This window comes from Streptomyces sp. NPDC004266 (genome assembly GCF_042874095.1).
In the GTDB taxonomy this organism is placed as follows: domain Bacteria; phylum Actinomycetota; class Actinomycetes; order Streptomycetales; family Streptomycetaceae; genus Streptomyces.
The window spans coordinates 113098-167783 of record NZ_JBIAMM010000004.1; the positions used below are offsets into that span (position 1 = coordinate 113098).

General features: G+C 71.9%; 54 protein-coding genes, 2 tRNA genes and 1 riboswitch (2 of these 57 only partly in view). Of the genes, 26 read left to right on the plus strand and 30 right to left on the minus strand.

Translation table 11 applies throughout. The annotated features are described in order from the left end of the window. Positions 1-328, minus strand: partial view of a dihydrofolate reductase family protein gene (locus tag ACFYUZ_RS11695; RefSeq protein WP_389307938.1) — the 5' portion only. The gene continues 254 nt to the left of window position 1, outside the view; only the first 328 of its 582 coding nucleotides appear in the window; the start codon lies at positions 326-328; its stop codon lies beyond the left edge, outside the window. A 104-nt stretch (positions 329-432) separates the two neighbouring features. Between ACFYUZ_RS11695 and ACFYUZ_RS11700 the strand changes: the two genes are divergently transcribed. Then, positions 433-1008: a TetR/AcrR family transcriptional regulator gene (locus tag ACFYUZ_RS11700; protein ID WP_389307940.1), complete on the plus strand. Its 576-nt coding sequence runs from the start codon at positions 433-435 to the stop codon at positions 1006-1008. Positions 1009-1030: 22 nt separating this feature from the next. On the opposite strand, the gene ACFYUZ_RS11705 is transcribed toward ACFYUZ_RS11700, so the two are convergent. Together ACFYUZ_RS11705 and ACFYUZ_RS11710 are read right to left on the minus strand one after the other, a co-directional pair. Beyond that, on the minus strand, positions 1031-2080 hold the full coding sequence (locus ACFYUZ_RS11705; RefSeq protein WP_389307941.1) for a family 2 encapsulin nanocompartment cargo protein polyprenyl transferase: 1050 nt from the start codon (positions 2078-2080) through the stop codon (positions 1031-1033). A gap of 112 nt (positions 2081-2192) precedes the next feature. Further along, positions 2193-3608, minus strand: a complete 1416-nt coding sequence (locus ACFYUZ_RS11710) for a family 2B encapsulin nanocompartment shell protein (protein WP_389307943.1) — start codon at positions 3606-3608, stop codon at positions 2193-2195. A 253-nt stretch (positions 3609-3861) separates the two neighbouring features. On the opposite strand from ACFYUZ_RS11710, the gene ACFYUZ_RS11715 reads away from it, so the two are divergent. Together ACFYUZ_RS11715 and ACFYUZ_RS11720 are read left to right on the plus strand one after the other, a co-directional pair. After that, entirely contained in the window at positions 3862-4452 is a 591-nt protein-coding gene (locus ACFYUZ_RS11715) for an N-acetylmuramoyl-L-alanine amidase (protein WP_389307945.1), read from the plus strand. 82 nt (positions 4453-4534) lie between these two features. Continuing rightward, entirely contained in the window at positions 4535-5479 is a 945-nt protein-coding gene (locus ACFYUZ_RS11720; protein ID WP_389307946.1) for a 1-aminocyclopropane-1-carboxylate deaminase/D-cysteine desulfhydrase, read from the plus strand. On the opposite strand, the gene ACFYUZ_RS11725 is transcribed toward ACFYUZ_RS11720, so the two are convergent. Further along, positions 5476-7071, minus strand: coding sequence for a Na+/H+ antiporter (locus ACFYUZ_RS11725; protein WP_389307948.1), 1596 nt, complete (start codon positions 7069-7071; stop codon positions 5476-5478). The two genes, ACFYUZ_RS11720 and ACFYUZ_RS11725, sit on opposite strands and share 4 nt — an antisense overlap. 40 nt (positions 7072-7111) lie before the next feature. Here ACFYUZ_RS11725 and ACFYUZ_RS11730 point away from each other — a divergent pair, with 40 nt between their 5' ends. The 3 genes from ACFYUZ_RS11730 to ACFYUZ_RS11740 all read left to right on the plus strand — a co-directional run bounded on the left by ACFYUZ_RS11730 (position 7112) and on the right by ACFYUZ_RS11740 (position 9046). Next, positions 7112-7372 carry a UBP-type zinc finger domain-containing protein gene (locus tag ACFYUZ_RS11730; protein WP_389307950.1) on the plus strand — a complete coding sequence of 87 codons (261 nt, stop codon included), beginning with the start codon at positions 7112-7114 and terminating at the stop codon, positions 7370-7372. Positions 7373-7631: 259 nt separating this feature from the next. Beyond that, positions 7632-8045 carry an anti-sigma regulatory factor gene (locus ACFYUZ_RS11735; protein ID WP_030688746.1) on the plus strand — a complete coding sequence of 138 codons (414 nt, stop codon included), beginning with the start codon at positions 7632-7634 and terminating at the stop codon, positions 8043-8045. A 77-nt stretch (positions 8046-8122) separates the two neighbouring features. After that, on the plus strand, positions 8123-9046 hold the full coding sequence (locus ACFYUZ_RS11740) for an RNA polymerase sigma factor SigF (RefSeq protein WP_389307952.1): 924 nt from the start codon (positions 8123-8125) through the stop codon (positions 9044-9046). Positions 9047-9050: 4 nt separating this feature from the next. Here the strand turns inward: ACFYUZ_RS11740 and ACFYUZ_RS11745 are convergent, their stop codons facing one another. Further along, the gene (locus ACFYUZ_RS11745) at positions 9051-9473 is read right to left on the minus strand and encodes a hypothetical protein (protein ID WP_389307954.1); all 423 of its coding nucleotides are present in this window, start codon (positions 9471-9473) and stop codon (positions 9051-9053) included. 125 nt (positions 9474-9598) lie between these two features. Between ACFYUZ_RS11745 and ACFYUZ_RS11750 the strand changes: the two genes are divergently transcribed. Beyond that, positions 9599-10567, plus strand: a complete 969-nt coding sequence (locus tag ACFYUZ_RS11750) for a diacylglycerol/lipid kinase family protein (RefSeq protein ID WP_389307955.1) — start codon at positions 9599-9601, stop codon at positions 10565-10567. A 319-nt stretch (positions 10568-10886) separates the two neighbouring features. Next, positions 10887-11144: a WhiB family transcriptional regulator gene (locus ACFYUZ_RS11755; RefSeq protein WP_003953983.1), complete on the plus strand. Its 258-nt coding sequence runs from the start codon at positions 10887-10889 to the stop codon at positions 11142-11144. Positions 11145-11295: 151 nt separating this feature from the next. Here the strand turns inward: ACFYUZ_RS11755 and ACFYUZ_RS11760 are convergent, their stop codons facing one another. Further along, a complete protein-coding gene (locus tag ACFYUZ_RS11760) occupies positions 11296-12762 on the minus strand; it encodes a sensor histidine kinase (protein WP_389307957.1) in 1467 nt (488 codons plus the stop codon). Between the two features lie 384 nt (positions 12763-13146). Beyond that, on the minus strand, positions 13147-13740 hold the full coding sequence (locus ACFYUZ_RS11765) for a TetR/AcrR family transcriptional regulator (protein WP_389307959.1): 594 nt from the start codon (positions 13738-13740) through the stop codon (positions 13147-13149). 83 nt (positions 13741-13823) lie between these two features. Between ACFYUZ_RS11765 and ACFYUZ_RS11770 the strand changes: the two genes are divergently transcribed. Both ACFYUZ_RS11770 and nagB read left to right on the plus strand, forming a co-directional pair. Next, positions 13824-14588: an SDR family oxidoreductase gene (locus tag ACFYUZ_RS11770; protein ID WP_389307961.1), complete on the plus strand. Its 765-nt coding sequence runs from the start codon at positions 13824-13826 to the stop codon at positions 14586-14588. Between the two features lie 252 nt (positions 14589-14840). Next, a complete protein-coding gene (nagB, locus tag ACFYUZ_RS11775; RefSeq protein ID WP_389307962.1) occupies positions 14841-15626 on the plus strand; it encodes a glucosamine-6-phosphate deaminase in 786 nt (261 codons plus the stop codon). Positions 15627-15690: 64 nt separating this feature from the next. Here nagB and ACFYUZ_RS11780 read toward each other — a convergent pair whose 3' ends face one another. From ACFYUZ_RS11780 to ACFYUZ_RS11795, 4 genes are all read right to left on the minus strand, one after another. Further along, a complete protein-coding gene (locus ACFYUZ_RS11780; protein ID WP_389307964.1) occupies positions 15691-17214 on the minus strand; it encodes a glycoside hydrolase family 3 protein in 1524 nt (507 codons plus the stop codon). Between the two features lie 9 nt (positions 17215-17223). Beyond that, positions 17224-18060 carry a carbohydrate ABC transporter permease gene (locus tag ACFYUZ_RS11785; RefSeq protein WP_389308549.1) on the minus strand — a complete coding sequence of 279 codons (837 nt, stop codon included), beginning with the start codon at positions 18058-18060 and terminating at the stop codon, positions 17224-17226. Positions 18061-18089: 29 nt separating this feature from the next. Continuing rightward, positions 18090-19109, minus strand: coding sequence for a carbohydrate ABC transporter permease (locus ACFYUZ_RS11790; RefSeq protein WP_389307966.1), 1020 nt, complete (start codon positions 19107-19109; stop codon positions 18090-18092). Positions 19110-19246: 137 nt separating this feature from the next. Beyond that, positions 19247-20542 (minus strand): extracellular solute-binding protein, encoded by a 1296-nt coding sequence (locus ACFYUZ_RS11795; RefSeq protein WP_389307968.1) that lies wholly within the window; start codon positions 20540-20542, stop codon positions 19247-19249. 285 nt (positions 20543-20827) lie between these two features. Between ACFYUZ_RS11795 and ACFYUZ_RS11800 the strand changes: the two genes are divergently transcribed. The 6 genes from ACFYUZ_RS11800 (at position 20828) to ACFYUZ_RS11825 (ending at position 27949) form a co-directional block, all read left to right on the plus strand. Further along, a complete protein-coding gene (locus ACFYUZ_RS11800; RefSeq protein ID WP_123455342.1) occupies positions 20828-21592 on the plus strand; it encodes a GntR family transcriptional regulator in 765 nt (254 codons plus the stop codon). A 188-nt stretch (positions 21593-21780) separates the two neighbouring features. Continuing rightward, positions 21781-22044: a DUF3311 domain-containing protein gene (locus ACFYUZ_RS11805; protein ID WP_389307970.1), complete on the plus strand. Its 264-nt coding sequence runs from the start codon at positions 21781-21783 to the stop codon at positions 22042-22044. Next, on the plus strand, positions 22041-23663 hold the full coding sequence (gene mctP / locus ACFYUZ_RS11810) for a monocarboxylate uptake permease MctP (protein WP_389307972.1): 1623 nt from the start codon (positions 22041-22043) through the stop codon (positions 23661-23663). The genes ACFYUZ_RS11805 and mctP overlap by 4 nt, the downstream gene beginning before the upstream one ends. 85 nt (positions 23664-23748) lie before the next feature. Beyond that, complete coding sequence (locus tag ACFYUZ_RS11815) at positions 23749-24249, plus strand: GNAT family N-acetyltransferase (protein ID WP_389307973.1); 501 nt, start codon at positions 23749-23751, stop codon at positions 24247-24249. Positions 24250-24328: 79 nt separating this feature from the next. Beyond that, positions 24329-24405, plus strand: a riboswitch (cobalamin riboswitch). A gap of 152 nt (positions 24406-24557) precedes the next feature. After that, on the plus strand, positions 24558-26936 hold the full coding sequence (locus tag ACFYUZ_RS11820) for a ribonucleoside-diphosphate reductase subunit alpha (protein WP_389307975.1): 2379 nt from the start codon (positions 24558-24560) through the stop codon (positions 26934-26936). Then, entirely contained in the window at positions 26936-27949 is a 1014-nt protein-coding gene (locus tag ACFYUZ_RS11825) for a ribonucleotide-diphosphate reductase subunit beta (protein ID WP_389307977.1), read from the plus strand. Before ACFYUZ_RS11820 ends, ACFYUZ_RS11825 begins: the two co-directional genes overlap by 1 nt. A gap of 55 nt (positions 27950-28004) precedes the next feature. Here ACFYUZ_RS11825 and def read toward each other — a convergent pair whose 3' ends face one another. The 8 genes from def to ACFYUZ_RS11865 form a co-directional block, all read right to left on the minus strand. Continuing rightward, complete coding sequence (gene def / locus ACFYUZ_RS11830) at positions 28005-28640, minus strand: peptide deformylase (protein ID WP_389307979.1); 636 nt, start codon at positions 28638-28640, stop codon at positions 28005-28007. Positions 28641-28707: 67 nt separating this feature from the next. Further along, the gene (locus ACFYUZ_RS11835; protein WP_055600922.1) at positions 28708-29688 is read right to left on the minus strand and encodes a hypothetical protein; all 981 of its coding nucleotides are present in this window, start codon (positions 29686-29688) and stop codon (positions 28708-28710) included. A gap of 79 nt (positions 29689-29767) precedes the next feature. Further along, on the minus strand, positions 29768-31069 hold the full coding sequence (locus ACFYUZ_RS11840) for an HD domain-containing protein (protein WP_389307981.1): 1302 nt from the start codon (positions 31067-31069) through the stop codon (positions 29768-29770). Continuing rightward, positions 31066-32448 (minus strand): HD-GYP domain-containing protein, encoded by a 1383-nt coding sequence (locus ACFYUZ_RS11845; protein WP_389308551.1) that lies wholly within the window; start codon positions 32446-32448, stop codon positions 31066-31068. Before ACFYUZ_RS11845 ends, ACFYUZ_RS11840 begins: the two co-directional genes overlap by 4 nt. Before the next feature lie 146 nt (positions 32449-32594). Then, on the minus strand, positions 32595-32912 hold the full coding sequence (rsrA, locus tag ACFYUZ_RS11850; protein WP_389307983.1) for a mycothiol system anti-sigma-R factor: 318 nt from the start codon (positions 32910-32912) through the stop codon (positions 32595-32597). Further along, on the minus strand, positions 32909-33565 hold the full coding sequence (locus tag ACFYUZ_RS11855; RefSeq protein ID WP_030207302.1) for a sigma-70 family RNA polymerase sigma factor: 657 nt from the start codon (positions 33563-33565) through the stop codon (positions 32909-32911). Before ACFYUZ_RS11855 ends, rsrA begins: the two co-directional genes overlap by 4 nt. A 254-nt stretch (positions 33566-33819) precedes the next feature. Further along, positions 33820-34452 carry an alpha/beta family hydrolase gene (locus tag ACFYUZ_RS11860; protein WP_389307985.1) on the minus strand — a complete coding sequence of 211 codons (633 nt, stop codon included), beginning with the start codon at positions 34450-34452 and terminating at the stop codon, positions 33820-33822. Positions 34453-34485: 33 nt separating this feature from the next. After that, positions 34486-35301 carry an SOS response-associated peptidase gene (locus ACFYUZ_RS11865; protein ID WP_389307987.1) on the minus strand — a complete coding sequence of 272 codons (816 nt, stop codon included), beginning with the start codon at positions 35299-35301 and terminating at the stop codon, positions 34486-34488. Between the two features lie 50 nt (positions 35302-35351). Here ACFYUZ_RS11865 and ACFYUZ_RS11870 point away from each other — a divergent pair, with 50 nt between their 5' ends. The 4 genes from ACFYUZ_RS11870 (at position 35352) to ACFYUZ_RS11885 (ending at position 38823) form a co-directional block, all read left to right on the plus strand. Beyond that, positions 35352-36038, plus strand: coding sequence for a M50 family metallopeptidase (locus ACFYUZ_RS11870; RefSeq protein WP_389307989.1), 687 nt, complete (start codon positions 35352-35354; stop codon positions 36036-36038). 20 nt (positions 36039-36058) lie between these two features. Further along, positions 36059-37390, plus strand: a complete 1332-nt coding sequence (aroA, locus tag ACFYUZ_RS11875; protein WP_389307991.1) for a 3-phosphoshikimate 1-carboxyvinyltransferase — start codon at positions 36059-36061, stop codon at positions 37388-37390. A gap of 3 nt (positions 37391-37393) precedes the next feature. Continuing rightward, positions 37394-38407 carry a ribosome small subunit-dependent GTPase A gene (gene rsgA / locus ACFYUZ_RS11880; RefSeq protein ID WP_389307992.1) on the plus strand — a complete coding sequence of 338 codons (1014 nt, stop codon included), beginning with the start codon at positions 37394-37396 and terminating at the stop codon, positions 38405-38407. Positions 38408-38499: 92 nt separating this feature from the next. After that, positions 38500-38823: a DMT family transporter gene (locus ACFYUZ_RS11885; protein WP_389307994.1), complete on the plus strand. Its 324-nt coding sequence runs from the start codon at positions 38500-38502 to the stop codon at positions 38821-38823. Here ACFYUZ_RS11885 and ACFYUZ_RS11890 read toward each other — a convergent pair. Beyond that, positions 38715-39350 (minus strand): TetR/AcrR family transcriptional regulator, encoded by a 636-nt coding sequence (locus ACFYUZ_RS11890; protein ID WP_389307996.1) that lies wholly within the window; start codon positions 39348-39350, stop codon positions 38715-38717. The two genes, ACFYUZ_RS11885 and ACFYUZ_RS11890, sit on opposite strands and share 109 nt — an antisense overlap. Positions 39351-39467: 117 nt before the next feature. Between ACFYUZ_RS11890 and hisN the strand changes: the two genes are divergently transcribed. Continuing rightward, positions 39468-40277 carry a histidinol-phosphatase gene (gene hisN, locus ACFYUZ_RS11895; RefSeq protein ID WP_389307998.1) on the plus strand — a complete coding sequence of 270 codons (810 nt, stop codon included), beginning with the start codon at positions 39468-39470 and terminating at the stop codon, positions 40275-40277. A gap of 129 nt (positions 40278-40406) precedes the next feature. Then, complete coding sequence (locus ACFYUZ_RS11900; protein ID WP_389308000.1) at positions 40407-40799, plus strand: cyclic nucleotide-binding/CBS domain-containing protein; 393 nt, start codon at positions 40407-40409, stop codon at positions 40797-40799. 110 nt (positions 40800-40909) lie between these two features. On the opposite strand, the gene ACFYUZ_RS11905 is transcribed toward ACFYUZ_RS11900, so the two are convergent. Beyond that, positions 40910-42376, minus strand: a complete 1467-nt coding sequence (locus tag ACFYUZ_RS11905) for a catalase (RefSeq protein WP_389308001.1) — start codon at positions 42374-42376, stop codon at positions 40910-40912. Positions 42377-42529: 153 nt separating this feature from the next. Between ACFYUZ_RS11905 and ACFYUZ_RS11910 the strand changes: the two genes are divergently transcribed. Next, complete coding sequence (locus tag ACFYUZ_RS11910) at positions 42530-42949, plus strand: Fur family transcriptional regulator (RefSeq protein WP_093874165.1); 420 nt, start codon at positions 42530-42532, stop codon at positions 42947-42949. A 122-nt stretch (positions 42950-43071) separates the two neighbouring features. On the opposite strand, the gene ACFYUZ_RS11915 is transcribed toward ACFYUZ_RS11910, so the two are convergent. From ACFYUZ_RS11915 to ACFYUZ_RS11930, 4 genes are all read right to left on the minus strand, one after another. Continuing rightward, positions 43072-43145 (minus strand) — tRNA-Met (locus tag ACFYUZ_RS11915). Between the two features lie 54 nt (positions 43146-43199). Next, positions 43200-45155: a tetratricopeptide repeat protein gene (locus ACFYUZ_RS11920; protein WP_389308003.1), complete on the minus strand. Its 1956-nt coding sequence runs from the start codon at positions 45153-45155 to the stop codon at positions 43200-43202. Positions 45156-45359: 204 nt separating this feature from the next. Then, a tRNA-Met gene (locus tag ACFYUZ_RS11925) sits at positions 45360-45433 on the minus strand. Between the two features lie 45 nt (positions 45434-45478). Beyond that, positions 45479-48382, minus strand: a complete 2904-nt coding sequence (locus tag ACFYUZ_RS11930; protein ID WP_389308004.1) for a UPF0182 family protein — start codon at positions 48380-48382, stop codon at positions 45479-45481. Between the two features lie 135 nt (positions 48383-48517). On the opposite strand from ACFYUZ_RS11930, the gene ACFYUZ_RS11935 reads away from it, so the two are divergent. Further along, positions 48518-49069: a PPA1309 family protein gene (locus ACFYUZ_RS11935; protein ID WP_389308006.1), complete on the plus strand. Its 552-nt coding sequence runs from the start codon at positions 48518-48520 to the stop codon at positions 49067-49069. A gap of 114 nt (positions 49070-49183) precedes the next feature. On the opposite strand, the gene ACFYUZ_RS11940 is transcribed toward ACFYUZ_RS11935, so the two are convergent. The 4 genes from ACFYUZ_RS11940 to ACFYUZ_RS11955 form a co-directional block, all read right to left on the minus strand. Further along, the gene (locus ACFYUZ_RS11940) at positions 49184-50272 is read right to left on the minus strand and encodes a PDZ domain-containing protein (RefSeq protein ID WP_389308008.1); all 1089 of its coding nucleotides are present in this window, start codon (positions 50270-50272) and stop codon (positions 49184-49186) included. Between the two features lie 66 nt (positions 50273-50338). After that, positions 50339-50569 (minus strand): hypothetical protein, encoded by a 231-nt coding sequence (locus tag ACFYUZ_RS11945; RefSeq protein ID WP_389308572.1) that lies wholly within the window; start codon positions 50567-50569, stop codon positions 50339-50341. A gap of 129 nt (positions 50570-50698) precedes the next feature. Then, complete coding sequence (locus tag ACFYUZ_RS11950; RefSeq protein WP_389308009.1) at positions 50699-51160, minus strand: molybdenum cofactor biosynthesis protein MoaE; 462 nt, start codon at positions 51158-51160, stop codon at positions 50699-50701. A 92-nt stretch (positions 51161-51252) separates the two neighbouring features. Then, entirely contained in the window at positions 51253-52362 is a 1110-nt protein-coding gene (locus ACFYUZ_RS11955; RefSeq protein WP_389308011.1) for an SDR family oxidoreductase, read from the minus strand. Between the two features lie 214 nt (positions 52363-52576). On the opposite strand from ACFYUZ_RS11955, the gene ACFYUZ_RS11960 reads away from it, so the two are divergent. Further along, positions 52577-53998, plus strand: a complete 1422-nt coding sequence (locus ACFYUZ_RS11960) for a zinc-dependent metalloprotease (RefSeq protein ID WP_389308013.1) — start codon at positions 52577-52579, stop codon at positions 53996-53998. After that, positions 53995-54519, plus strand: a complete 525-nt coding sequence (locus ACFYUZ_RS11965) for an NUDIX hydrolase (protein WP_389308015.1) — start codon at positions 53995-53997, stop codon at positions 54517-54519. Before ACFYUZ_RS11960 ends, ACFYUZ_RS11965 begins: the two co-directional genes overlap by 4 nt. Before the next feature lie 51 nt (positions 54520-54570). Here ACFYUZ_RS11965 and ACFYUZ_RS11970 read toward each other — a convergent pair whose 3' ends face one another. After that, positions 54571-54686, minus strand: the 3' end of a protein-coding gene (locus ACFYUZ_RS11970; protein WP_389308017.1) for an AIM24 family protein. It continues 640 nt past the right edge of the window; 116 of the gene's 756 nt are visible here — the last part of the coding sequence; its start codon lies beyond the right edge, outside the window; the stop codon is at positions 54571-54573.

Consider the following 54686-nt stretch of genomic DNA (forward strand, 5'->3'; position numbering starts at 1 on the left):
CGGCGATCAGCTCGACGTTGGGGTGGGGCGACTCGGTGAGCGAGCGGGTGACGACGAACTCGCGCAGGTGGTTGTACGGGCTGGTGACGCCGATGTCGAGGGCGAGCTGGTACGACCGCCTGCCCTGGATGAGGGTGTCGTAGTGCTTGTTCTCGGCGTCGACCCCGAACATCTCCCGCGCGTGCGTCGGGACGGTCTCGGGGTACTCCGCGTTCATGGCCGCCAGGTACTCCCCGGTCGTGAACTTGAACATGGAACTGGCGTCGCCCTCGGGGTCGCCGATGAAGCCGTCGATGGTGCAGGCGATGTAGTACGTGAGCTTGCGCAAGCCGGTCCTCTTCGTCTCAGGAGTGCGGCTGCGTTCGCAACCACGACAGCTATAGTGCTTCACCTGTAGTGGTTACGCAAGACGTTTCTTCGAGGGAGTCCGACATGGTGAGAAACCCGGAGCGCCGCACGAGCCTGCTCGACGCCGCGATCGAGGTCCTGGCAGACGAAGGCGCCCGCGGGCTGACCTTCCGGGCGGTCGACGCCCGGGCGGGGGTCCCCACGGGCACCTCGTCCAACTACTTCAGCGACCGCGACCAGCTGCTCTCCCAGGTGGGCGACCGGATCTTCGTCCGGCTGACCCCGGACCCGGACGACGCCGCGGCCGCCATGGCCCCCGAGCCCAGCCGGGAGCTGGTGCTCGACCTGATGCGCTGGATCGCCCGGCGGCTGGCCGCCGAGCGCACCTGCTACCTCGGGCTCTTCGAGCTCCGCCTCGAAGCCGTCCGCAGGCCCGAGCTGAGGAACCAGCTCACCAAGGTGCTCCGCTCCGACCTGGACGCGAACATCCAGGGGCACCTCGCCGCCGGGATGCCCGGGGACGCGGACACGGTCCGGCTGCTGTACTTCGCCCTCACCGGACTGCTCCTCGACCACTTCACCGTCCCCGGGATCCTCGGCGACCGGGACCTGAACGACATGATCGAGACCGTGGTCACCCGGATCGTCCCGGAGGCGTGACCGGATCGCCCCGGAGGCGTGATCAGCGCGTGCGCCGCGTGACGTACTCCGCGAGGGCGAGCAGGTCCTCCGCCGCCGCCAGATCCGGCACCGCCTGCGCCAGGTGCTCGACGGCACGGCCCATGCGCTCGGCCGCCTGGGCCTGCGCCCAGTCACGGCCGCCGGCCCGCTCGACGGCGTCCGCCGCCGCCCGTACCGCCGCCGCGTCGAGGGTCGGCCGGGAGTACAGCTCGGCCAGTTCCTCCCCCGCGGGGGTGCCGGAGGTGAGCGCCGCCACCACGGGGAGCGACTTCTTGTGGGCGACGAGGTCGGCGCCGGCCGGCTTGCCCGTGCGCTCCGGGTCGCCCCAGATGCCGATGAGGTCGTCGATCAGCTGGAAGGCGAGACCGGCCTCCCGGCCGAAGGCGTCCATCGCCGCGACCTCCTCCTCCCCCGCGCCCGCGTAGAGCGCGCCGAGGGCGCAGGAACAGCCGAGCAGGGCGCCGGTCTTGGCGGTGGCCATGGTCAGGCACTCGTCGAGGGAGACCTCGCGCGGGTCGCGCTGCTCGAAGGCGCAGTCGGCCTGCTGTCCGGCGCAGAGCTCGATGATGCAGGCGGCGAGGCGCGCGGAGGCCGCCGCGGAGGCCGGGTGCGGGTCCTCGGCGAGCAGCCGCAGGGCCAGCGCGCTCATCGCGTCGCCGGCCATGAGGGCGTCGGGGATGCCGAAGACGGTCCAGGCGGTGGGCCGGTGCCGGCGGGTCGGGTCCTCGTCGACGATGTCGTCGTGGAGCAGGGTGAAGTTGTGCGCGAGCTCCACCGCCGCCGCGGCCTTCACGGCCCGGGTCTCGTCGGCGCCGAGGGCGCGGGCCGCCGCGAGGACCAGGGCGGGCCGGATCGCCTTCCCCGGCTGTCCCGCGTCCGGGGTGCCGTCGGCGCGCTCCCAGCCGAAGTGGTACATCGCCACCCGCCGTATGGAGCCGGGCAGGGACTCGACGGTCGAGCGCAGTTGGGGATTGACGGCGGTGCGCGTCCGGTCGAGGAGCGTCACGGCCCCCTGCCCGTCGGCGACGGCGTCCGTGCTGGTCGTGGTCACGGTCTTTTCCTTCGCATCCTTCACGGCGGTCCCGCACGGCGGTTCTTCGCCGCGCCGGGCCGGGTGCTCCCGGGGGCGGGCGGGTTCGGCCCCCGCCCCCGGCGCCGCCGGCTCAGCGCCAGCGGCTGACCTCGACGTTCTCCAGGACGCCGAGGGCGTCCGGGACGAGGACCGCCGCCGAGTAGTAGGCCGTGACCAGGTAGGAGATGATCGCCTGCTCGTCGATGCCCATGAAGCGGACGGAGAGGCTGGGCTCGATCTCGTCGGGGAGGCCGGTCTGGTGCAGACCGATGACGCCCTGGTCGGCCTCGCCGGTGCGCATGCAGATGATCGAGGTGGTCCGGGCGTCCGAGACCGGGATCTTGTTGCAGGGGTAGATCGGCACGCCGCGCCAGGTCGGGATGCGGTTGCCCGCGATCTCGATCGTCTCGGGGACGAGTCCGCGCTTGTTGAGCTCGCGGCCGAAGGCGGCGATGGCGCGGGGGTGGGCGAGGAACATCTTGGAGCCCCGGCGGCGGGAGAGCAGCTCGTCCATGTCGTCCGGGCTGGGGACGCCGTCGTGCGGCTGGAGCCGCTGCCCGTAGTCGCAGTTGGCGAGGAGGCCGAACTCCCTGTTGTTGACGAGCTCGTGCTCCTGGCGCTCGCGGAGCGCCTCGACCGTGAGCCGCAACTGCTGCTCGGTCTGGTTCATCGGCTGGTTGTAGAGGTCGGCGACGCGGCTGTGGACCTTCAGCACGGTCTGGGCGACGCTCAGCTCGTACTCGCGGGGCGAGGCGTCGTAGTCGACGTAGGTGTGCGGGACGACCGCCTCGCCGACGTGGCCGGCGGAGAGGTCGATGGCCGCCTCGCCGTACGTGTTGGTGCGCTGCTCGGGCGTCGAGGACACGCTCGCGAGGTGGGCGGCGAGCGAGCCGGCGCGCTCCGCGAGGTTCCGTACGTCGTCCCGGGTGAGCTCCAGGACCGTGCAGGCGGTGGCGGCCCGGGCGGTCCAGTCCCAGGTGGCGTCCCGCTGGAGCAGGGCGTCCTCGCCGAGGTAGGCGCCGTCGGCGAGGACGCCGAGCACGGCCTCGTCGCCGTAGGGTCCCTCGCCGATCTGCTCGATGCGGCCGTGCGCGAGGAGGTACACCCGGTCGGTGGGGGCGCCCGCCACGGCGATGGTCTCGCCCGCCGCGTACTCCCGCTGGGTGCAGCGGGCCGCGAGCTCGGTCAGCGCGGCCTCGTCCTCGTAGCCGCGCAGTGCGGGGAGTTCGCCGAGTTCGGCCGGGATCACCGCGACGCGCTCTCCGGTCTGGACGAAGGTGACGCGACCGTCGCCCACGGAGTAGCTGAGCCTCCGGTTCACCCGGTACGTACCACCCTGCACCTGGACCCACGGCAGCGTCCGCAGCAGCCACCGGGAGGTGATCTCCTGCATCTGCGGGGCCGACTTGGTGGTCGTGGCGAGGTTCCGCGCGGCGGCGGTGCCGAGACTCTGCTGCGGGGCCTGCTGCTCCGCGCGGACCTCGCCGTCAACCGAACCAACGGACATGGAACTCCCTCTCGTATGACTGAGTTGCGAGAGAAGCCTTTCAGCACGGAACGTGTCGGCGCCATTACACATTCGGGTGGGACTGTTCGACGATCTTCGGGGCATGTCACGTGATTTCCATCCGAACAGCGCAGCCCCACCCGTCTCCTGACGTTCTGTCCGGAACGGCTCGCACACGGTCCGAACGGATGGCGGCGGAGCGGCGGAGTCCGGTACTCCGGAAGCTCACCCCGCCCTCCGGAAGGAGTCGGTCATGGCCTCACCCATGTCCGCGAACAGGTTCCTCGGCGCGCTGCGCGGCGAGGGCCTCGCGGTCGTCCAGGTCGGCGACTGGTCCACCCACAACCGCAACCACAAGGGCCCCTGGGGCCCGGTGCACGGCGTGATGATCCACCACACCGTGACCCGCGGCACCGCCCGGACCGTCCGGATCTGCCGGGACGGTTACGAGTCCCTCCCGGGACCCCTCTGTCACGGCGTGATCGCCAAGGACGGCACGGTCCACCTCGTCGGCTACGGGCGCGCCAACCACGCGGGGCTCGGCGACGACGAGGTCCTCCGGGCGGTCATCGCCGAGCGGCGGCTGCCGCCGGACGACGAGGCCACCACGGACGGCAACCGGCACTTCTACGGCTTCGAGTGCGAGAACCTCGGCGACGGCGAGGACCCGTGGCCGAAGGTCCAGCTGGAGGCCATCGCGAAGGCGGCGGCCGCCGTCTGCCGGGTGCACGGCTGGACGCACCGCTCGGTCATCGGGCACCGGGAGTGGCAGCCGGGCAAGGTGGACCCGCGCGGGTTCACGATGGCGTCGATGCGGGAGCGGATCGCCGACCTGCTGCGCTGATCCCGGGGCGTCCCGCCGGCCGGACCGGGCCCGTGGGGTCCGATCGGCGGGACACCCGTCGAGGGGCGGCGAGAATGGCCGGGTGAACGTGCTCGACCCGTCCCGTCTGCGGCCCCGCCTCCCCTCGCCCCTGGAGCCGGTGGAGGACGAGCGCTTCGCCCGGCGCGGTCTCACGCTGCTGCTGAAGCGCGAGGACCTCATCCACCCCGACCTGCCGGGCAACAAGTGGCGCAAGCTCGCGCTCAACCTGCGCGAGGCGGCCGGCCGGCCCGTGCTCACCTTCGGCGGCGCGTACTCCAACCACCTGCGGGCGACGGCCGCCGCCGGCCGGCTGCTCGGCTTCCCGACGGTCGGGGTGGTGCGCGGCGACGAGCTGGCCGGGCGGCCGCTCAACCCCTCGCTCGCGCGGTGCGCGGCGGACGGGATGCGGCTGGAGTTCGTGGACCGGGCCACGTACCGCGCGAAGAACGACCCGGCCACGCTCGCGGCGCTCCTGGAGCGGGCCCCCGCGGGCGCGTACGTGGTCCCGGAGGGCGGCAGCAACGCGCTCGCCGTCCACGGGTGCGTGGAGCTGGGCCGCGAGCTCGCCGGGGCGGCGGACACGGTCGCGGTCGCCTGCGGCACGGGCGGCACCCTGGCGGGGCTCGCGGCCGGGCTCTCCCCGGGACAGCGGGCGCTGGGCGTCCCCGTCCTCAAGGGCGGCTTCCTCGGCGGGGAGGTCCGCGCCCTCCAGGAGGCGGCCTTCGGCGGGCCGCGCGGGGAGTGGAGCCTGGACGAGCGTTTCCACTGCGGGGGCTACGCGCGCGTGTCCCCCGCCCTGGAGGCGTTCGCACGGGATTTCGAGGAGCGGCATGGACTCGCCATCGAGCGGCTGTATGTCGCCAAAATGCTGTACGGCCTGACGACCCTCGCGGAGGAGGGCGCCTTCCCGGCGGGCACCCGGCTCGCGGCGGTGATCACGGGGGCGCCGGAGGACGGGGCACGGGAGACCGGGGCGCCGGAGGCCGTGCCGCGGGGCGGCTCCTAGTCGTCCGCCTCCCGGTAGGCCGCCGCCTCCTCCAGGTCCAGGCGGCGGAGCAGGGTGCGCATCATCTCGTCGTCGATCCGGCGGGCGTCGCGCAGCCGGACGAAGACCTCGCGTTCGGCGTCGATCACCTCGCGCGAGAGGCGCCGGTAGGTGTCGTCCGCGGTCTCCCCCGTGATCTCGTTGACCGCGCCGAGCCGTTCCCACACGGCGTTGCGGCGCCGCTCCAGGACCGTGCGCAGCCGGTCGGCGAGGGGCTTCGGCAGGGCGTTGCGCTCGTCGGCGAGGAGCGCGTCGAGGCGTTCCTCGGCGGCCCGCGAGGCCTCGCTCTGGGCCTGCGCCTCGGCCAGGGTCTCGGCGTACCGGTCGCGTCCGGGGAGCTTCAGGAGCCGGATCAGGGGCGGCAGGGTGAGGCCCTGCACCACGAGGGTGCCGATCACGGTGGTGAAGGTGAGGAAGAGGACGAGGTTCCGGGCCGGGAACTCCTCGCCGTCGGTGGCGACGGGGATGGAGAAGGCGATGGCCAGGGAGACCACTCCGCGCATGCCGGCCCAGCCGACGACGAGCGGCGCCCGCCAGTCCACCTCGGGCTCCCGGTCCCGGATGCGCGGGGACGTCCAGCGGGGCAGGAAGGTCGCCGGGTAGACCCAGACGAACCGGACGACGACCACGGCGACGAAGACCCCGAGCGCGTACCAGGCCGCCTCCCCCATGCCGTACCGGCCGAGCCCCTCGACGACGTACGGTAGCTGGAGGCCGATCAGGGCGAAGACGGAGGACTCCAGGACGAAGGCGACCATCTTCCAGACGGCCTCCTCCTGCAGCCGGGTCGCGAAGTCGACCTTCCAGGCCTTGTGGCCGAGGAAGAGGCCGACCACGACGACCGCGAGCACGCCGGAGGCGCCGACCTCCTCGGCGGCTGCGTACGCGATGAAGGGGATGAGCAGGGAGAGGGTGTTCTGGAGGAGGGCCTCGGTCAGGTGCGTGCGGAGCCAGTGGATCGGGACCATCAGCACCAGGCCGACGCCGATGCCGCCGAGCGCGGCGAGCGCGAACTCCCCGAAGCCGCCGGCCCAGCTGACGCCCTCGCCGACGGCGGCCGCGAGGGCGACCTTGTACGCGGTGATCGCGGTGGCGTCGTTCACGAGGGACTCGCCCTGGAGGATCGTGGTGATCCGGTTCGGCAGGCCGAGCCTGCGGGCGATGGCGGTGGCGGCGACCGCGTCCGGCGGGGCGATCACGGCGCCGAGCACCAGGGCGGCGGTGAGCGGCAGGTCGGGCACGAGGACGTAGGCGAGCCAGCCCACGGCCACGGTGGCGAAGAGGACGTATCCGACGGAGAGCAGCGCGACGGGCCGGATGTTGGCCCGCAGGTCGAGGTACGAGGAGTCGACGGCGGCCGTGTAGAGGAGCGGGGGCAGGATCAGCGGGAGCACGATGTGCGGGTCGAGGGTGTAGTCGGGGACCCCCGGGACGTACGAGGCGGCCAGGCCGACCGCGACGAGCAGCAGCGGGGCGGGCACCGGGGACCTGCGGGCGAAGCCGGCCACGGCGGCGCTCGCCGCCACCAGTGCCACCAGCTGTAGTGCGTCCATGTCCGACCCCGTTCCCCTGCCGCAACGTAACCTGGCCATCATGAGCGAGTGCCTCCACCTGGCCGAAATGCCGCGCCCCGAACCGGCGCCGCTGGCCGACACCTGTCCCGAGTGCCTGACGGACGGCACGCACCCGGTCCAGCTGCGGCTCTGTCTGAGCTGCGGGCACGTGGGCTGCTGCGACTCCTCGGCGGGGCGGCACGCGACGGGGCACTTCTCCTCGACCGGGCATCCGGTGATGCGGACCTTCGAGCCGGGCGAGTCCTGGCGGTGGTGCTTCGTCGACGGTTCGATCGTCTGACGGCCGGTGCGCCGCTCCGCGGCCGGTGCGGTCACGGACGGTTCGATCGCCCGGACGCTGGGTACGTCACCCCTCCGCGGGTTCTCCGCGGCTGCCGGTGCGGGGGCGAGGAAACCGTTGGTCTCCAGGGCTCACGGCGACACGGCAGGATGGATCGCGATAGCGTCACGGCGGACCGCGCAGGCTCCCTGCGTACCGCCCGGTCCGGGGGCCTCTTCCTCCGGACCCCGAATGAGCTTGTGCCACCTTGGAGGTGAGGGTGTCCCAGATCGCAGGCGAGCCCGGGACCCAGGACTTCGTGGAAGTCCGGCTGCCCGCTGCGGGTGCCTATCTGTCCGTGCTGCGTACGGCCACGGCCGGCCTCGCGGCGCGCTTGGACTTCACCCTCGACGAGATCGAGGACTTGCGGATCGCGGTCGACGAGGCCTGCGCCATCCTGCTCCAGCAGGCCGTGCCGGGGTCCGTCCTCAGCTGTGTCTTCCGGCTGATCGACGACTCGCTCGACGTGACGGTCTCCGCCCCGACGACGGACGGCAGGGCGCCCGAGCGGGACACCTTCGCGTGGACCGTGCTGTCGGCGCTGGCCGGGAAGGTGGAGTCGTCGGTGGCCGATGACCGTACGGTCTCGATCAGCCTGTACAAACAGCGCGGCGCGGGGCCAGGCCCGGCGTGAGGAGCGGGGACGCGACGGCCGGCATCCCTGAGCAGCAGGCGCGGCCGAACAGGGTCGCTACGGAGCAGGCGGACCAGATGAGCGAGCACGAGCAGCACCCCGAGGTTCCCGAGGCACCGGGAGTCTCCGAGGCCCCCGCGCGTCCCGAGGCGCCGACCCCCGACGAGGCCGGGGCGGTCGAGGCGGCTTCGGCGGCGGAGAAGGCCGAGGACGACGAGGGGCCGGGCGCCCACGCCGTCCCGGACCCGCACGACCGGAGCGGCGCCCGCGCCCTCTTCGTCCGGCTGCGCGAGCTGCCCGAGGGCTCCCCGGAGAAGGCGGAGCTGCGCAACCGGCTGGTGCGCATGCACCTGCCGCTGGTGGAGCACCTGGCCCGGCGCTTCCGCAACCGCGGCGAGCCGCTGGACGACCTGACGCAGGTGGCGACGATCGGCCTGATCAAGTCGGTCGACCGGTTCGACCCGGAGCGCGGGGTGGAGTTCTCCACGTACGCGACGCCGACGGTCGTCGGCGAGATCAAGCGCCACTTCCGTGACAAGGGGTGGGCGGTCCGGGTGCCGCGCCGGCTCCAGGAGCTGCGGCTCTCGCTGACCACGGCGACGGCGGAGCTCTCGCAGCAGCACGGCCGCTCGCCGACGGTGCACGAGCTGGCGGAGCGGCTCGGGATCTCCGAGGAGGAGGTGCTGGAGGGGCTGGAGTCGGCCAACGCCTACTCGACGCTCTCCCTGGACGTCCCGGACACGGACGACGAGTCGCCCGCGGTGGCGGACACGCTGGGCGCGGAGGACGAGGCCCTGGAGGGGGTCGAGTACCGGGAGTCGCTCAAGCCGCTCCTGGAGGACCTGCCGCCCCGGGAGAAGCGGATCCTGCTGCTTCGTTTCTTCGGGAACATGACCCAGTCGCAGATCGCGCAGGAGGTGGGCATCTCGCAGATGCACGTTTCCCGACTGCTGGCCCGGACCCTGGCCTCGCTCCGGGAGAAGCTTCTGGTGGAGGAGTAGCCCGTCAGGCCTCCTGGCCGGGGCGCCGGATGCCGAGCGCCTCGGTCGTGGCCGGGCTGAGGAGGAGGACGAGGCCGGTCACGGCGAGGACGGCCACGGCGATCCCGTAGGGGATCACGCCGTCGGTCTGGAGCATCTGCCAGGCGACCGGCAGGGCGAGGATCTGGGTGATCACGGCCGGGCCGCGGCTCCAGGAACGCATCCGCCACAGGCCGCGGGCGGCGGCGAGCGGGATCAGGCCGAGTGCGATCACCGTCACACCGCCGGTCACACCGCTGGTGAGGTCCCCGCCGCCGGAGCCCCCGTCGAGGAGGGCCCGCACCAGCATGTAGACGCCTCCGGCGAGGAGCCCGAGGGCCTCGACGAGGGCCACGCCCGCGGCGGCGGCCAGGCGGGCGGGACGGGGGGTCTGCTCCGTACTGCTCATGAAGGGCAGCGTAACGGGGGCGGCCGGAGGACCGGGGCCGGGACCCCGGCCGGGGGTTCCGGCGGAGGTGTCCGGGTATCGGGCTGGACTGGGCCCGATACCGCCGGGTAGGTACGCTGGCGCTCATGCGCGCACTTCTCGTGGTCAACCCGGCAGCCACCACCACCAGTGCCCGCACCCGTGACGTGCTCATCCACGCGCTGGCCAGCGAGATGAAGCTGGAGGCGGTCACCACCGAGTACCGCGGGCACGCGCGCGACCTGGGCCGGCGGGCCGCCGAGGCCGGGAACATCGACCTGGTCGTGGCCCTCGGCGGGGACGGCACGGTGAACGAGGTCGTCAACGGACTGCTGCACGAAGGGCCCGACCCGGACCGGCTGCCGGGCCTCGCGGTCGTCCCCGGCGGTTCGACCAACGTCTTCGCCCGCGCCCTGGGACTGCCGAACGACGCCGTCGAGGCGACCGGCGCTCTGCTCGACGCGCTGCGTGAGCGGCGGACACGGACGGTGAGCCTGGGGCTCGCGTCCGGGACGCCGGGCACCGAGGACGAGGCGGTGCCGGAGCGCTGGTTCACGTTCTGCGCCGGGCTCGGTTTCGACGCGAGCGTCATCGGCCGGGTCGAACAGCAGCGCGAGCGCGGGAAGAGGTCGACGCACGCCCTCTATCTGCGCCAGGTGGTGCGCCAGTTCCTGGGGGAGCCGAACCGCCGGCACGGCACGATCACCCTGGAACGGCCCGGCGCGGACCCGGTCGAGGACCTGGTCCTCTCCATAATCTGCAACACCTCCCCCTGGACCTACCTGGGCAATCGCCCGGTGTACGCGTCCCCGGAGGCTTCCTTCGAGACCGCGCTGGACGTGCTCGGACTGCGCCGGCTCTCCACCCCGGCGGTGGCCCGTTACGGCGCCCAGCTGCTCACCTCGACCCCGGAACGGGGTCCGCGCGGCAAGCATGCCGTGTCTCTGCACGACCTGACCGACTTCACCTTGCATTCGAAGGTTCCCCTCCCCCTGCAGATGGACGGAGACCACCTCGGACTGCGTACGAGCGTGACGTTCACAGGCGTACGCCGTGCACTGCGTGTGATTGTGTGAGTGGAAGGGCCCAAAGTCCTTTCACTCGAACGTTTAGGCGCGCATCCACCCCTTAGAAGTACGGCTGTGACCTAGCCGACACCGAGGAATCAAAAAAAACTTTCCGGAAGGGGTTGTATCCGCCCCTGGGGTTTGGGAGTCTCTTCTTGGCGATCGGGACGGCCCGCAACACCGGCCTCCACTGAGAGCCAGAACCCCTCCTCAGCAACAAGGACCACACCAGTTCACCTGGCAGTCGGCCCTTCCCTTGCGGAGGGATTCGTGAAAGCGTTCACATTCACAAGCAACTCGCACGTAACACCTGAGAGAGGTAGCAGCCATGGACTGGCGTCACAACGCCGTTTGTCGTGAGGAAGACCCCGAGCTGTTCTTCCCCATCGGCAACACCGGTCCTGCGCTGCTGCAGATCGAGGAAGCCAAGGCCGTCTGCCGCCGCTGCCCCGTCATGGAGCAGTGCCTGCAGTGGGCGCTCGAGTCCGGCCAGGACTCCGGCGTCTGGGGTGGCCTCAGCGAGGACGAGCGCCGCGCGATGAAGCGCCGTGCCGCTCGCAACCGGGCGCGTAACGCCAGCGCCTGAGCCACCTGCACAGCCTGAGGCACGCGGCGCGTACACCGCGTACGCAATCACCGCCCCCCGAGCCGCAGCGCGCAGCAGTAACCCACAGCATTCGAGCCCCGGACCGATTCCCTTCGGTCCGGGGCTCGCTGCTGTGCGCTCGCCCGTACGGCTACTTCTGCGACTGCACGGGGATGTCGAGGACCACCTTCGTGCCGCGCTCGGCCCCCGGCAGCATGTCGAAGGAACCGCCCAACTCCCCTTCCACCAGGGTCCGTACGATCTGCAGGCCGAGGTTGCCGGCCCGCTGCGGGTCGAAGCCCTCGGGCAGGCCGCAGCCGTCGTCCTGGACCGTGATCAGGAGCCGGGCGTCCGTCCGGGCCTCGCCCCGGACGGCGCTGACCTCGACCGTGCCCTGCTCCCCCTGCGCGAAGGCGTGTTCGAGCGCGTTCTGCAGGATCTCGGTGAGGACCATGGAGAGCGGGGTGGCGACCTCGGCGTCGAGGATGCCGAAGCGGCCGTTGCGCCGGCAGGTGACCTTGCCCGGGGAGATCTCCGCGACCATCGCGATGACCCGGTCGGCGATCTCGTCGAACTGCACCCGCTCGTCCAGGTTCTGGGACAGCGTCTCATGCACGATGGCGATCGAACCGACGCGCCGCACGGCCTCGTTGAGGGCCTCGCGGCCCCGGACGGAGTCCATCCGGCGCGCCTGGAGGCGGAGCAGGGCGGCCACCGTCTGGAGGTTGTTCTTCACCCGGTGGTGGATCTCCCGGATGGTGGCGTCCTTGGTGATCAACTCGCGCTCGCGGCGGCGCAGTTCGGTGACGTCCCGGAGCAGGACGAGCGAACCGATCCGGGTGCCCTTGGGCTTGAGCGGAATCGCCCGCAGCTGGATCACGCCGCCGTTGCCCTCGACCTCGAACTCGCGGGGCGCGTAGCCGGAGGCCAGCTTGACCAGGGCTTCGTCCACCGGCCCCCGGGAGGGGGCGAGTTCGGCGGTGATCTGACCGAGGTCCTGGCCGACCAGGTCGGCGGCGAGGCCGAGACGGTGGTACGCGGAGAGGGCGTTCGGCGAGGCGTACTGGACGACGCCCTCGGCGTCGAGCCGGACGAGACCGTCGCCGGCGCGCGGCGAGGAGTCCATGTCGACCTGCTCGCCGGCGAAGGGGAACGTTCCGGCGGCGATCATCTGGGCGAGGTCGGAGGCCGACTGGAGGTAGGTGAGCTCCAGCCGGGAGGGGGTGCGGACGGTCAGCAGGTTGGTGTTGCGGGCGATGACGCCGAGGACCCGGCCCTCGCGGCGCACGGGGATGGACTCGACCCGCACCGGGACCTCCTCCCGCCACTCCGGGTCGCCCTCGCGGACGATCCGGCCCTCGTCGAGGGCGGCGTCGAGCAGCGGGCGGCGGCCGCGCGGGACCAGGTGGCCGACCATGTCGTCCTGGTAGGAGGTGGGGCCGGTGTTGGGCCGCATCTGGGCGACGGAGACGTACCGCGTGCCGTCGAGGGTAGGGACCCAGAGCACGAGGTCGGCGAAGGAGAGGTCGGAGAGCAGCTGCCACTCCGACACCAGCAGGTGGAGCCACTCGAGGTCGGAGTCGCTCAGGGCGGTGTGCTGGCGGACGAGGTCGTTCATGGAGGGCACGATGCGAGCGTACCTGCGGAATTACACGGGCCGTGAACCTGGATCTCCGGGGCTCGGTGTTGGAGGATGGGCCGGGAAAGAGCGTGTTCCTGTGGATGGACAGACAAGAATGGTCTAGTCCACAATGAAAAATACAGAGCCTCCATCCTCCCCGCACAGGAGGATGGAACGAGGTACCCGGCGCTCTCTGCCCTGACTGCGCCGAGACCTCCCACACGGCCGAGGGACCGCACACCCCCGGCCGGGCAACTCCGGGCTGCGGTGCCGGGCGGGCTGAGGGTCCCGCCGGGCGCCGCGGCCCGCGGGTTTTCCGGGGCCTCCGGGCCCGGCTTCCGCGGCGCGCCCCGCCCCCGGCCGTCCGGGCCCGCGCGCCCCTCAGGCCGGCCAGGCCCGCATCGCCGCTTCCGCCACCGCCGTCAGCTCCTCCGCCGTCGCCCCGTCGCGGGCCTGCAGGGACATGCCCTGGAGGACGGCGCCGACGAGCCGGGCCAGGGCGCGCGGATCGGTGTCCGGCGGGAGCTCGCCCGCCTCCACGCCCTGGCGGATGCGGTTCTCGAACGCCGCCAGGTTGTCGTTCCGCCGGGCCCGCAGGGCCTCCTCGACCTCCGGGGTCGAGCAGTTCACGGCCGCGGAGATCATCAGGCAGCCGTGCGGATGGCCGGGCTCCGTGAAGAGCACGGCGGCCTCGCGCAGCATGCGCCCCAGGGCGGCGCGGGCGGTCGGCTCCTCGGCGAAGGCGCGGCCGCCGTAGGCCCCGTAGCTGAGCGCGTACGCCTCGACGACCTCCTCGAACAGCGTCTTCTTGTCGCCGAAGGCCGCATAGAGGCTGGGCGCGCTGATGCCCATGGCGCGGGTGAGGTCGGCGACGGAGGTCGTCTCGTAGCCGTGCTCCCAGAAGGCCATCGTCGCCTGCTCCAGGGCCGTGAGCCGGTCGAAGGAGCGGGGGCGGCCGCGCTGTCTCGTCACCATGGAGTGAATTCTATAGCGGTCGCTACGAATCATGGGGTACGGTCTTTTCTTAACGACCGCTACAGAAAGAGGGGGACGTCGCCATGGGCGTGCTCGACGGAAGGCTGGCCGGGAAGACGGCACTGGTCACGGGCGGGAGCCGGGGCATCGGACGGGGGATCGCCGAGCGGCTCGGCCGCGAGGGCGCGCGGGTCGCGGTGCACTACGGGACGAACGAGGCGGCGGCGAAGGAGACGGTCGCCGCGATCGAGGCGGCCGGCGGCTCCGCCTTCGCGGTGGGGCAGGAGCTGGGGGTGCCGGGTGACGCGGCGGCGCTGTGGGAGGCCTTCGACGCCCACGCGGACGGTCTGGACATCCTGGTGAACAACGCCGGGATCGGGGCGTCGCGGCCGTTCGCGACGATCGGCGACGAGGAGTACGACCGGATCTTCGCGGTCAACACGAAGGCGCCCTTCTTCCTGGCGCAGCTGGGGGCGGAGCGGCTGCGGGACGGCGGCCGGATCGTCAACGTCTCGACGGGCCTGAGCCGGGCGGCGGCCATGCCGGACCTGATCGCGTACGCGATGTCGAAGGGCGCGCTCGACGTCTTCACCCGCTACCTGTCGAAGGTCCTCGGCCCGCGCGGGATCACGGTCAACGCGGTGGCACCGGGAATCGTGGACACGGACATCAACGCCGGGTGGCTGCGGGGGAACGAGGAGGCCTGGGCGGGGGCGGCGGCGATGGCGACGCTGGGAGCGGTCGGGACGCCACCGGAGATAGCGGACGTGGTGGCCTTCCTGGTCTCCGACGACGCGCGCTGGGTGACGGGCGACTGGATCGACGTGACGGGAGGCTCCCTGGCCTGAGACAGGGGGCGGGGACGGAGGCTCGCCGGGCCGGCGCAGGGGGCGGGGACGGAGGTTCGCCGGGCCGGCGCGCGAAGGGGGCGGGCGGGGTTCGAGTGGCTGGTGGGGCGGGTGCGGCCGACGATGGAAGCGGCGCCGTCCGCGGGGTGGAACGGCATGAGGGGAGGGCCTCCCCTCTGCTAGATTTGGACCCAGATTGGTCTATACCACACGGTCCTTTCAGCAGCCCCTCACCAGATCGGCAGGCACAGCGTGGAAGTTGTCATCGTCAAGGACGCCAAGGCCGGCGGCGAGCTCATCGCGGACGGCATCGCCGACCTCCTGCGCCGCAAGCCCGACGCGCTGCTCGGCGTGGCCACGGGTTCGACCCCGATCCCGATCTACGACGCCCTGGTCGCCCGGGTCTCCGCCGGCGCCGTGGACGCCTCCCGGGCGCGGATCGCCCAGCTGGACGAGTACGTCGGCCTGCCCGCGGGGCACCCGGAGTCGTACCGCTCCACCGTGCTCCGCCAGGTCGTCGAGCCGCTCGGGCTCTCCCCGGAGGCCTTCATGGGCCCCGACGGCTCCGCCGAGGACGTCCTGGCGGCCTGCGAGGCCTACGACAAGGCGCTGGCCGAGGCCGGCGGCGTGGATCTGCAGATCCTCGGCATCGGCACCGACGGGCACATCGGCTTCAACGAGCCGTGCTCCTCGCTCGCCTCCCGCACCCGGATCAAGACGCTCACCGAGCAGACCCGCGTGGACAACGCCCGCTTCTTCGACGACGACATCGAGCAGGTGCCGCACCACGTCATCACCCAGGGCATCGGCACCATCCTGGAGGCCCGGCACCTGGTGCTGCTCGCCACCGGCGAGGGCAAGGCCGAGGCCGTGGCGCAGACCGTCGAGGGCCCCGTGGCCGCGCTCGTGCCGGCCTCCGCGCTGCAGCTGCACCCGCACGCCACGGTCGTCGTGGACGAGGCGGCCGCCTCCAAGCTGAAGCTCGCGGACTACTTCCGCCACACCTTCGCGAACAAGCCCGCCTGGCAGGGCATCTAGGACCCGTACGGAGAGGGGCCCGGTACCTGGACAGGTACCGGGCCCCTCTCCGTACGCCCGGCCGTCAGGCGCCGGTTCCGACGACCGCCTCGGCGGCGGCGCGGCCGCAGACCCGGGCCGCGCCGTGGGTGGCGATGTGCAGGGCCCCACGGGGCTCCGCCTCGTCGAGGCCCATCTCGACCACGACGGTGTCGGGGCGGGCCGCGAGCAGGCCGTCCAGGGCCCGGGTCATCCACGGGTGCCGGTGGGCGTCCCGTACGACCGCCACGATCCGCCGCTCCCCCGCGGCGGCCAGGACGGCGTCCACGGACGACTCGCCGTACGAGCCGCTCTCCGTGCCGGGCAGCAGGCGCTCCAGCTCGGCCGCGACGCCCCAGGGCGTCTCGTCACCGACGGCGAAGTTGGCGACCGGGGTGAAGGAGGCCACGTAGGGAGCGCTGGTCACCGGCGTGTACGGCCGCTCCCCCCGGGTCACCTTCAGGGCCCGGCGGGCCGCGACGAGTCCGATGTCGGCGCCGGGCGCGGTCCCCTCCTGCACTGCCGCGCCCGGCACCGATCCAGCCCCCCTGGCCCGGTGCGCCTGGGTCCAGGCCGCCAGGGCGCGCACGCGCGCCGCGGCGTCGGCCAGCCGCTCCTCGGGCAGTTCACCGGTCCGTACCGCGTCGACGAGGGCGTCCCGCAGCCGCAGCACGGTGCCCTCGTCGCACAGCCCGCCGCCGACGCAGATGGCGTCGGCGCCCGCGGCGATGGCGAGGACGGATCCGCGCTCGATGCCGTACGTCGCCGCGACGGCCCGCATCTCCATGCCGTCGGTGACGATCAGCCCCTCGAAGCCCAGCTCCTGGCGCAGCAGACCGGTGAGGATCTGCGGGCTCAGGGTGGCCGGACGGTGGGGGTCGAGCGCGGAGAGCAGGATATGCGCGCTCATGACCGCTTTGGTACCCGCGGCGACGGCCGCGCGGAAAGGTACCAGCTCACGGGCGTGCAGTGTGGCGAGGTCCACATCGATCCGGGGCAGCGCGTCGTGCGAATCGACGTTGGTGTCGCCGTGTCCGGGGAAGTGCTTCGTGCAGGCCGCGACCCCGACGCCCTGGAGGCCGTCGACGTACGCCACGGTGTGCCGGGCGACCAGGTCCGGGTCCGGTCCGAAGGAGCGGACGCCGATGACCGGATTCTCGGCGTTGGAGTTGACGTCCGCCGAGGGCGCCCAGTTCAGGTCGACGCCGCACTCCACGAGCCGGCGGCCCAGCTCGCGGGCGACGGCCCGGGTGAGCTCGACGTCGTCGACGCTGCCCAGCGCGTAGTTGCCGGGGAAGGACGAGCCCTGCTTGACCTCCAGGCGGGTGACGTCCCCGCCCTCCTCGTCGATGGCGACGAGGACGTCGTCCCGCTCGGCGCGCAGCCGGGCGGTGAGGGCGGCGAGCTGCTCGGGGTCGGCGATGTTCCGGCCGAAGAGGCCGACCGAGGAGAGGCCCTCGCCGATGCGGCGGAGCAGCCAGTCGGGGGCGGTGGTGCCGGCGAAACCGGGCTGGAGGACCGTGAGCGCGTCACGGGTCAGGGTGTCCGAGCCGTGTACCAGTGTGGTCATGGAGAGCCGTTATCCCTTCACCGCGCCGGCGGTCATTCCGCCGACGGCCTTGCGCTGGAGGAAGAGGAAGACGATGAGCACGGGGAGGGCGAAGAGCGTGGAGGCGGCCATGGTGGCGCCCCAGTCGCTGCCGAAGGCGGTCTGGAACTGGGTCAGCCAGAGCGTCAGGGTCTGCGACTCCTTCTCCTTGTTCAGCATGAGGATCATGGCGAACTCGTTCCAGGCGGTGATGAAGCCGAAGAGCGAGGTCGACATCAGACCGGGCGCGAGCAGCGGGAAGATCACCTTGCGGAAGGCCTGGCCGCGGGTGCAGCCGTCGATCTGCGCGGCCTCCTCCAGTTCGACCGGGACGGCGGCGATGAAGCCGCGCAGGGTCCAGATCGTGAAGGGGAGGACCATGACGAAGTAGATGAGCGTCAGCATCGGGATGCTGTTGAGCAGGTCGTTCTCGCGGGAGATCATGTACATCGCGATGACCATGACCTCCCAGGGGGCCATCTGAGCCATCATCACGACGAGGACGATGCCCTTGCGCCCCCTGAACTTGAGACGGGCGATCGCGAAGCTCGCGGCCAGGGCGACGACCAGCGCGAGCAGGACGGCGCCGAGGGTGACCGTGAGGCTGTTGGTGACGTACGTCCAGAACAGGTCGACGCCGGTCGCGGTGCCGTAGTTCTCGAACGTCGGCGTGAAGACGAAGACCGGGTCCTTGGTCATGATCTCGTGCTGCGGCTTCAGCGAGGACGAGAACATCCAGTAGACCGGGAAGACGAACACGGCCGCGAGCACGAGGGCGCCGAGGTTCTTGGCGACCGCGGCGACGGTGAGCGGCTTCCTGGTGCGCAGCTTCTGCGGAGTCGGGGTGGCGGCGGCGCTCACAGCTCCTCCTCCTTCAGGATCAGGCGGAAGTAGAAGGACAGGACCGCGATGAGCATCACGATCGTCAGGACGGAGATGGCGGCGGCGACGCCGTAGTGGAACTGGCCGACGCCCTCGATGTAGGCGAAGACCGGGAGCGTCTCCGAACCGCGGTCGGGGCCGCCCAGGTTCATGGCGTAGACCTGCGCGAACGCCTTGAAGATCCAGATGATCTCCAGGAACGTGGTGATCATGAAGAAGGACTTCAGGTTCGGGAAGACCACGGCCCAGAAGGTCCGCCAGCCGCTCGCGCCGTCCATCTTCGCGGCCTCGTACAGCTCGGAGCCGATGGTGGTCAGGCCGGCGTACATGTTGAGGGCGACGAAGGGGACGGAGCCCCAGACGAGCAGGATCAGGACGATGACCAGGGTGGAGAAGCCGGTCTCGAACCAGTTGTGCTGGTCGTAGCCGGCGAAGCCCAGCGTGCGCATCAGCCAGTTCACGACGCCGAACTGCTCGTCGAAGAGCCAGCGGAAGACCGTGACGGAGGCGACGATCGGCATGGCCCAGGCGAACATCAGGGCCAGCGAGAGGACCAGTCGCATCTTCTTGCCGAGGCGGTTGAGCAGCAGGCCGATGCCCGTGCCGATCGCCATGATGAGGGCGACGTTGACGGCGGTGAAGACGACGCTGCGGACGACGACGGTCCAGAAGTCCGGGTCACCGAGGAGCTCGGTGTAGTTGTCGAAGCCGGTCCAGACCGTCTCGCGGGTGATGAACTCCTTCCGGTTGAGCTGCTGGAAGGAGAGGATCACGTTGCGGATCAGCGGGTAGAGCAGCAGCACCGCCATGGACAACAGGGCCGGCGCGACGAGCAGGTAGGGCAGCACCCCGCTGGGCAGGGAGCGTCTGCCGCGTGGAGGCTGAAGGACTTCCTTCGGGCCCGGAGAGGGTGGCGGAGTCTGAGACTTCCCTGCCGCCCTCCCGGGCGCGTCCTGGGGACCGGCGGTCGCCGTCCCCTGGGAGTCCACGGTCATGGTCTTATTCCTCGCGGTTCTGGGGCTCCCGCGCCCACCGGGGCACGGCCCGGGGGAGCGGGCCGCTGATCACTGCATCGCTGCGACGCGCCGGTGGTGCGGCCGGTGCGTACCGGCCGCACCACCGGGGCTACGGATTACTGCTGGTTGATGCGCTCGTCGATGACCTTGTCGGCCGCCTCGCCGGCCTTCTTGGCGTCCTCGCCCTTCAGGACCTTGGTCATGTAGTCCTTGATCGGGTTCGGGGCGGTCTCGACGTTCGCCCAGCCCGGGGTGACCGGGGTGACCTTGCCGGAGGCGGACGAGGCCGCCATGGCCTCGGCGAAGGAGCCCGGGGCGGGCTTGAACTGCGCGGAGTCGGTGTTGGGAAGCAGCGCGCCCTCGGTGGCGGCGGCGTACTTCGTCATGAACTCCTTGCCGGCGGCGAGGGCCAGCCACTCCTTCGCGAGGTCCTTGTTCTTGGAGCGCTCGGCGATGGCGAGGTTCGAGCCGCCGAGGAAGACGGAGCCCGGCTTGTCGGCGGTCTTGCCCGGGATCGGGAAGTAGCCGAAGTCGGCGGTCTTGCCGGCCTTCTTCATGGCGTCGATCGCGCCGCCGGCCTCCCAGCCGAGGCCGATCCAGGACGCCACGCCGCCCTTGGGGATGATGTCGGTGGACTGCTGCGGGGTCGCCTCGTCCTTGTCCTTCGGAGCGGTCGAGTAGGACGCCAGCTCCTTGTAGAAGTTCATGGCGCTGACGGCCTCGGGGGAGGACAGGTTGCCCTTCCACTTGTCGCCGTCCTTGACCGCCAGGTCGCTGCCCTCGTCCCAGATGAGGCCGGCGAGGACGTACCAGGACTGACCCGGCAGGTAGATGGCCTGCGACTTGGGGTCGGACGCCTTGAGCTTCTTCAGGCCCTCGATCCACTCGGCGCGGGTCTTCGGCGGGGTGACGCCGGCCTTCTTGAAGGCGGCCTTGTCGTAGACGACGACGCGGTTGGCGGCGTACCACGGGGCGGAGTAGAGCTTTCCGTCCAGCTCGTTGGAGGCGACCATGCCCTTGTTCCAGGCGTCGTAGCCGAGCGTGGCCTTGTCGCCGGAGAGGTCGGCGAGGCCGCCGGTGACCGCGTAGCCGGCGGTCTGCGTGTTGCCGAGCTCCAGGACGTCCGGCGGGGTGTCCTCGGAGAGGGCGGTGGTGACCTTCTCCTGGATGCCGTTCCAGATCTGCTTCTCGACCTTGACCTTGACGCCCGGGTGCTTGGCCTCGAAGGCCTTGTTCACCTCGGCCATCCAGGCGTCCGGCGCGGACCCGTCCATGACCCAGACGGTCAGGGTCTTGTCGCCGCCGGCCGTGGCCTTGCCGCCGTCCTTGCCGCTGTCGCTGTCCGAACCACACGCAGCGATGGAGACCATCATGCCCGCGACGCCGATCGCCGCGATGAGCTTGCGCTTCACGCCACCCTCCTCAGGGATGCCTGCAACCCCTGCCCACCGCGCGAAGACATACGTCAGGTAGTGCTCGTGGGGCTGGGACCTGGTCTTTAATGGTTTAGACCAGTACCGGGAGCTTGGCCTAGACCTTTAGGGGTGTCAAGGGTGTATAAGAAGGGCAGTCGCGTCCGTTATCGGACCGACACCTGAGGGAGGGCGACGACCCGTGACCGGTCCGTGCCACCATGTGAGCCGCGACAGACGGAGGAGCCGGTGACGGCAGCAGCACAGGACTCGGGAAGGCAGGCCATGGCCACGGACGCGGGCAGTACGGAGACAGAGAGCGGGACACCGACCCGCACCGCGCGCGTGCCCAAGTACTACCGACTGAAGCGGCACCTGCTCGACATGACGGAGACCCTGCCGCCCGGCACGCCGGTCCCGCCGGAGCGGACGCTCGCCGCCGAGTTCGACACCTCGCGCACCACCGTGCGCCAGGCGCTCCAGGAGCTGGTCGTCGAGGGCCGTCTGGAGCGCATCCAGGGCAAGGGCACCTTCGTGGCCAAGCCCAAGGTCTCGCAGGCCCTGCAACTCACCTCCTACACGGAGGACATGCGCGCCCAGGGCCTGGAGCCCACCTCGCAGCTCCTCGACATCGGGTACGTCACGGCCGACGACACCCTCGCCGGGCTGCTGGACATCTCGGCCGGCGGCCGGGTGCTCCGCATCGAGCGGCTGCGCCTCGCGAGCGGCGAGCCGATGGCGATCGAGACCACCCACCTGTCGGCGAAGCGCTTCCCCGCCCTGCGCCGCTCGCTGGTGAAGTACACCTCCCTCTACACGGCGCTCGCCGAGGTCTACGACGTGCACCTCGCCGAGGCCGAGGAGACCATCGAGACCTCCCTCGCCACCCCGCGCGAGGCCGGTCTGCTCGGCACGGACGTGGGCCTGCCGATGCTGATGCTCTCCCGTCACTCGCTGGACGCCCAGGGCGAGCCGGTGGAGTGGGTGCGGTCCGTCTACCGCGGCGACCGGTACAAGTTCGTGGCGCGCCTCCAGCGCCCCAACGGCTGAGCCCCCGACGGCCGGACCCCCGCGGGGACGGACCCCTCGTACGGCGCGAACGGCCGCACCCCGGCGGGGGGTGCGGCCGTTCGGCGTCGAATCGCTTCCGTTATGCGGACAGGGGTTCCCAGCACGGGAGCAGTCCCCTAGATTTCCCCAGCACTATCGAGGTGATCAGCGAGGGGACGGGAATCGCCATGTCAGAAGCGTCAGATGTGACACAAGGGAAGCAACCGACCATCACACCCCTGCGGGTGGTGATCGCGCTCTGCCTGTTCGCCCCGTTCGTGGCGATGCTCTGGGTGAGCTCCTACGCGAAGGTCGAACCGCTCTTCGCCGGCATCCCGTTCTTCTACTGGTACCAGATGCTCTGGGTGCTGATCTCCACGGCGCTCACCATGATCGCGTACAAGCTGTGGCAGCTGGACCAGCGTGCCCGCAAGGGAGGTGACGCGCGATGAAGGACGGCGTGAACGGCGTGGCGCTCGGCGTCTTCGTCTTCTTCTTCCTGGCCGTCACGGTCATGGGCTTCCTGGCCGCGCGCTGGCGCAAGGCCGAGAACGAGCACAGCCTCGACGAATGGGGCCTGGGCGGACGGTCGTTCGGCACCTGGGTCACCTGGTTCCTGCTCGGCGGCGACCTCTACACGGCGTACACCTTCGTCGCCGTCCCCGCGGCCATCTACGCGGCGGGCGCGGCCGGCTTCTTCGCCGTCCCGTACACGATCCTGGTGTACCCGCTGATCTTCACCTTCCTGCCGCGCCTCTGGTCGGTCTCGCACAAGCACGGATACGTCACCACCTCCGACTTCGTGCGCGGCCGCTTCGGCTCCAAGGGCCTGTCCCTCGCGGTGGCGGTCACCGGCATCCTCGCCACCATGCCGTACATCGCCCTCCAGCTCGTCGGCATCCAGGCCGTCCTGGACGTGATGGGCGTCGGCGGCGGCGAGGACACCCACTGGTTCGTCAAGGACCTGCCGCTGCTGATCGCCTTCGGCGTGCTGGCCGCGTACACGTACTCCTCCGGCCTGCGCGCCCCCGCGCTCATCGCCTTCGTCAAGGACACGCTGATCTACATCGTCATCGCGGTGGCGATCATCTACATCCCGATCAAGCTCGGCGGCTTCGACGAGATCTTCACCAGGGCGGGCGAGGCCTTCGCGCAGACCAACCCGGCGACCGGCAAGCCGCGCGGCGCGCTCGCCCCCGGCGAGGCGGGCCAGTGGACGTACGCGACGCTCGCGCTCGGCTCGGCCCTCGCGCTCTTCATGTACCCGCACTCCATCACGGCGACGCTGTCGTCCCGGAGCCGTGAGGTCATCCGCCGCAACACCACGATCCTGCCGCTGTACTCGCTGATGCTGGGTCTGCTCGCGCTGCTCGGCTTCATGGCGATCGCCGCCGGCATCAAGGTCAAGAACGGCCAGCTCGCCATCCCGCAGCTCTTCGAGACCATGTTCCCGGACTGGTTCGCGGGCGTCGCGTTCGCCGCGATCGGCATCGGCGCGCTCGTCCCGGCCGCGATCATGTCGATCGCCGCGGCCAACCTCTTCACCCGCAACATCTACAAGGACTTCATCAAGAAGGACGCCACCCCGGCCCAGGAGACCAAGGTCTCCAAGCTGGTCTCCCTCCTGGTGAAGGTGGGCGCGCTCGTCTTCGTCCTCACCATGGACAAGACGGTCGCGATCAACTTCCAGCTGCTCGGCGGCATCTGGATCCTGCAGACCTTCCCGGCGCTCGTCGGCGGTCTGTTCACCCGCTGGTTCCACCGCTGGGCGCTGCTCGCCGGCTGGGCCGTCGGCATGGTCTACGGCACGGCCGCCGCGTACGGCGTCGCCAGCCCGACCCAGAAGCACTTCGGCGGCTCGGCCGCCGAGATCCCCGGCATCGGCGAGATCGGCTACATCGGCCTCACCGCCTTCGTGCTCAACGTCGTCGTCACGGTCGTCCTGACCTTCGTCCTCAAGGCCGTCAAGGCCCCCGAGGGCGTCGACGAGACCTCCCCGGAGGACTACACGGCGGACGCGGGCGACCCCGGTGTCCACGAGATCCCGAAGGTCGGCGCCGCGACGCACTGACCGCGCGACACCCCGCAGGGGCCCGGGACCTCACCATGAGGTCCCGGGCCCCTGCGCGTGCGACCGGCGCGGCAGACTGGGGCGCATGGACTTCACGATCAGGGCGGTACGGCCCGAGGAGTACGAGGAGCTCGGCGACCTGACCGGGCTGACCTATCTGAACGACGGTCTGCTGCTGCACGGCGAGGACGACTTCTACCTGGCGGTGCTCCGCGACACGGCCCGGCGGGCGCGCGAGAGCGAGGTGCTCGTCGCCCTCGACGCGGACGACACCGTCATCGGCGGGGTGACCTTCGCGGAGGGCGGCACCGCCTGGGCGGACATCGCCGCCCCCGGCGAGGCCGAGTTCCGCATGCTCGTGGTCGCGCCGGCGGCCCGCGGCAGGGGCGTCGGAGAGGCCCTCGTACGCGCCTGCGCGGACCGCGCGCGGGCCCTGACCGGATGCGCGCGGCTCGTGCTCTCCACGGGCGCCAAGATGGTCGCGGCGCACCGGATCTACGAGCGGATGGGCTTCGTCCGCACCCCCGAACGGGACTGGGAGCCGGTCCCCGGCCACTTGCTGCGGACGTACGCCCTGGAGCTGTAGCCCCGGGACCGACACAACATGTGGGGGGTGCCACGAGCGGCGCCCCCCACATGTATGCTCGTCCTCGCTGTCGACGCAGGGGAATCCGGCGCGAATCCGGAACTGTCCCGCAACGGTGTGCTTCGTGCGGTTTCGTACGCGGTGAGTCCGAAGACCTTCCGGCAGCGCGCCCGGTCCGTCCGTTCCGGGTGCCACAGACGTCCGGGCCTCGCGGAGTGGGCCGGTGGACGCGGCGCGCCCGCGCGTACGGGTGCCCGCCCGCCCACCTCCCCGCCCGCGCGCCCCGCCGAGCGAGGGAGAGCCCCCACGTGACCATCGCGCCCGCCGATCCGGCTTCGGCCGAGGCTTCCGCGGTCGAGAGCGACGGCCCCGGGACCGTACTGCTGCGGACCCTGACCGACCTCACCGCCGATCTCCCCGACACCGACCCCGGCAAGGTCGCCGCCGCCGCGCTCCGCGGCCGCAGCGCCACGTCGGACGAGGCGGAGCTGCGCGAGCTGGCCACCGAGGCGGCCGCCGGCCTGATCGCCGAGGACCCGGCGTACTCCCGGCTCGCCGCCCGGCTCCTCACCCTCACCATCACCGACGAGGCGGCCGGCCAGGGCGCCGTCTCCTTCGCGGCCTCCGTCGCCGTCGGTCACCGCGAGGGCCTCATCGCCGACCGCACCGCCGAGTTCGTCGCCCTGCACGCCGCGCGGCTCGACGCGACGATCGACGCGGCCGGCGACGACCGCTTCGGCTACTTCGGTCTGCGCACCCTCTACTCGCGCTACCTGCTGCGCCACCCGATCACCCGCAAGGTGATCGAGACCCCCCAGCACTTCATGCTGCGCGTCGCCTGCGGTCTCGCCGAGGACGACAGCGTCCGCGCCCTCGACGAGGTCGCCGCGCTGTACGGCCTGATGAGCCGTCTGGACTACCTGCCGTCCTCCCCCACGCTCTTCAACTCCGGCACCCGCCACCCGCAGATGTCCTCCTGCTACCTCCTGGACTCCCCGCAGGACGAGCTGGACTCCATCTACGACCGCTACCACCAGGTCGCGCGCCTCTCGAAGCACGCGGGCGGCATCGGCCTGTCGTACTCCCGCATCCGTGCCCGCGGTTCGCTGATCCGCGGCACCAACGGGCACTCCAACGGCATCGTGCCGTTCCTGAAGACGCTCGACGCCTCCGTCGCCGCCGTGAACCAGGGCGGCCGCCGCAAGGGCGCCGCCGCGGTCTACCTGGAGACCTGGCACGCGGACATCGAGGAGTTCCTGGAGCTCCGCGACAACACGGGCGAGGACCAGCGCCGCACGCACAACCTGAACCTGGCGCACTGGATCCCGGACGAGTTCATGCGCCGGGTCAACGCCGACGCCGAGTGGTCGCTGTTCTCCCCGGCGGACGTGCCCGAGCTCGTCGACCTGTACGGCGAGGAGTTCGACGCCGCCTACCGCAAGGCCGAGGCGGCGGGCCTGGCCCGCAAGACGATGCCGGCCCGCGACCTGTACGGCCGGATGATGCGGACCCTGGCCCAGACCGGCAACGGCTGGATGACCTTCAAGGACGCCTCGAACCGTACGGCCAACCAGACGGCCGAGCCCGGCACCGTCGTCCACTCCTCGAACCTCTGCACCGAGATCATCGAGGTCACGAACGACGGCGAGACGGCCGTCTGCAACCTCGGCTCGGTCAACCTCGGCGCCTTCGTGTCGGGTTCGGACATCGACTGGGAGCGGCTGGACGAGACCGTCCGCACGGCCGTCACCTTCCTCGACCGGGTCGTCGACATCAACTTCTACCCGACCGAGCAGGCGGGCCGCTCCAACGCCAAGTGGCGCCCGGTGGGCCTCGGCGCGATGGGTCTCCAGGACGTCTTCTTCCAGCTGCGGCTGCCGTTCGACTCGGCCGAGGCACGCGCCCTGTCGACCCGTATCGCCGAGCGGATCATGCTCGCCGCGTACGAGGCCTCCGCCGACCTCGCCGAGCGCAGCGGCCCGCTCCCCGCCTGGGACAAGACCCGCACCGCGCAGGGCGTCCTGCACCCCGACCACTACGACGTGGAGCTCAACTGGCCGGAGCGCTGGGCCGCGCTGCGCGAGCGGATCGCCGCCGTCGGCATGCGCAACAGCCTGCTCCTCGCCATCGCGCCGACGGCGACCATCGCCTCGATCGCGGGCGTCTACGAGTGCATCGAGCCGCAGGTCTCCAACCTGTTCAAGCGCGAGACGCTGTCCGGCGAGTTCCTCCAGGTCAACTCGTACCTCGTCGACGAGCTGAAGAAGCTCGGCGTGTGGGACGCGCAGACCCGCGAGGCGCTGCGCGACTCCAACGGCTCGGTGGCCGGCTTCACCTGGGTCCCCGCCGAGGTCCGCGAGCTGTACCGCACGGCCTGGGAGATCCCGCAGCGCGGCCTCATCGACATGGCCGCCGCCCGCACCCCGTTCCTGGACCAGTCGCAGTCGCTGAACCTGTTCATGGAGACGCCGACGATCGGCAAGCTGTCGTCGATGTACGCGTACGCCTGGAAGCAGGGCCTGAAGACGACGTACTACCTGCGCTCCCGCCCGGCCACCCGGATCGCCCGCGCGGCCCAGGCCGCGACGACCGCCGCCGCCCCGATCCCCGTCCAGCAGGCGGCCCCCGACGCGGACGCCATCGCCTGCTCCCTTGAGAACCCCGAGTCCTGCGAGGCCTGCCAGTAATGAGCTCCACCGAGAAGAACCTGCTCGACCCGGGCTTCGAACTGACCCTGCGTCCGATGCGCTACCCGGACTTCTACGAGCGCTACCGGGACGCCATCAAGAACACCTGGACCGTGGAGGAGGTCGACCTCCACTCGGACGTCGCCGACCTCGCCAAGCTCACCCCCGGTGAGCAGCACATGATCGGCCGGCTGGTCGCGTTCTTCGCGACGGGCGACTCGATCGTGGCGAACAACCTGGTCCTGACGCTGTACAAGCACATCAACTCCCCGGAGGCGCGCCTGTACCTGTCGCGCCAGCTCTTCGAGGAGGCCGTGCACGTCCAGTTCTATCTGACGCTGCTCGACACCTACCTGCCCGACCCGGACGACCGCGCGGCGGCCTTCGACGCGGTGGAGAACATCCCGTCGATCCGCGAGAAGGCGCAGTTCTGCTTCAAGTGGATGGACTCGGTCGAGAAGATCGAGAAGCTGGAGACGGCCGCCGACCGCCGCCGCTTCCTGCTGAACCTGATCTGCTTCGCGGCGTGCATCGAGGGCCTGTTCTTCTACGGCGCCTTCGCGTACGTCTACTGGTTCCGCTCCCGCGGTCTGCTGCACGGTCTGGCGACGGGCACCAACTGGGTGTTCCGCGACGAGACGATGCACATGAACTTCGCCTTCGAGGTCGTGGACACCGTCCGCAAGGAGGAGCCGGAGCTCTTCGACGACGCGCTCCAGCAGCAGGTCACGGACATGCTGAGGGAGGCCGTCGAGGCGGAGCTGCAGTTCGGCCGCGACCTGTGCGGCGACGGCCTGCCGGGCATGAACACCGAGTCGATGCGCGAGTACCTCCAGTGCGTCGCCGACCAGCGCCTCCAGCGCCTCGGCTTCCCGCCGGTGTACGGCTCGGAGAACCCGTTCGCGTTCATGGAGCTCCAGGGCGTCCAGGAGCTGACCAACTTCTTCGAGCGCCGCCCGTCCGCCTACCAGGTGGCGGTCGAGGGCTCGGTGGACCTCGACGAGGACTTCTAGCCGGTACGGCGAAGGGCCCCGCACTCCGAGGAGTGCGGGGCCCTTCGTCATGGGGTCAGTCGTTCGCGACGACCGGGTAGCGCGGGGTGCCCTCCGCCATCTGGCGCAGGGCGTCCTTGCGGTCCCGCTTCGACAGCTTGTCGATGTACAGGAAGCCGTACAGGTGGTCGGTCTCGTGCTGGAGGCAGCGGGCGAAGTAGCCGGTGCCCCGGACCTTGATCGGGTTGCCCTGGGAGTCCTGGCCGTGCACCACCGCGTAGTCCGGGCGGGCCAGCTCGGCGTACGCCGTCGGCACGGAGAGGCAGCCCTCGTTGGACTCGTCGAGGTGACGCTGCTCGGCCGGCAGCTCCTGCAGGACCGGGTTGACGACGTGGCCGACGTGCCGGACGCCCTCGTCGTCCATGCAGTCGTAGACGAAGACCTTCAGGTCCACGCCGATCTGGTTCGCGGCCAGGCCCACGCCCTCGGCGGTGCGCTGGCTGGCGAACATGTCGTCGATCAGCTGCGCGAGCTCGTCGTCGAACTCGGTGACGTCCTTGCACTCCCGGTGGAGCACGGGGTTGCCGACGACCGTGATGGGCCGGGACGTGCCGCGCTCGCGGTGGGCACGCTCGCGCTCCTCGCAGTCCTCCGTGTCCACGACGAACCCGTCGTCGATCTGCGTCTGCTCGTCCGTGTCCTGCTGCGCCATGTCCGGCCGCGCCCTTCTGAAAACCCGATTCCGTCGAAGGACAGCCTACGGGGCCACGAGCGGACGCTCAGCAGACCTCTTCGAGATCACGCCACTCGCGGCTGTCCGGGCTGTCCGCGACCCAGCCGTCGAGGAGGCCCCGCACCAGACCCGCCGGGGCCGCGATGCCGCACTCGCGCTCGGGCACCCACAGCTCGCCGGGCGAGCGGTGGCCCAGCGGACCCGGGTGGCCCGGCTCGCTGTGGTCGTGCGGGTCGGAGTGCTCACCCTCGCCCTCGGCGCTCGGCATGGTCGACTCCGAGCAGGCACGGCAGAGCAGCCGCACGGAGGACGACCAGTCCTCGGCGGCGAAACCTGCCTCGGCGGCGAGCTGTTCCAGGGCGTCCCGGTCGGCCTCGGTGGCCGCCTCCAGGAGCACCACCCAGGTGGGGACGGGCGAGGGCGCCCACAGCTCGATCTCGTCGAAGACGGGGTAGGAGGGGCCGGCGGTGGTGGTCCGCTCGCCGTTGGGCACGCCGTCGTGGAGGACGACCTCGCCCCAGCGGCGGCCGGAGGAGGGCAGCGGGATGGAGAGGACCTCGATCCGGGCCGGGTCGAGCCGGCGGCCCCACACGACCTCCGCCTCGCCCTCGGGCGAGAGCCGGACGGCGGCGCTGCCCAGCTCCATGCCGGCGGGCTCGCCGGTGCCGGCCGCGGCGCCGGGCACCTTCAGTCCGTAGGCCTGCCAGGCCCGGCGGGCCAGCGGCCAGTCCTGGAGCGCGGTGGCGGCGATGCCGACGTTCCACCAGTCGGGGGCGCCGCTCTCCTTGTCGAGCAGCGCGACCGCGCGCAGCCCGGCGGCCCGGGCCTGCTCCCAGTCGTGCCGGAACTTGTGCAGCAGCGCCAGATTGAACCAGGACTCCGAGAGCCAGGGCTCCAGATCCGCCGCGCGCGTGAGCAGTGCGCCCGCGTCCTCGTACCGGCCGTCGCCGATCAGCGTGAACGCGCGGTCGGTGGCCTGCCGCCACGAGGCGGAGGGCCGATGCCGTACCTTCCCGAAGATCTTCACGATTCCCGCCTGCCGGTCGCTTCACCCTCTTGTTCGCATCCAACCATGCCCGGTCGGACGCGCGCTCATTACCCATGGGTTACCCAGGGACGGCGGAGGTCACCCCAGCGGCTCCGCCCCGTGCCAGGACCCTGGCCAGGCATTCGACGACATCCGGGTGATAGTCGCGGGCGGTGCCGAGCCTGAGCCGCTCCAGGGCCCCGAGCGCGGCCGCCGCCCCCTCGCCCGTCCCGGCGCCCGCGAGGTCGTCGTAGGCGTTCACGGCACGGACGATCCGGGCGGGGAGCGGCTGCTCGCGGTACGGCTCGGCCTGCCGCTCCACGACGACGGCGACGGCCTCGGGGACCCCGGTCCTGCGGACGACCTCGCCGCCCAGGAGGGCGATCCGGCGCTGCTCCTCGGCCGGGAGGAGGGCGGTGGCGCCGCCCGCGACCGGGTCGACGAGGGAGAGCTGGCCGATGTCGTGCATGAGCGCCGCGTGCTCCAGGACGGCCAGCTCGGCCCCGGACAGGCTGAGCTCGCGTCCGACGGCCGCGCTGAGGGCGGCGACCCGGCGGGCGTGCCCGGGCGGGGTGCAGCCGGCGATCTCGGTGGCGCGGGCGAGGGAGGCGATGGTCTGCCGGTTGACGGTCCGCACGGCCGCGTACCGCCGGAAGGAGACCTGGGTGAGCAGGAGCGGGACGGCGAGCACGGGCAGCGCCCAGAGTCCGGCGGCGGCGACGCCGAGCGCCATGACGGTGCCGGTGGCGCAGACGGCGGAGCCGATGCCGAGGACGGCGCGGAGTTCGTCGCGCAGGAGGGGGCCGTACGGGAATCCGGTGCGGGCGCGCAGCAGGAGGGCGGCGAGCACGGCGTCGCACAGGACGGTCAGGACGAGCAGGAGGACCAGGAAGAGGGCGTACGCGGGGCCCTGGCCGAGGTGCTCGGTGACGGCGCCCGTGTTGTAGAGGGGCTGGAAGCAGAGCGCGGCGAAGCCGGCGGTGAGGACGCGGCGGGCGAGGTGGTCGAGCCCGGGGCCCCGGCCGCGGGCGATGTGCGGGACGATCCCGGCGAGGCCCGCGGCGACGACGACGGCGACGGTCTGCGGGGCGCCGTGGGTGGTGGCGGTGCCGGCGCTGGTCCCGAGCAGGGCGTACGCGAGGGCTCCGGCGGCGGCGAGGGGCGCGGACTCGCTCCCCCGTGGCTCTTCGGCCGCGGGAGGCGTCCCCGTGCCCGGCGCGGCGCCCCAGCGGGCGAGCTCGCCGAGGGCGATGAGGGTGCCGAAGGCGAGGGCGTGGCCGGGTTCGTCGAGGCCGTGCCAGAGGGTGCTGCCGAAGCCGGCGAGGCCGAGGAGGAGGGCGGCGCCGTGCACGGCGCCGACGGTGAGCGCCCCGGGTCTCACGCGTGCTCCTCGGCGGGTGCGGGGAGGGGGCCGCGCGCCGGGGGGAGCGGTCCCGTCCGTGAGGGGCTCGCGGCGGTCTCGTCGGCGGTGACGGCGGGCTGCCAGCCGTACCGGTCCAGGGCCTGGACGAGGGCGGCGACCATGCGGGGGTCGAACTGGGTGCCGGCGCAGCGCTCCAGTTCGGCGAGGGCGGTGGGCACCGGGCGGGCCCGGCTGTAGCAGCGGGTGGAGGTCATGGCGTCGAAGGCGTCGGCGACGGCCACGACCCGGGCGAACTCGGGGATCTGCTCCCCGTGGAGCCCGTACGGATAGCCGCTGCCGTCCATGCGTTCGTGGTGGTGGAGGATCGCGGCCCGCGCCTCGCCGAGGAAGCCGATGCCGCGGACCATCTCGTGGCCGTACTCGGGGTGCAGTTCGATGACCCGGCGTTCCTCGGGGGTGAGGGGTCCGTCCTTGGTGAGCACCCGGGTGGGCACGCCGAGTTTGCCCACGTCGTGCAGGATGCCGGCGAAGCGGACGACGTCGAGGCGGTCCTCGGCCATGCCGAGCTCACGGGCGATCAGGACGGAGGCCTGGCCGACGCGTTCGCTGTGTCCCCGGGTGTACCGGTCCTTGATGTCGACGGCCTGGACGAGGGCGCGGATGGTGGCCTGGTGGGCGGCGCGCTCACGGTGGTACTGGGCGAAGACCCAGCAGGAGATGTACATGGGGAGGAGCACGAAGAGTGCCGCGACGGGGCCGTACGTGCTGCGCCAGAGGACGGCCATCATCAGTCCGGCGAGGCCGTGGACGGTGTGCGGGGTGAGGGACCGGCCGAGGAGGCCGCGCCAGGCGGCCCGGGGCGGGAGTCCGCCGGCGGTGGCCCGGATGCCGCCGTCGAGGGCGGTGAGGACCAGGCAGAAGACGAGGGCGGCGGCCCAGGCGGGCAGCAGCGCGTACGGCAGGTCGGGGGCGTCCGGGCCCCGGCCGAGGGCGGCGGGGCCGCCGAGGGCGCCGGCGGTCAGGGCGGCGGCCCAGGCGGCGAGGGCCGCGGCGGCGGCCCGCCAGGCGCGGCGGGGTGCGGCGGGGGGTTCCTCGACGCGGGCGAGGAGGCTGCCGGGGATCGCGGTGAGCGCGGCGGCGGCGGGCGGCAGGAGCAGGGCGGCGGCGAGGAGGACGGGGAAGAAGGAGCCGGGGCCCACGGGGAGGGAGCGGCCGAGCGCGCGGCCGATGAGCCGGCAGCGGGCGGGCAGCTCGCAGAGCGCGTACAGGGCGGCGAGGAGCGCGACCGTGCCCCAGGGGACGGCCGCGCCGGGGCGCAGGGCGGGCAGGACGCACGCTCCCGCGCCGAGCAGGGCGCAGCCGATGTACGCGCGGGCCGCTCGTGGAATGACCTTCACGCCCATCACGCCTGTCACGCTAGCGAGTCGGGCGGGCGGTGACGGCGCGGTCGGAGCGATTCGCACCATCGGGTGATACAAACTGACATATGCGCGAGGCCGCCGCGAGCGGTGCGCGACGGCCTCGGTTCCCGGTACGGGGGGTGCTACTCCTGCGGGGCCGGCGTCGTCGGGGCGCTCGTCGTGATGTCCTGCTCGGGCACCAGGTGTCCGGCGCGGATCAGGTCGATCCGGCCCATGACCTTGGCGCGCAGGTCGGTGGGGACGTCGTCACTGCCGCAGCAGCGCTTGACGAGCTTCTTCACCGCCTGCTCCAGGCCGTACTTCTCCAGGCACGGGGAGCACTCCTCGAAGTGCACCTCGAACTTGGTGCAGTCGCTGTCGGGCATCTCATGGTCGAGGAACTCGTAGAGATGATCCAGGACCTCTGAGCAATCCGTCTCGTGCGGCTCTCCGCAGCTCATGAGCCCGAGCCTTTCAGATCGTTCGACGACTCTCCGGCGCCCGCGGGAACCAGCCCGCGGTCGCGGGCGTAGTCCTCGAGCATGCCGCGCAGCTGGCGGCGGCCCCGGTGCAGTCGGGACATCACCGTACCGATGGGTGTCCCCATGATGTCCGCGATCTCCTTGTACGCAAAGCCCTCGACATCGGCGAGATAGACGGCGATGCGGAACTCCTCGGGAATCGCCTGGAGCGCTTCCTTCACGTCGGAGTCCGGGAGGTGGTCGAGCGCCTGCGACTCGGCGGAACGCAGACCGGTCGACATGTGCGACTCGGCGCGGGCGAGCTGCCAGTCCTCGATCTCCTCGGCGGCGCTGCGCTGGGGCTCGCGCTGCTTCTTGCGGTACGAGTTGATGAAGGTGTTGGTGAGGATGCGGTACAGCCACGCCTTGAGGTTCGTGCCCTCACGGAACTGGTGGAACGATCCGTACGCCTTGGCGTAGGTCTCCTGCACCAGGTCCTCCGCGTCCGCGGGGTTGCGCGTCATGCGCAGCGCGGCCGAGTACATCTGGTCGAGGTAGCCGAGGGCGTCCCGCTCGAAGCGCGCGTTGCGCTCCTCGGTCGTCTCCTCGGGGCCGTCGTCGGTCCCTGTGTCGGTCCCAGTGACCGGACCCACCTCCTCCAGCGCGGCGGCGAGCCCGAGGGCGGACCCGCTCGTTTCGGAGGATAGACGAGGAACCGCTCCGCCCGCCGCCCGAATCGGGGCGGTCCTGGGAGCGGGCAGCACTGTCCAGGCGAGGTCAGCGGCCTGCGCACGCTCTGGGCAGATGGTCGAACCCATGCGACGGACTCCCTCTTCCTTGCTCTCACACCGACGCTCTCCACAACAGCGACCCCCCGCTCCGCATTCCCGGTGCGCGGGGGTGGATGTCAACGCAGGGCGGCGAGCCACGCGGTGACGCCGTCGACGAGACCGGCGAGGGCCTCGTCCTGGCTCAGCGGCGCGCGCCCGGGGACGGCGAAGCCGTGGTCCCCGTACGGGACCTCCACGAGTTCGTACGGCCCTTCCGGATACTCCTCGGGCCGCCCGAAGGGGTCGTTGCCGCCCTGGACGACGAGGGTGGGCAGTCCGGTGGAGAGGAGCTCCTCGGCACGGGACCTCTCGGGCTTCCCCGGTGGGTGGAGCGGGAAGCCCAGGGCGAGGACGGCGAGCGCGCCGAGCTCCCGCCCGGTCCGGCAGGCGACCCGGGCGCCGGCGCTGCGGCCGCCCGCCACGACGGGGAGGCCGGGGGCGGCGAGGGACGGCCAGAGGCCGCGCCAGCCGGTGTCGAGGGTCTTGGGCGCGGGCGCGACCTTCTTCCCGGCGACCCGCCAGGGCTGCTCGACGAGGGCGACGGTCACGCCGTGCGCGGGCAGCGCCCCGGCCAGGGCCTGGAGGTCGCGGGCCTCGACGCCGCCGCCGGCGCCGTGCCCGAGGGCGAGGACGGCCCAGGGCTTCGTCCCGGCGTACCACGTGATGCGTGCCTCACCGGCGTCGGTGGGGACGGTCTCGTACTGTGTCACGTCCCCATCCTGCCGTGCGGCCCGGTCCGCACGTCAGAACAGCGTGCCGACCTCCGGTCCGGCCAACTCCTCCAGGAGTTCGGGGCCGTTGTTGCGGACGTTGCTGACGGCGGTCGCGACCGGGTAGGCCCGCATCAGGCCCTCGGGCGGCGGGGCGAGGAGTCCGCGCAGCTCCTCGGGGGCGGTGCGCGCCGGGTCGAGCCAGGCGTCCCAGCGGTCCTCCGTCAGCATCAGCGGCATCCGGGGGTGGATGTCGTGGAGCGAGCGCGGGCCCTCGGCGGGGGCGACGCCCAGCGGTCCGGTCTCGGCCTCGGTGGTGATCACCGAGCAGGTCACCCACCACGCGGAGGGGTGCCCGTCGGGCAGGGTGCGGTCCCGCCAGAACTCGTAGAGCCCGGCCATCGCGAAGACGGAGCCGTCCGCCGGGGTCACGAAGTACGGCTGCTTCCGGGGCCGCTTCTTCTTCCCCTCGACCTCCAGCTCGCGCTCGGCGGTCCCGGTCACCCACTCGTAGTAGCCGTCGGCGGGCAGGATGCACCGCCGGGCCTGGAAGGCGCGCTTGAAGGAGGGCTTCTCGTCCACGGTCTCCGCGCGCGCGTTGATCATCCGGGCGGCGCCCTCCGGCGACTTCGCCCAGGACGGCACGAGCCCCCATTTCAGCGCGCGCAGCTGGCGAACCGGGCGCGGGGACTCCGCGTCCTTCACAGGACGCTCCAGAACGGCCCAGACCTCTTTGGTGGGGGCCACGTTCCAGTCGGGGGCCAGGGTCTCCTCCGGCTCCCACTTCTCGACCCCGAAGAGATCGACGAGGTCCTCGGGCCGCCGACTCGATGCATACCGTCCGCACATACGTGCCAGACTGCCACGATCCCGACCACGAGCGAGGAGCAGTCCGCCAAATGACCGAGGTCCTCGGCACCCAGCCCGCTCCCGACACGTGGATCGTCTACGTCACCGCCGCCTGCGCGCTGGGCCTGGTCGCCCTCCGCCGCCTCTGGCTCCCGGCCCGCAACGCGATCACCATCGCCCACGAGGGCGGCCACGGCCTGGTGGCCCTCGCCACCGGCCGCCGCCTGCAGGCGATCCGGCTGCACTCGGACACCAGCGGACTGACCGTGTCCCGGGGCCGCCCGACCGGCCTCGGCGTCGTCCTCACCCTCGCCGCCGGCTATCCGGCGGCCCCGCTGCTCGGGCTCGGGGGCGCCGCCCTGCTCGGCACCCGCCACGTCACCCTGCTGCTCTGGGCCGCGACCGCCCTGCTGCTCGCGATGCTGGTGATGGTCCGCAACGCGTACGGGATCCTCACCGTCGTCCTGACGGGCGCCGCCTTCCTCCTCGTCTCCTGGCTGACCGGGCCGGACGTCCAGGCGGCCTTCGCGTACGCGGCGGTCTGGTTCCTGCTGCTCGGCGGCGTCCGCCCGGCCTTCGAGCTCCAGGCGAAGCGGCGCCGCGGCGGCGCCCCCGACTCGGACGCGGACCAGTTGTCGCGGCTCACCCAGGTGCCCGCGGGCGTGTGGCTGTTCTTCTTCCACACGGTCTCGATATCCGCCCTGATCGGCGGCGGGCGCTGGCTCCTGGGCATCTGACTCCCCCGTACAGTGAGTCCATGACCGCAGCAGCCTCCGCGCACACCGACCCGCCCACCGACCTCTGGCCCGCCCCGTACGCCCGCGGCGCCGTCGACGCGACCGTCACCGTGCCCGGATCGAAGTCGGTCACCAACCGCGCCCTGGTCCTCGCCTCGCTCGCCGCCGAGCCGGGCTGGCTGCGCCGCCCGCTGCGCTCCCGCGACACGCTCCTGATGGCCGAGGCGCTCCGTACCCTCGGCGTGAAGATCGAGGAAGGGGTGGGCCCCGACGGTTCCGGCGAGGCCTGGCGGATCATCCCCTCCCCGCTGCGCGGCCCCGCGACCGTCGACGTCGGCAACGCGGGCACGGTCATGCGCTTCCTGCCCCCGGTCGCGGCCCTCGCCGACGGGCCGGTGCGCTTCGACGGCGACCCCCGCTCCCACGAGCGCCCGCTGCACGGCGTGATCGACGCGCTGCGCGCGCTGGGCGCCCGGATCGACGACGACGGCCGGGGCGCGCTCCCGATGACCGTGCACGGCGCCGGCGGCCTGGACGGCGGCACCGTCGAGATCGACGCCTCCTCGTCCTCCCAGTTCGTCAGCGCCCTGCTGCTCTCCGCGCCCCGCTTCAACCAGGGCGTCGAGGTGCGGCACGTGGGCGGCCGGCTCCCCTCGCTCCCCCACATCCGGATGACGGTCGACATGCTGCGCGCGGTCGGCGCCCAGGTCGACGAGCCGGAGCACGGCGGCGCCCCGAACGTGTGGCGGGTGACGCCCACCGGGCTGCGCGGCCGGGACCTCGTCGTCGAGCCCGACCTGTCGAACGCGCAGCCGTTCCTGGCGGCGGCCCTGGTGACCGGCGGCCGGGTGACGATCCCCGACTGGCCGGAGCGGACCACCCAGCCGGGCGACGAGCTGCGTCGGATCTTCACCGAGATGGGTGGTTCCTGCGAGCTCACCGAGGCGGGCCTGACGTTCACCGGCACGGGCCGGATCCACGGGATCGACGTGGACCTCGGCGAGGTCGGCGAGCTGACCCCCGGCATCGCGGCGGTCGCGGCCCTCGCCGACTCCCCGTCGACCCTGCGCGGAGTGGCCCATCTGCGGCTGCACGAGACGGACCGGCTCGCGGCGCTCACCAAGGAGATCAACGAGCTGGGCGGCGACGTGACGGAGACCGAGGACGGCCTCCACATCCGCCCGCGCCCGCTGCACGGCGGCGTCTTCCACACGTACCACGACCACCGCATGGCGACGGCGGGCGCGATCATCGGCCTCGCGGTCGAGGGCGTGGAGATCGAGGACGTGGCGACGACGGCGAAGACCTTGCCGGACTTCCCGACGATGTGGACCGAAATGCTCGGGGTCTGAACCATGCGGCGCTACGGCAAGCACACCGACGAGGACGACATCCGCCAGCGGCCCAACCGCAAGGGCACCCGTCCCCGCACCAGCATCCGCCCGAAGCACGAGGACGCCGTCGAGGGCATGGTCCTCACCGTCGACCGGGGCCGGCTCACCTGTCTGGTGGAGGACCGGACCGTGACGGCGATGAAGGCGCGCGAGCTGGGCCGCAAGGCCGCCGTCGTCGGCGACCGCGTCTCCCTGGTCGGCGACCTCTCCGGCGAGAAGGACACGCTGGCCCGGATCGTGCGGATCGGCGAGCGCAGCTCGGTGCTCCGCCGCACGGCCGACGACGACGACCCGTACGAGCGGGTGGTCGTCGCCAACGCCGACCAGCTGGCGATCGTCACCGCGCTCGCCGACCCGGAGCCGCGCCCCCGGCTGATCGACCGCTGCCTGGTGGCGGCCTACGACGGCGGGCTCTCCCCGCTGCTCGTCCTGACCAAGTCGGACCTGGCCCCGCCGGACGCGCTCCTGGAGATGTACGGCGCGCTGGGCGTGCCCCATGTGGTGACGACCCGCGAGGAGTTCGTCGACGGGGTCGCGGCCGAGCGGGTCCACGAGCACCTGAAGGGCCGCACCACCGCGTTCGTCGGCCACTCCGGCGTCGGCAAGACGACCCTGGTGAACGCCCTGGTCCCGCCGGACCGGCGGCGCACCACGGGTGTGGTCAACGCGGTCACGGGCCGCGGCCGGCACACCACCACCTCGGCGCTCGCGCTGCCGCTGAACGACAAGGAGGGCGGCTGGGTCATCGACACCCCGGGCGTGCGCTCCTTCGGGCTGAACCACGTCGACCCGTCCCGGGTGATCCTCGCCTTCCCCGATCTCGTGCCGGGCACGGAGAACTGTCCGCGCGCGTGCAGCCACGACGAGCCGGACTGCGGGCTCGACGCGTACGTGGCGGAGGGGCACGCCGATCCGGCGCGGCTGGTCTCGCTGCGGCGGCTGCTCGCGACCCGGGAGCGACGCGAGGGCGACTGAGCCGCCCGTGTTTGCGCCCCGTCGCTTTCGGTAAGTGCATAATCACACCAAGTGCGACGAAGCAGTCACCGACGGCGTGGGAGGCACTGACGATGGCGTGGCTGCTGGTGGTGATCGCGGGGCTCCTGGAGACGGGTTTCGCGGTCTGTCTGAAGCTCTCGCACGGCTTCACCCGGCTGTGGCCGACGATCGCCTTCGCCTCCTTCGCCCTGGGCAGCTTCGGTCTCCTCACGCTGGCGCTGCGGAAGCTCGACGTGGGTCCGGCGTACGCGGTGTGGACGGGGATCGGCGCGGCCGGGACGGCGATCTACGGGATGGTCTTCCTCGGCGACGTGGTCTCCACGCTCAAGATCGTCTCGATCACCCTGGTCATCGTGGGGGTCATCGGACTCCAGCTCTCCGGTTCCGCGCACTGAGGGGTCACCGGCAGGACCGGTGCCACGATGTGGCTGAGGGCGATCCGTACGGCGAGTTCGCAGCCGGCCGCCCACCGCTCCCCCGCGCAGGCCACGGTCTCCGCCACGAGTTCGCCGGGCGCGGGCGGTCCGGCGTCGGCGCGCCGCTGGGCGGGGACGGGGGCGGGCCGGGCTCCGGGCCGTGCGGGCCGGGGCTGGGGCAGCCGCTCGTTCCAGGCGCCGGTGAGCAGGGCCCGCAGCATCGGGCGGACGGCGGCGCGGGTGACGATCCACTCGGCGACGGCGACGAGGTTCCGCTCGGGCGGGGCGGGGGCCGCCAGCAGGCTCCGGACGCCCTGGAGGTAGGTGTCGGCCTCTCTGCGCGCGAGGGCGCGTGCGAGCCCCTCCTTGCTGCCGAACTCGTTGTAGAGGGTCTGCCGGGAGACCCGGGCGGCGGCGGCGAGGTCGGCCATGCGCACGGCCGACCAGGGGCGGTGCGCGAGCGCGGCGAGCGCGGCGTCGAGCAGGGCCTCGCGGGCGTTCGCCATCCTCACCTCCGGAGGGAACGGTTCTCCGCTCAGCGTCGGCAGGCGCCCACTCTCTGTCAAGGGGGCCGCCGTGGACGGTTCGCCGCGTGTCCGCGCGTCGGGGATAGAGTGCCGACCATGGCCGACTACCACGATGATCTGCGTCTCGCCCACGTCCTCGCGGATGCCGCCGACGCGGCCACCATGGACCGTTTCCAGGCGCTCGACCTCCGGGTCGAGACGAAGCCGGACATGACCCCGGTGAGCGAGGCCGACAAGGCGGCGGAGGAGCTGATCCGCGGACAGCTCCAGCGCGCCAGGCCGCGCGACGCGATCCTCGGCGAGGAGTACGGCGTGGAGGGCTCGGGGCCGCGCCGCTGGGTGATCGACCCGATCGACGGCACCAAGAACTACGTGCGCGGGGTGCCGGTCTGGGCGACCCTGATCGCGCTGATGGAGGCCGGGGAGACCGGCTTCCAGCCGGTGGTGGGCGTGGTGTCCGCCCCGGCGCTCGGCCGGCGCTGGTGGGCGGCGAAGGGGCTCGGCGCGTACACGGGCCGCAGCCTGTCCTCGGCGACCCGGCTGGGCGTCTCGAAGGTCGCGTCCCTGTCGGACGCCTCCTTCGCGTACTCCTCGCTGAGCGGCTGGGAGGAGCAGGGCCGCCTCGACGGCTTCCTCGACCTCACGCGCGCGTGCTGGCGGACCCGGGCGTACGGCGACTTCTGGCCGTACATGATGGTCGCGGAGGGCTCCGTGGACATCTGCGCGGAGCCGGAGCTGTCGCTGTGGGACATGGCCGCGGTCGCGATCGTGGTCCAGGAGGCCGGCGGCACGTACACGGGTCTGGACGGCCGGCACGGTCCGCACAGCGGGAACGCCGCGGCGTCGAACGGTCTGCTCCACGGCGAGCTGCTGAGCTATCTGAACCAGGAGGGCGAGCGCTCCTGACGCTCCGCGGGGGCGCGTCGCGCGCCCCCTTTACGACCCACCTCCCCGGTGCAACTCTGAGAGTCCCCCCGCTTGTGAACTTGTGAATTCTTTCTCGTGGGGGTCCACACCAAGGAGGTGGCTCCGTCCATGCTCGTCCGTGACGCCATGAGCACCGTGGTCCTCACCATCGGTCCCGCCCACACCCTCCGACAGGCCGCCCGGCTGATGTCGGCGCGCCACGTCGGCGCGGCGATCGTCCTCGACACCGACGCCGGCGGCCTCGGCATCCTCACCGAGCGCGACATCCTCAACTCCCTGGCCCGGGACCAGGACCCCGACCGGGAGACCGCCGGCTCCCACACCACCCGTGACGTGGTCTTCGCCGCGCCCGCCTGGACGCTGGCGGAGGCGGCCGAGGCCATGACGCGCGGCGGCTTCCGCCACCTCGTCGTCCTCGACGACCGGGGCCCCGTCGGCATCGTCTCCGTACGCGACATCATCCGCTGCTGGATCCCCGTGCACAGCGTCGCCTCCGGGTGACCGGCCCCCCGGGACGGAACGTCTCCGGCTGAGCGGTCCCCCGGAACGCGCGAGGGCGGGCCGGACTCCCCACGGAAGTCCGGCCCGCCCCCTTTCAACGGCAAGCGCCCTCAGCCGCGCAGGGCCTGGACCGCGGCCTCCAGCCGCTTGCCGAAGTCACCGTCCGCCTTGCGGAAGTTGTCGATCGCCCGCTCGGCGATGTCGTCGCGGGAGACCTTGGCGATGAAGCCGGCCAGGTTCTCCACGAGACGGCCCTTCTCGTCCTCCGCCATCAGGCGGTAGAGGTCGCCCGCCTGCACGAAGTCGTCGTCCTCGGCGTGCGAGGGGGCGGCGTGGTCGCCGGTCACGCCGGTGACCGGGGAGCCGACCCAGAGCGGCCGGTCCGTCTGGTGCGGGCCGCCGAAGCTGTTCGGCTCGTAGTTCTTCGCGCCCTTGTGGCGGCCGTCGCAGAGGAGGCCGTCACGCGAGTGGGTGCGCGCCTCGGTGGCGTGCGGGCGGTTCACCGGCAGGTGGTCGGCGTTGATGCCGACGCGGTAGCGGTGGGCGTCGCCGTAGGCGAAGAGGCGGCCCTGGAGCATCTTGTCCGGGGAGGGACCGATGCCCGGCACGAAGTGCGCGGGGCTGAAGACCGACTGCTCGACCTCGGCGAAGATGTTCTCCGGGTTGCGGTTGAGCTCCAGCCTGCCGATCTCGATCGGCGGGTAGTCCCCGTGCGGCCACACCTTGGTGAGGTCGAAGGGGTTGAAGCGGTAGTGCGCCGCGTCGGCCGCGGGCATGATCTGGACCTGCACGGTCCAGCTCGGGAAGTCGCCGCGCTCGATGGCCTCGCGCAGGTCGCGCTGGTGCGAGTCGGGGTCCACGCCGGCGAGGCGGTCGGCCTCGTCCTGGGTGAGGTTCTCGATGCCCTGGTCGGTCTTGAAGTGGTACTTGACCCAGAAGACCTCGCCGGCCTCGTTGTTCCACTGGAACGTGTGCGAGCCGTAGCCGTTCATGTGGCGGTACGAGGCGGGGATGCCGCGGTCGCCGAAGAGCCAGGTGACCTGGTGGGTCGACTCCGGGGAGAGGCCCCAGAAGTCCCAGACGTTGTCCGCCTCCTGCGAGCCGGTGTACGGGTCGCGCTTCTGGGTGTGGATGAAGTCGGGGAACTTGATGGCGTCCCTGATGAAGAACACCGGCGTGTTGTTGCCGACGAGGTCGTAGTTGCCCTCCTCGGTGTAGAACTTCAGCGCCCAGCCCCGGGGGTCGCGCACCGCGTCCGCCGCCCCGAGGCTGCCCGCGACCGTGGAGAAGCGCAGAAAGGTCTCGGTCTCCTTGCCGACCTCGGAGAGGAACGTGGCGCGCGTCCACCGCGTGACGTCGCGGGTCACCGTGAAGGTGCCGTAGGCGCCCGCACCGCGCGCGTGGACCACGCGCTCCGGGATGCGCTCGCGGTTGAAGTGGGCGAGCTTCTCCAGGAGGAGCTGGTCCTGGAGGAGGACCGGGCCGCCGACGCCCGCGGTCTCGCTGTTCTGGTTGTCGGCCACCGGAGCCCCGGCCTCCGTGGTGAGCGGTCCCTGCGTCACGTGCGCCTCCTGCATCGTCCCTGCGCGTCCCGTCCCTCGGCCCGGATCCCTTGAACGAGTCCTCGACCAAACCCGGTCCTGATCCTACAATGGACAATGTCCAAGTCAAGTGAGCATCCAAAGTCACACCCGTTCGGGATCTTGCTCCCGGCTGTTAGGCTGGCCCCCATGAGTGACCTGTTGGAACGACTGCGCGGACGCGGCTGGCGGATGACCGCGCAGCGCCGCGTCGTGGCCGAAGTCCTCGACGGGGATCACGTGCACCTGACCGCCGACGAGGTCCACGCCCGCGCGGTGACGAAGCTGCCCGAGATCTCGCGCGCGACCGTGTACAACACGCTGGGCGAGATGGTCACCCTCGGTGAGGTCATCGAGGTCGCGACCGACGGCCGCGCCAAGCGGTACGACCCCAACGCCCACCGGCCCCACCAGCACCTGGTCTGCGGCCGCTGCGGCGCGATCCGCGACGTCCACCCGGCCGGCGACCCGCTGGCGGACCTCCCGGACACCGAGCGCTTCGGCTTCACCATCTCGAACGTCGAGGTCACCTACCGGGGCATCTGCCCCAGCTGCGCCACGACGGCCTGACGACCACCGCGAAAGCCCCCGCTCCGGCGGGGGCTTCCGCATGCCCTTCCCCCGACCCGGGCACACGGATACGACGAAGGCCCGGATCCACTCAATGGATCCGGGCCTTCGCTGCTACTGAGTAGCGGGGACAGGATTTGAACCTGCGACCTCTGGGTTATGAGCCCAGCGAGCTACCGAGCTGCTCCACCCCGCGTCGGTGAACCCAACCTTACGGGACCCCCGTCACCAGCGCAAATCCGTTAACGCCTCAGGCCGTGAGCTCCTGGTGCAGCGCCTCGCTCAGCCGGGCCGCCCGCTCGGCGACCTCCGCCGGCCCCAGCTCCACCGCGCGGTCGCACCAGCGACGCCCCTCGGTGAGCTCGCCCCGGCGCGCCGCGAGCAGCGCGAGCCGGAGCGCGGCGCGGCCGTGGCCGGCCCGGGCCGCGCGGGTCCACCAGAGGGCGGCCTCCCGCTCGCTGCCCTCGCGGGCGAGGAGCAGCCCCAGGTTGAAGGCGCCGTTGCGGCTGCCCGCCTCGGCGGCCTCGCGGTACCAGCGGTCGGCCTCGGCCAGGTCGCCACGCCCGGCGGCGAGCATCCCGACCCGCACCTGGGCGCGCCGGTGGCCCTGCTGGGCGGCCCGCTCGTACCACTCCTCGCACTCGGACTTCTCCTCGCGGGGCGCGCCGAGCACGGCGGGGCCGGGCTCGGGGCGACGCGCGTCGAGCACCGAGGCGAGCCGGAAGGCGGCTTCGGCGCTGCCGCCGCCGGCCGCGCACCGCAGGTGCCGCTCGGCGGTCTGCTCGTCGCCGTCCCGCAGGGCGGCGATGCCGACCTGGAGGGCGGCCTCGGTGTGCCCGGCGGCCGCGGCCCGCTCGTACCAGACCAGCGCCGTGCGGTCGTCGCCCCGGCCCGCGTGGAGGATGCCCAGGTTGAAGGCGGCGTCCACGCTGCCGGCCTCGGCGGCCTTGGAGAACCAGGGCTCGGCGCCGTTGGCGTCGCCGGCCTGGAGGAGCAGGACGGCGAGCGCGTTGGCGGCCTCGCGGTGACCCGCGTAGGCGGCGCGCCGGTACCACTGTTCGGCCTGCGGGATGCGGTCCTGGGCGGCGCAGAGCAGCCCGAGGTTGTAGGCGCCGTTCACGTCGCCGGCGTCCATGGCGGCCCGGTACCAGCGCTCGGCGGTCTGCTGCTCGCCCCGGGCGGCGTGCAGGGCGCCCAGCGCGTTGGCGGCGTTGCCGTCGCCGTCCTGGGCGGCCCGCAGCCACCACACGGCGGCGCTCTCCTCGTCGCCCGCGTCGCGGAGGAGGAAGCCGAGGGCGCAGGCGGCCTTCGCCTCGCCCTCCTTGGCCGAGCTGAGGTACCAGCGGCCGGCCTCCTTCAGCTCGCCGCGGTGCTCCAGGATGGCGCCCAGGTGGAGCGCGGCCCGCCGGTGGCCGCGCGCGGCGGCCTGCCGGAACCACTGCTCGGCCTCGGCGGCCTCTCCCGCGGCCTCGCCGGCCGGCTGCCCGGGAACGGCGGCCGCGGCGGCGCCGGAGGGCACGACCGCCCCGGCCCCCGGGGTGCGGAGCCGGGTGCCGGTCTCGTGCGGCCCCCGGGTGGTCTCGGTGGCCCGGCGCTCCAGGGCGAGGGCGAGGCGGTAGGCGGCCTCGCGGTGGCCCTGCTCGGCGGCGGCGCGCAGCCAGCGCTCGGCCCCGACGTCGCTGCGGTGCTCCAGGAGGTCGGCGAGGGCGTACGCGCCGAGGGCGTGGCCCTGCTCGGCGGCCTGGCGGAGCCAGTACTCGGCGGCCGGCTCGTCGCCGCGCTCGCGGTGGTGGCGGCCGAGGGCGTGGGCGGCGGGGGCCGAGCCGGCGACGGCTGCGACCCGCCACCAGCCGGCCGCCTCGTCGGGGTATCCGCGCTGGTGGAGCAGGACGCCCAGGTTGTTGGCGGCGGCCCGGTCCCCCTCCGCGGTGGCCCCCCGCAGGTACGGTTCGGCGCCGTCGAGGTCGCCGCGGCGCAGCAGCAGTGCGCCGAGCGCGCTCATCGAGGCGAGGTCACCGCACTCGGCGGCCCGCCGGTGCCTGGCCTCGGTCTCGGTCTCGTTCTCGGCGTCGGTCTCGGTGGTGGTGTCGACGGCCGCATCGACGGCCCCCGCTGCCTCGATGATCTCGTCTGCGGCGTTTCTGGCGTGCCGCTGCACAAACCGCCCTGTCTCCAACAGAGTTGCCCTGTCCCCCATAAATACCATCGTCGCACCACCCGCAACCCGAGCACACCTGGTATACCGCAGCCAGTGAGGTCACTCAGCGTTTTGTCGACATGCCCACAGAGAGACAAGTCAAACACGACTCACGCCAACTCGCCCCTTCCCTACCGCTCTTCGACACCCCCAGGCACGCCGACACACGACAAGGGCCCGGATCCTTATGGATCCGGGCCCTTGTCCTCTGAGTAGCGGGGACAGGATTTGAACCTGCGACCTCTGGGTTATGAGCCCAGCGAGCTACCGAGCTGCTCCACCCCGCGTCGGTGAAACCACAGTATCACGACGCGGGGACGGAAAACCTCAGGTCAGCCGCCTGACCCGGGCGTCTTGAGCTTCGCCCCGGCGTCCGCGGCCCGCTGGAGCGCCTGCTGAAGGTCCTCCTGGGCCTTGCCGTACGCGGTCCAGTCACCCTTCTGCAGGGCGGCCTCGCCCGCGTCGTACGCCTTCTGGGCGTCGGCGATGGCCTGCTTCAGGGCGGCGTCGTTCGAGGCCGGCGGCTGGGTCGTGCCGGGCGGCTGCGTGGTCCCCGGCGGAGTCGTCGGCTGGGACGGCGCCTCCACCCCGAAGACCGCGTTGAGCGCCTTGGTGAGGTTGTCCTCGAACACCGTGGTGTCCTTGGTCGTGTCACCGTTCGGCTGGTCCGCGTCCACGTACGACACCGCGACCTTCTTCAGGAGCGGGTAGAGCGCGTTGCGTCCCTGGGCGTACACCGGCTCCACGTACAGGAACCCGCCGTCGAGCGGCACGGTCAGCAGGTTGCCGTACTGGATGTCGGAGTCGGCGCCCTTCATGTCCCGGACGAAGGTGGCCACGGAGGGCAGACCGTTGAGCTTGCTCTGCACCTGGGCCGGACCCGGCACGTCCTCGGTGACCCTCAGCAGCCTCAGCCGGCCGTACTCCTTGCTGGTGGCGTCGGCGTCGACCGCCATGAAGGCGCCCAGGTTGGGCCGCCCGTTCGGCGTGAACGTCGTCGTCAGCGAGAAGCGCTGCGCCGTGTCCCCGGGCATCTTCATGCTCAGGTAGTACGGCGGGACCGCGTTGCCGTCCTTGTTGGTCGGGTCGTCCGGCACCTGCCAGGCGTCCGAGCCGCTGTAGAACTGCGCGGGGTCGGTGACGTGATAGCGGGTCAGCAGCTCGCGCTGCACCTTGAACATGTCCTGCGGGTAGCGCAGGTGCGCGAGCAGGTCGCCCTTGATCTCGGACTTCGGCCTGACGGTGTCCGGGAAGGCCTTCATCCAGGTCTTCAGGACCGGGTCCTGGGTGTCCCACTCGTAGAGCTTCACCGTGCCGTCGTAGGCGTCGACGGTGGCCTTGACCGAGTTGCGGATGTAGTTGACCTGGTTCTGCTGGGCGACGACCGTGCGCTGCTGGTTGCCGACGGTCAGCGAGTCGGCCGTGGTGTCGCCGAGCGTGGTGCGCGAGGCGTAGGGGTAGCCGTTGGTCGTGGTGTAGGCGTCGACGATCCACTGGATCCGGCCGTCGACGACCGCCGGGTAGGCGTCCCCGTCGATGGTCAGCCAGGGCGCGACGGCCTCGACGCGCTCCTTGGGCGTGCGGTTGTAGAGGATCCGCGAGCCCTCGCCGATGGCTCCCGAGTAGAGGATCTGCGGCTCGCTGAAGGCCACCGCGTACGCGGCGCGGTTGAAGGTGTTGGAGAGGCTGACGCCGCTCTTCTCCTGGTAGCTGGTGGTCTTCTCGCCGTTCTCCTCGTAGTCCAGCTCCTTCTGGGGGCCGCCCACGATCGAGTACTGGTCGGTCTTCTCGCCGTAGTAGATCCGCTGCTGGTACGTGCCCAGCGAGCCGGTCGTCGGCAGTCCGGACTCGGTGAAGACCGGGGAGCCGTTGGCGTCCGTCTGCGTGCCCGAGGCCAGGATCGCGCCGAAGCCGTGGGTGTAGGTGAAGTGGTCGTTGATCCAGTTCCGCTTCGGGATGCCCCGGATGTTCAGCTCGCGCAGGCCGACGACGGTGTCCTTGCCGGCGTAGCGGTCCACGTCCAGGGTGGTCGGGAACTGGTAGTACTTCCGCTTCTGCTCCAGCTGCTGGAACGTCGGCGACACGATGTTCGGGTCGAGCAGACGGTAGCTGGCCGCCGTGTCGGCGTCCGCCCGCAGCTTGTCCTTGGCCTTGACCGTCGACTTCCCCGAGTAGTTCTCGGCCTTCGTCCCGTCGATCGCGTACGCCTTGCGGGTCGCGTCGATGTTCTTCTGGATGTACGGCGCTTCCTTGGCCTGCTCGTTCGGCTGGACCTGGAACTTCTGCACGATGGCCGGGTACAGGCCGCCGATCAGGATCGCGGAGAGGACCATCAGACCGAAGCCGATCACCGGCAGCTGCCAGGTGCGGCGCCAGAGCGTCGCGAAGAACAGCAGCGCGCAGATGACGGCGATGCAGAACAGGATGGTCTTCGCCGGCAGGTACGCGTTGGCGTCGACGTACCGCAGGCCCGTCCAGTTGCCCGTCGCCTTGAAGTCGCTCGACTTCACCGCCAGGCCGTACCGGTCGAGCCAGTACGCCACGGCCTTGAGCGCGACGAAGAGGCCGAGGAGGACCGAGAGGTGTCCGGTGGCGGCGGCGGTGGCCCGCGCGCCCGGGCTGGTGATCCGCAGCCCGCCGTACAGGTAGTGCGTGAGCGCGGCGGCGACCAGGGACAGGACGGCGGCGGCGAAGCCGAACGCGAGGAGGAAGCGGTACCAGGGCAGGTCGAAGGCGTAGAACGACACGTCGAGCCCGAACTGCGGGTCCTTCTGGCCGAACTTCACCCCGTTGACCCACATGAGCCAGGTGCGCCACTGGCCGGACGCGGAGGCGCCGGCGATCAGGGCCACCAGGGCGGTGACCGCGAGCAGCACCCACTTCTTGAAGGGCGCCAGGCCCATCCTGTACCGGTCGAGGCTCTGCTGCTCCAGCGACATCGCGCTGAGCGGCGGCCGCAGCCGGTACGCCAGCCAGACGTTGAAGCCGACGGCGATCCCCATCAGCAGGCCGAAGACCAGGAAGAGACCGATCTTGGTCCACAGGGTGGTGGTGAACACGGACGAGTACTCGACCGAGCGGTACCAGAGCCAGTCCGTCCAGAACCCGGCGAACATCACGAACGCCATGGCGAGGACGGCCAGCACCCCGAGTGTCATGAGCAGGGTGCGGGCCCGCCGGGACGGCCGGCCGACTCTCACCCTCGGCCCGGACGGACCTTGGCCACGGTCCGGCATCTGGAAAGCCAACGTGCGCCCCTCGATGTTGATGCGTCTGAAAGCAGGCCCCGCGATCGTAGAGCCCACTGGTGCAACTTACTGAGGCTTTACCTAGTTCCCGCCTTCCGGGGAAGAGGAGGCAGGATATTGGTCATGTCCAACCTTTCCCCCTCCGGCCCGGCCATGGCCGCGAGCCCCCTCACCCGCGCGGTGCTCGAGATCGACGAGTACGCGTCGGGTCTCGGCTGGGACCAGCCCGCCCGCCTGTTCGCCCTGGTCGACACCGCACGGCTGCGCGCCCAGGAGCCCAAGCTCGCCTCCCAGCTCGGCCTGGGCGACGACGCCACCGCCTACACCCCCATCGAGCAGGACAAGCTGCCGCGCGGCAAGGCCCTCGACGAGTTCCTCGGCACGATCGCCTGGCCCGACGCCGTGGCGGGCTGCGCCCTGACCGTGGAGCGGCTCATGCTGCCCCCGTCGGCCGAGGCCCAGGTCCCGCAGGGCCTGAGCGAGAAGCAGCTCGCCAAGTGGGTCGCCGGGCACCCGGACCGCCAGGAGGTCCGGATGACCGTGGCCGTGCTGCGGGACGGCGCCCGCGAGGCGGCGATCCGGCTGCGCGAGAAGGACTCCCCGACCGAGGTGCTGACCGGCCCCGACCTGGTGCCGGGCCTCGCCGAGGCGCTGGCGGCGACCTTCGAGAGCTGAGCCGTTCCGGCACGGCTCCGGGAGTCGGGCTCCGTACGGGGAGGGGCGCCCGGTCGATGACCGGGCGCCCCTCCCCGTACGCGCGCGTGCTCGGCTCCCCGTACGCGCGCGTGCTCAGCTCTTCGAGCAGCTCGGCAGCGACTTCGTGTCGCCCTTGCGGAGCTTCTCCAGCGACTTCGTGGCGTCGTCGATCGTGTCGACCTTGATCAGGGTGAGCCCGTCGGGCGTGTCCGCGGCGGCCGCCTCGCAGTTGTCGGCCGGGGTGAGGAAGTACTCGGCGCCCGCGTTCCGCGCGCCGACCAGCTTCATCTCGATGCCGCCGATCGGGCCGACCTCGCCCTTATCGTCGATGGTGCCGGTGCCGGCGATGAAGCGGCCCTCGGTGAGGCTCTCCGGGGTGAGCTTGTCGACGATGCCGAGCGCGAACATCAGACCGGCGCTGGGGCCGCCGACGTCCGCCAGGTTGATGTCGATCGTGAACGGGAAGACGTGGTCGGTGCCGGCCTGGATGCCGACGACGGCCCGGTCGCCCTCCTCGGACGTGGTGGTCGTGATGACCACCTTCCGGGTGACGGTGGGCTCCTTGTGGGCCTTCTCGGCGGCGGCCGCCTCCTTGGCGGGGACGATCGTGAACTCGACGTCCTGCCCGGGCTTCCGCTTCGTCACCTGCTTGGCGACGTCGCCCTGCTCCTTGACCGGCACGCCGTCGACGGCCTTGATGACGTCCCCGGCGTGCAGCTTGCCCTCGGCCGGGGCGCCCTTGACGACGGTCGCGACGACGACCCGGGCCACCACCGGGATGCCCAGTTCCCTGAGGGCCGCCACCTTGGCGCTCTCCTGGGACTGGGTGAACTCCTCGGCGTTCTCCTGGCTCGACTCCTCCTCGGTCTTGCCGTCCGGGTAGAGGGTGTCGTGCGGCACCACCACGTTGTCGTGGGCCAGCCATCCGTAGACGGCCTCGACGGCGTTCATCTTGTAGTCCGCGCTGGTGACGCGGACCGTCGTCATGTTGAGGTGACCGTCGGTGGGGTAGGTCTTGCGTCCGGAGATCTGGAGTACCGGTTCCCCCCTGGCCTCGCCGAGGGTGTTGACCGTGGGGCCGGGGCTCATCTCCGCGTACGGCACCGGGATCAGGACGCCCGCGATGAGCAGACAGATCAGGACCAGGGTGGAGGCGAGCATCGTCGCGGTGCGGCGTGGCATGGAACGACAGTACGGGACTCGTCTGTGGGTGCACCCGTGGGGCGGTCCGTACGAGGAGGCCCCGCGTCAGCTGGACGGCGACGTGGTGACGGCGGAGGCCGTCGCGGCCGGCTCGCGTTCCTGACGGGCGGAATCGGCGATCGAGGCGTGGGACCGCTCCATGGCGTCCCGGAAACGTGCGTAGCCGGCGAGTTCCGCCACGTCGCCTATGGTCTTGTTCCTCGAAGCCCAGCTTCCCCATATCGCCGCGCCGACGACTGCGAAAAGCGGAATCAGCAACCAGGCCAGCGCTGCCATCCCGACCTCCCATCCCCAGTGAGTTGATCAGCAGACTGTCTCATCTGTGATGCCAACGCTCGCGCCTGGGGCCCGGTTACGCAAATCGGGCGTTCGACTACGCCCTGTCGGCGCGCCGCCTTGCCGCCCTCAGCAGGCTCCGACCCACTCCTCCGTGCCGTCCGAGAACTTCTGGTGCTTCCAGATGGGGACCTCGTGCTTGAGGTCGTCGATGAGCTTCCGGCAGGCCTCGAAGGCCTCGCCCCGGTGGGGGCAGGAGACGGCGACGACGACCGCGAGGTCGCCGACGCGCAGGTCACCGACGCGGTGGACGGCGGCCAGGGCGCGGACCGGGTGGTTCGCGACGACCTTCTCGGCGACGCGACGGAGCTCCGCCTCGGCGGTGGGGTGGCAGGAGTACCCCAGCGCGTCGACGTCCGCGCCGCCGTCGTGGTTGCGGACGGTGCCGACGAAGAGGGTGGTGCCGCCGGCGGCGTCGTCTCCGACGGCCCGGAAGACCTCGTCGACCGAGAGCGGGGTGTCACGGATCGCGAGCAGCTTGATCGGGTCGTCCGCTGCCTGCTCGCCGGGGTGGTCGTGCGTCTGCGCCATGAGCCCATGGTGCCGCACGCCTCCGACATCGGGTAAGGGACCTTTCGACCTGTGGACGGGACCCTCCGTAGGAGGGTCCTACAAGCCCGTCCCTACAGCCCGCGCCGCTTCCGCATCTGGCGCACCAGCGCCGCCGTGCCGAGCAGCGCCACCGTCGCACCGGCCGCTCCGGCCGCCGTCGCGTCCTTGCGGCCCAGGCGGCGGCCGGCGACCGTGTGGCGGCCCTCGACCTCCTCCAGGAGCGCGGCGAGGACCTCCTCGTTCGTCCACCGGGGGCGCCAGCCGGCGTCGTGCAGGCGTCCGACGCTCACCACCCAGGGGTGCATGGTGTAGGCGAGGTCGCCCGCCGGGGACGGGGTGAGGCCGATCCGGTGGAGGCGGGCCGCCGTGCCGAGGGCGACGGCGGAGGGCAGCTCCATGCGCCGGATCCCGGAGAGCTCCTCGACCTCCTCCTGTTCGAGCCAGCCCTCGCAGCCGACCGCGAACTCCCCGTCGACCTTCTCCAGGGCCGCGTACTCCAGGGCGCTCACCAGGTCCTCGACGTGGCAGAACTGCCAGGTCGGCCGTGACCCGGCGACGACGAGCAGCCGGGGCGACTCGAAGTAGCGGGTCAGCGCCGTGTCCGTACCGCCCACGAGGACGGCCGGGCGGACGACGGTGACGTTCAGGCCGGGGTGCGCGCGGGGGGCGCGGCGGCCGAGGCGCTCGATCTCCAGCATGTCGCCGACGCCGGTGGCCTCCGCCGTCGCCCTGAGCTCGGCGTCCTCGGAGAGCGGGATGTCGTTGTCGGGCAGGGCGCCGTAGACCATGGCGGAGGTGCAGAGCACCACCCGGTGGACACCGGCCGCCGCGGCGGCGGTGAGCACGGTCTGCGTGCCGCGCACGTTGTAGGCCGTCCGGGCGGCGGGGTCGGTCTCCAGGTCGAGGTCGACGGCGAGGTGCACGACGACGTCCGCGCCGCGCAGCTTCTCGGCGATGGCCGGATCGCGCACGTCGAGGATGTGCCACTCCGCCTCCTCGACCTCGCCGCGGCGCTCGTCGATGGCGACGACCCGCTTGATCTCCTCGGAGGCGGCGAGGCGCCTGGTGAGCAGGTCACCGACGCCGGAAGCCGCACCGGTGACCGCGACGACGGGGCCGCGCACGGCGGACCGGGTTGAGTGGTTTCGCGCTCCGCGAACCTGTGGATCTGGGGAACTCACCGGGCGTCTCCAGCGGTTGTCTTCAGTACGTACGTGCATGACGCGTACGGACCAGGTGGCGTCCATCCTGCCGCAGGGCACGGCCCGGCGGAGCACCGAGCCCATTTCCGGCCCGGATGTCTACGCTGGTGGTGTGCGGGGCCTGTCTGGACAGGCCCTGGTCGGGCAGTCGCCGTCGGCAGGAGGCCGGCGGCCCTACGAGCCGAGGAAACCTGTGAGTGACACCCCATTCGGATTCGGCCTTCCGCCGGAGGAGCCGGAGAACGGCGACGAGGGCAAGAAGAAGGACCCCGCCGGAGGTGGCCAGGGGTCCGGCGGCAACCCGTTCGGCGCGAACCCCTTCGGCTTCGGCGGGCTGCCGGGCATGGGCGGTCCCGGCGGTGCGGACAATCCGTTCGCCGCGATGTTCGGCTCCATGAACCCCAACGACCTGGGCGCGGCCTTCCAGCAGCTCGGGCAGATGCTGAGCCACTCGGGTGGTCCCGTCAACTGGGACATGGCCAAGCAGATCGCACGCCAGGTGGTGGCCCAGGGCACCGCCGACGGCACCAAGGACGCGAGCGTGGGGCCGGCCGAGAAGTCCGCGGTCGAGGAGGCCGTGCGCCTGGCCGACCTCTGGCTGGACCAGGTCACCTCGCTGCCCTCCGGCGCGGGCACGGCCGTGGCGTGGAGCCGCGCCGAGTGGGTCGAGGCGACGCTGCCGGCGTGGCAGCAGCTCGTGGACCCGGTCGCCGAGCGGGTCGGCACGGCGATGGGCGACGTCCTGCCGCAGGAGATGCAGGCCATGGCCGGCCCGCTGATCGGCATGATGCGCTCCATGGGCGGCGCCATGTTCGGCCAGCAGATCGGGCAGGCCGTGGGCGCGCTCGCCGGTGAGGTCGTCGGCTCGACGGACGTCGGTCTGCCGCTGGGCCCGGCCGGGCGTGCCGCGCTGCTGCCGCTGAACATCGAGGCCTTCGGCAAGGACCTGGGCGTGCCCTCGGACGAGGTGCGGCTCTACCTGGCCCTGCGCGAGGCCGCGCACCAGCGCCTCTTCGCGCACGTGCCGTGGCTGCGGGCGCACCTCTTCGGCGCGGTCGAGGGGTACGCGCGCGGGATCAAGGTCGACACCTCGAAGCTGGAGGAGGCCGTCGGGCAGCTCGACCCGACGCACCCCGAGCAGCTGCAGGAGGCGCTCCAGCAGGGCATGTTCCAGCCGGAGGACACCCCGGAGCAGAAGGCGGCCCTGGCCCGGCTGGAGACGGCGCTCGCGCTGGTCGAGGGCTGGGTGGACGCGGTGGTCCACGAGGCCGCCAAGTCCCGGCTGACCTCGGCGGACGCGCTGCGCGAGACGCTGCGCAGGCGCCGTGCCTCGGGCGGTCCCGCCGAGCAGACCTTCGCGACCCTGATCGGTCTGGAGCTGCGTCCGCGGCGGCTGCGGGACGCGGCGCGCCTGTGGGCCTCGCTCACGGACGCGCGCGGGGTCGACGGCCGGGACGGGCTGTGGGAGCACCCGGACATGCTGCCGACGGCGACGGACCTGGACGACCCCGACGGCTTCGTGCACCGCGAGCACCTGGACTTCTCCGAGCTGGACAAGATGCTCGGCGAGGCGGCCAGGGGCGAGGCGCCGGAAGACGAGGACGGCAAGGAGTGACCCTGCACGACGACGCGGTCCTCGTCCTGAAGGGGTACGGGGACCAGCCGGAGCTGCGCGATGTCTACCTGGACCATCTCGCCCGGCACGAGGACGGCATGTACAAGCCCTGCGGGGCCGGGCACCTGACCTCCAGCGCGCTGGTGATCGACCCTTCGCGGGAACGGGTCCTGCTGACCCTGCACAAGAAGCTGGGCATGTGGCTCCAGATGGGCGGCCACTGCGAGCCGGGCGACGCGACGGTGGAGGCGGCGGCGCTGCGCGAGGCGACCGAGGAGTCCGGCATCGCGGGTCTGACCCTGCTGCCGGGCGGTCCGGTGCGGCTGGACCGGCATCCGATCCCGGCGCCCTGCCACTGGCACCTGGACGTGCAGTACGCGGCGCTCGCCCCGGTAGAGGCGGTGGCGGAGATCAGTGACGAGTCGCTGGACCTGCGCTGGTTCGGGTACGACGAGGTGGCCTCGGTGGCCGACACGTCGGTGGTGGAGCTGCTGAAGGGCACGCTGGCGCGGCTGGCGTGAGCGTGACCGAGGGGCGGTCTCCGGTGGAGACCGCCCCTCGGTCGTGGGTGCTCAGTTCCAGGCGTTGTTCTGGTTCTGGGCGTGGGAGCCGTGCTGGCCGGCGCCGAACTGGGCGGCGATCCCCTGTCCGATGGCCGCGTGCTGCGGGGGCATGACCTCGCTCGGCT

Excerpts from the sequence above, each read along its gene's own strand:
- ACFYUZ_RS11700 (WP_389307940.1), top strand. The coding sequence starts at position 433 with ATGGTGAGAAACCCGGAGCGCCGCACGAGCCTGCTCGACGCCGCGATC.
- ACFYUZ_RS11710 (WP_389307943.1), bottom strand. The coding sequence starts at position 3,608 with ATGTCCGTTGGTTCGGTTGACGGCGAGGTCCGCGCGGAGCAGCAGGCC.
- ACFYUZ_RS11715 (WP_389307945.1), top strand. The coding sequence starts at position 3,862 with ATGGCCTCACCCATGTCCGCGAACAGGTTCCTCGGCGCGCTGCGCGGC.
- ACFYUZ_RS11725 (WP_389307948.1), bottom strand. The coding sequence starts at position 7,071 with ATGGACGCACTACAGCTGGTGGCACTGGTGGCGGCGAGCGCCGCCGTG.
- ACFYUZ_RS11730 (WP_389307950.1), top strand. The coding sequence starts at position 7,112 with ATGAGCGAGTGCCTCCACCTGGCCGAAATGCCGCGCCCCGAACCGGCG.
- ACFYUZ_RS11740 (WP_389307952.1), top strand. The coding sequence starts at position 8,123 with ATGAGCGAGCACGAGCAGCACCCCGAGGTTCCCGAGGCACCGGGAGTC.
- ACFYUZ_RS11745 (WP_389307954.1), bottom strand. The coding sequence starts at position 9,473 with ATGAGCAGTACGGAGCAGACCCCCCGTCCCGCCCGCCTGGCCGCCGCC.
- ACFYUZ_RS11750 (WP_389307955.1), top strand. The coding sequence starts at position 9,599 with ATGCGCGCACTTCTCGTGGTCAACCCGGCAGCCACCACCACCAGTGCC.
- ACFYUZ_RS11755 (WP_003953983.1), top strand. The coding sequence starts at position 10,887 with ATGGACTGGCGTCACAACGCCGTTTGTCGTGAGGAAGACCCCGAGCTG.
- ACFYUZ_RS11760 (WP_389307957.1), bottom strand. The coding sequence starts at position 12,762 with ATGAACGACCTCGTCCGCCAGCACACCGCCCTGAGCGACTCCGACCTC.
- ACFYUZ_RS11765 (WP_389307959.1), bottom strand. The coding sequence starts at position 13,740 with ATGGTGACGAGACAGCGCGGCCGCCCCCGCTCCTTCGACCGGCTCACG.
- ACFYUZ_RS11770 (WP_389307961.1), top strand. The coding sequence starts at position 13,824 with ATGGGCGTGCTCGACGGAAGGCTGGCCGGGAAGACGGCACTGGTCACG.
- ACFYUZ_RS11780 (WP_389307964.1), bottom strand. The coding sequence starts at position 17,214 with ATGACCACACTGGTACACGGCTCGGACACCCTGACCCGTGACGCGCTC.
- ACFYUZ_RS11790 (WP_389307966.1), bottom strand. The coding sequence starts at position 19,109 with ATGACCGTGGACTCCCAGGGGACGGCGACCGCCGGTCCCCAGGACGCG.
- ACFYUZ_RS11800 (WP_123455342.1), top strand. The coding sequence starts at position 20,828 with ATGGCCACGGACGCGGGCAGTACGGAGACAGAGAGCGGGACACCGACC.
- ACFYUZ_RS11805 (WP_389307970.1), top strand. The coding sequence starts at position 21,781 with ATGTCAGAAGCGTCAGATGTGACACAAGGGAAGCAACCGACCATCACA.
- mctP (WP_389307972.1), top strand. The coding sequence starts at position 22,041 with ATGAAGGACGGCGTGAACGGCGTGGCGCTCGGCGTCTTCGTCTTCTTC.
- ACFYUZ_RS11815 (WP_389307973.1), top strand. The coding sequence starts at position 23,749 with ATGGACTTCACGATCAGGGCGGTACGGCCCGAGGAGTACGAGGAGCTC.
- ACFYUZ_RS11825 (WP_389307977.1), top strand. The coding sequence starts at position 26,936 with ATGAGCTCCACCGAGAAGAACCTGCTCGACCCGGGCTTCGAACTGACC.
- def (WP_389307979.1), bottom strand. The coding sequence starts at position 28,640 with ATGGCGCAGCAGGACACGGACGAGCAGACGCAGATCGACGACGGGTTC.
- rsrA (WP_389307983.1), bottom strand. The coding sequence starts at position 32,912 with ATGAGCTGCGGAGAGCCGCACGAGACGGATTGCTCAGAGGTCCTGGAT.
- ACFYUZ_RS11865 (WP_389307987.1), bottom strand. The coding sequence starts at position 35,301 with ATGTGCGGACGGTATGCATCGAGTCGGCGGCCCGAGGACCTCGTCGAT.
- ACFYUZ_RS11870 (WP_389307989.1), top strand. The coding sequence starts at position 35,352 with ATGACCGAGGTCCTCGGCACCCAGCCCGCTCCCGACACGTGGATCGTC.
- aroA (WP_389307991.1), top strand. The coding sequence starts at position 36,059 with ATGACCGCAGCAGCCTCCGCGCACACCGACCCGCCCACCGACCTCTGG.
- rsgA (WP_389307992.1), top strand. The coding sequence starts at position 37,394 with ATGCGGCGCTACGGCAAGCACACCGACGAGGACGACATCCGCCAGCGG.
- ACFYUZ_RS11885 (WP_389307994.1), top strand. The coding sequence starts at position 38,500 with ATGGCGTGGCTGCTGGTGGTGATCGCGGGGCTCCTGGAGACGGGTTTC.
- ACFYUZ_RS11890 (WP_389307996.1), bottom strand. The coding sequence starts at position 39,350 with ATGGCGAACGCCCGCGAGGCCCTGCTCGACGCCGCGCTCGCCGCGCTC.
- hisN (WP_389307998.1), top strand. The coding sequence starts at position 39,468 with ATGGCCGACTACCACGATGATCTGCGTCTCGCCCACGTCCTCGCGGAT.
- ACFYUZ_RS11900 (WP_389308000.1), top strand. The coding sequence starts at position 40,407 with ATGCTCGTCCGTGACGCCATGAGCACCGTGGTCCTCACCATCGGTCCC.
- ACFYUZ_RS11905 (WP_389308001.1), bottom strand. The coding sequence starts at position 42,376 with ATGCAGGAGGCGCACGTGACGCAGGGACCGCTCACCACGGAGGCCGGG.
- ACFYUZ_RS11910 (WP_093874165.1), top strand. The coding sequence starts at position 42,530 with ATGAGTGACCTGTTGGAACGACTGCGCGGACGCGGCTGGCGGATGACC.
- ACFYUZ_RS11920 (WP_389308003.1), bottom strand. The coding sequence starts at position 45,155 with ATGGTATTTATGGGGGACAGGGCAACTCTGTTGGAGACAGGGCGGTTT.
- ACFYUZ_RS11930 (WP_389308004.1), bottom strand. The coding sequence starts at position 48,382 with ATGCCGGACCGTGGCCAAGGTCCGTCCGGGCCGAGGGTGAGAGTCGGC.
- ACFYUZ_RS11935 (WP_389308006.1), top strand. The coding sequence starts at position 48,518 with ATGTCCAACCTTTCCCCCTCCGGCCCGGCCATGGCCGCGAGCCCCCTC.
- ACFYUZ_RS11940 (WP_389308008.1), bottom strand. The coding sequence starts at position 50,272 with ATGCCACGCCGCACCGCGACGATGCTCGCCTCCACCCTGGTCCTGATC.
- ACFYUZ_RS11945 (WP_389308572.1), bottom strand. The coding sequence starts at position 50,569 with ATGGCAGCGCTGGCCTGGTTGCTGATTCCGCTTTTCGCAGTCGTCGGC.
- ACFYUZ_RS11950 (WP_389308009.1), bottom strand. The coding sequence starts at position 51,160 with ATGGCGCAGACGCACGACCACCCCGGCGAGCAGGCAGCGGACGACCCG.